The sequence below is a fragment of the Yersinia sp. FDAARGOS_228 genome (assembly GCF_002073315.2).
GTDB classification, from domain to species: Bacteria; Pseudomonadota; Gammaproteobacteria; order Enterobacterales; family Enterobacteriaceae; genus Yersinia; species Yersinia intermedia.
The window spans coordinates 1,499,461-1,557,131 of record NZ_CP020409.2 but is presented as its reverse complement, the minus strand read 5'-3'; the positions used below and the strand labels follow the sequence as shown (position 1 = coordinate 1,557,131).

The window sequence follows — 57,671 nt, the reverse complement described above, 5'->3', positions numbered from 1 at the left end:
AGTCACTGGAAAGCATCGCAGTTGAACAACGCCAGTTAGCCGCACAACTGGGGATGAATGGCTGGCAGCACTTGCGCTGGGTTGAATGGCCCTATCTGCGCCGCCAAATCCTGCCAACCGCAGCACTGATTTTTATGCTCTGTTTTGCCAGTTTTGCCACCGTGCTGTCACTGGGCGGCGGGCCGCAAGCCACTACAATCGAGCTGGCTATTTATCAGGCACTCAGTTATGACTACGATCTGGGGCGTGCGGCCTTACTGGCGCTGATCCAACTGGGGTGCTGTCTGGGTTTGGTGGTGCTAAGCCTGCGGCTGAACACGGTATTGGCGGTAGGTAATACTCACGATCAACTCTGGCGTAGTCAGCAGGATAGTTATTGGTCCCGCATCAGCGACACCCTGCTCATCGGCGCAGCTTTGCTATTGATGGTGCCACCATTACTGGCGGTAGTGATTGATGGCAGTAATCAAACTATGCTGGCGGTGCTACAACAATCTGCACTATGGCAAGCCTTCTTTACCTCATTGACGATTGCTATCGGGGCTGGGTTGCTGTGTGTGACACTCACAATGATGTTGCTATGGAGCAGCCGTGAACTGAAACTGCGCCAGCAGATGGCCTCTGGGCAGGCACTGGAAGTCAGTGGTATGGTGATTCTGGCAATGCCGGGCATTGTCCTGGCGACCGGCTTCTTTTTATTGCTCAACGATACCTTTGGCTTGCCGCAATCCCCTTACGGGCTGGTGATCCTCACCAATGCCCTGATGGCTGTACCCTACGCGTTAAAAGTGTTGGATAACCCAATGCGGGATCTGGCTGAACGCTACACGCCACTGTGTTTATCACTGGATATTCATGGCTGGCATCGTTTGCGCCTGATTGAGTTAAGGGCACTAAAACGCCCGCTGGCTCAAGCACTCGCCTTTGCCAGCGTGCTTTCCATCGGTGATTTTGGTGTAGTGGCACTGTTTGGCAATGAACATTTCCGCACTCTGCCGTTTTATCTTTACCAGCAGATAGGCTCTTATCGCAGCAACGACGGCGCAGTTACCGCCCTACTGCTGTTGTTACTCTGTTTCTTGCTGTTTACTCTTATCGAACGACTGCCGAGCCGCCATGCTAAAGCTTGAGAAAATCACCTATTTGTATGACCACTTACCGATGCGTTTTGATTTGCGTATTCAGCCCGGTGAGCGGGTGGCAATCCTGGGTCCGAGTGGCGCAGGTAAGAGCACACTGCTAAGCCTGATTGCTGGTTTTCTCGCCCCCGCCAGTGGCCGTATGCTACTGAATAATCAGGATCACACGGTAACAGCCCCCGCCGAGCGGCCAGTATCAATGCTGTTTCAGGAAAACAACCTGTTCTCACATTTGACCGTCGCACAGAATATCGGGTTGGGTTTACATCCGGGGTTGAAACTCAGCCATGAGCAAAAGTTACTGTTACGCCAGATTGCCCAGCAGGTTGGACTGGAAGATTGCCTTGCGAGACTACCCGCACAACTTTCCGGCGGCCAACGCCAGCGGGCAGCATTGGCGCGCTGTTTAGTGCGCAGTCAGCCAATCCTGCTACTGGATGAGCCATTTTCCGCGCTCGATCCGGCGTTGCGCAATGAAATGCTGCAATTGGTTGATCAGGTGTGTACCCACCGGCAACTGACATTACTGATGGTGTCACACAATTTGGATGATGCCGCCCGCATCGCCGATCGGACATTGCTCGTTGTAGATGGCCGTATTTACTACGACGGCCCAACCCAGGCGCTGGTTAACGGCACCGCCCCCGAAGCCAGTGTGCTGGGCATTACTACCCGACCATAATAACTTGTATACCCAAGGGGATTACCCAGCGAGAACCTTCCACAACAAATGACGATAAATCGGCATGATGGGCTGCATATGCAACCAGGCAAAGCTGGTAATCGCCGCCACCATAGCCAGCACGGTCACCCAGCGCAGACGAGCCAGTGGCAACCATTGGCTCAGGCGGTCAGGGCTACGCTTGCCAAACCGCCACCAGCGCCATGATAGCCACAGTGCCAGCCAAATCAGCATCACCACCACAAATAGCAACCACTTAAACATATAGCTATTGGCGCTCGGTGGGATATCAATAGCAACACCTGCCAGTATGCCTGGGAAGAAGTAGAGCGGTGGCCAGGTCAGGCAACCAATCACGTTGGGCAAGGCAAATTTTGCCGGTGGCAGGTTTAGCATACCCGCCACCATCGGGACAATCGGCCGTGCCGGGCCGATAAAGCGCCCCAGTAGGACGGTTGCCATACTGTGGTTATGCAATGCGTGTTCGGTTTTATCCAGCATCGACTTATGCTTTTTCAGGAAGGACCAACGGTGCAGTGGTTCTTTGAAGCGCCGACCGATAAAATACGAGATCCAATCCCCCAATAGACAGCCGACAGTTGCAGCGGCCCAGGCCGAGTAAAAACCGACTTCGCCACTGCCAATCAACGCCCCCACACTGGTCATCATCACCGTGCCGGGAAGTAACATCCCCACCAGCGCTAATGATTCGAGAAAAGTGACAAACATGACGATAAATAGCGTGAAAGCCAGAGATTGCGTCAATAAATGTAATAAATAGGCTTCCATAAAGTTGTCCGTTGGTAACACCCAAGGTTCAGGGCGGAGGATTGTCCGGTGTGTCGTGAAATGAGTCAATCAACAAATTTCCCCTTCGTCCTTGAAGCCGCAGGGTTGTTAGCTGTGCTCACTCACCCAAATCACTTACTGGCCGTTGACCTTAAAATGAATAGACTCATCGGGATTAGACCACTTGCTGCCTACCTGCAACTCCAATGACTTTGGGTATACATGGAGCGAATGGAAATCATCATTAAAATAGACAAACACTGTATAAATAACCATACTAGGATAGCATAAACTCTCAGCCGTTATTGTTGCAGTCAGTTTGGATGCGGACAGCGCGGAGAAACCGGAGCGTACACGTAGTACGTGAGGATATCGAGCACTGCCCAAGTTCAAAATGACAAATAAAATAGCCTGTACATTACCTATAAAGGTTAGCATTGTGGCGCAACACCGTCAGGGCTTCCTGCTTACTCGCCACTGGCGCGACACGCAGGCAGGCACCGAAGTTGAATTCTGGTTAGCCACCGATGAAGGGCCACAGCAGGTCAGGCTGCCCCCTCAACCCTCAGTGGCATTTATCCCGGCCGAACAACGGCAACGGGCTGAAACCGTGCTGCGTGATGAACGCCGCTGGCAGTTGCGCCCACTTGAACTGACTGACTTCCACCAACGCCCGGTGCTGGGCCTGTATTGCAGTCAACATCGTCAATTAATTCGTTTGGAAAAACTGCTGCGAGAAAGTGGTGTGAATGTCTATGAAGGCGATATTCGCCCACCAGAGCGGTTTCTGATGGAACGATTTATTACCGCGCCGGTGTGGTTCAGCGGTGATGACAATAACCATGGCCTGCTGCTTAACACCCAAATGAAACCGGCCGAGGATTATCGTCCGACACTAAAACTGCTGTCGCTGGATATCGAAACCAGCGAACATGGCGAGCTGTACTGTATTGGGCTGGAGGGTTGCGGCCAGCGCCAGGTTTACATGTTGGGGCCACCTAACGGTGATACGGCTGAAAGTGCAGCGCTGGATTTCAATCTGGAATACGTCGCCAGCCGCCCGCAGTTGTTGGAAAAACTAAACCAGTGGCTGGCAGTGCATGATCCCGATGCCATTATCGGCTGGAATCTGGTGCAGTTCGACTTACGTGTTCTGCAAAAACACGCGGACCGTTATCAGATCCCACTGCGCTTTGGCCGTGGTGGTAACCTGCTGGAATGGCGTGAACACGGCTTTAAACAAGGGCATTTTTTTGCCTCGGCAGCCGGTCGGCTGATTATCGACGGCATCGAGGCGCTAAAATCCGCCACCTGGAATTTCCCGTCATTTAGTCTGGAATCTGTTTCACAAACCCTGCTGGGCGAAGGAAAAGCCAGTGACAGCCCTTATCAGCGAATGGATGAAATCAATCAACGTTTCGCCCATGACAAACCGGCGCTGGCGCGCTATAACCTGAAAGATTGTGAGCTGGTGACGCGGATTTTTGCCAAAACCGAGCTGCTCAGCTTCCTGCTGGAACGCGCCACAGTGACGGGGTTAGCCGCGGATCGTAGCGGTGGCTCCGTGGCCGCGTTTACCCATCTTTACCTGCCGCGTATGCACCGCATCGGTTACGTCGCCCCCAATTTAGGTGAATTGCCAGAAGAGCACAGCCCTGGCGGCTTTGTGATGGACTCCCAACCCGGCTTATATGACTCGGTATTGGTGCTTGACTATAAAAGCCTGTATCCGTCGATTATTCGCACCTTTTTAATCGATCCGGTCGGTTTAGTGGCTGGTATGGCTCAGCCTGATGAACAGCACTCGGTACCGGGGTTTCGCGGTGCCTGGTTCTCGCGCGAGAAACACTGTTTGCCGGCGATCGTTAACCAAATCTGGCAAGGTCGGGAAGCCGCTAAACGCCACCAAAACAAACCGTTATCACAAGCACTGAAGATTATTATGAACGCCTTTTATGGCGTATTGGGTTCCAGCGGCTGCCGTTTTTTCGATCCCAGACTGGCATCGTCTATCACCTTGCGCGGCCATGACATCATGCGCCAGACCCGCGAACTCATTGAAGCTCAGGGCTATCAGGTGATTTATGGCGATACCGATTCAACCTTCGTCTGGCTGAAAAATGCTCACAGTGAAGAGCAGGCATCACAGATAGGTAAAGAGTTGGTACGCCAGGTCAATCTATGGTGGAAAGAGCATATACAACAAACCTTTAATCTACCCTGCGCCCTGGAACTGGAATTTGAAACTCACTATCGGCGTTTTCTGATGCCAACCATCCGGGGTGCAGAGCAAGGCAGTAAAAAACGCTATGCCGGGTTGATTTCTACCCCTGAGGGTGATCAGATGGTGTACAAAGGGCTGGAAACCGTGCGCACTGACTGGACACCACTGGCCCAGCAATTTCAGCGAGAATTGTACCTGCGCATTTTTCAGCGGCAACCCTATCAGGATTATCTGCGGGACTACGTAGCACGAACCCTTAGCGGCGAATTAGACGAGCAGCTTGTTTACCGCAAACGCCTGCGCCGACGGCTAGATGACTATCAGCGCAATGTGCCACCACACGCCAGAGCGGCACGGTTGGCGGATGAGTTTAACCGCAAGTTCGGCCGCCCGCTGCAATATCAAAATGGGGGCTGGATAAGCTATGTCATGACCACCGCTGGCCCCGAACCCCTTGAGATTCGGCAATCCCCTATCGACTACGATCACTACCTGACACGACAGTTGCAACCGGTAGCAGACGCTATACTTCCCTTCATGCATGATGACTTCACAACACTGATAACTGGTCAGATGGGGCTATTCTGATACCCTAGATAATTCGAGTTGCAGGAAGGCGGCAAGTGAGCGAGTCCCCAAGAGCTTATTAATTTTAAGATCAAGAGCAGTGAGTGACTGGGGTAAACTGCGGCCGCCAACGCACATGCAGCTTGAAGCATGACGGGTATTTTACAGGTGACGAAACGCTCGCCTTCCATTACCATAGCGCCCTTGCCAAAATTCGCATTAATCACATTTACATAACCGCTAGCCGTAATACTCCTTCTTATTGGGTGCTGCCTGTAGATGCTACATTTTCAGACAGACTCTCAGGCCGTATCGCCTGCGCGGAGGGTAGACTATTGCCAGTGGTTTTATGATATTTGGCTGTCACTAATTATTTATAACCAGATAATTTAAAAGCATTTTCTTAACTGTCCAACAAAAAAATCGAGCCGATAATTTATGCCTTTTACACTTGGTCAACGCTGGATCAGCGACACAGAAAGCGAACTTGGATTGGGTACTGTCGTTGCCATCGACGTGCGCATGATTACCTTACTGTTTCCCGCAACCGGTGAAAACCGCCTTTACGCTAGAAATGATTCGCCAATCACCCGCGTCATGTTCAATCCGGGCGATACCATCACCAACCACGAAGGCTGGCAGCTAAAAGTGGAAGAAGTGACTCATGAAAATGGGCTGATTACATATATCGGCACCCGTTTGGATACTGAGGAAACCGGCGTTTCGATGCGTGAAGTGTTGCTCGATAGCAAACTGACGTTTAGCAAACCGCAGGATCGGCTATTTGCCGGTCAGATCGATCGTATGGATCGCTTTGCCCTGCGTTTTCGCGCTCGTAAATATCAAAGTGAGCAGTTCCGTCTGCCATGGAGTGGGTTACGCGGTATCCGTGCTAGCCTGATCCCACACCAATTACATATCGCCTATGAAGTGGGTCAGCGCCATGCACCAAGGGTATTACTGGCCGATGAAGTCGGTTTAGGTAAAACCATCGAAGCCGGGATGATCATTCACCAACAACTGTTGTCAGGCCGTGCTGAACGTATCCTGATTGTGGTGCCGGAAAGCCTGCAACATCAGTGGTTGGTGGAAATGTTGCGCCGCTTCAATCTGCGCTTCTCACTGTTTGATGACAGCCGCTATTCCGAAGCCCTGCTCGACAGTTCTAACCCGTTTGAAACCGAGCAGATGGTTATCTGTTCACTGGATTTTGTGCGCCGCAATAAGCAACGCCTGGAACAACTGGCAGATGCATCTTGGGATCTGTTGGTGGTGGATGAGGCGCACCATCTGGCCTGGAGCGAAGAAGCCCCAAGTCGTGAATATCAAGTCATTGAACAATTGGCTGAGAATATCCCAGGGGTGCTGCTGTTGACCGCAACACCTGAGCAATTGGGCCAGCAGAGCCACTTTGCCCGTCTGCGTTTGCTGGATCCCGATCGCTTCCACGATTACGAAGAGTTCGTCAATGAACAGCAGAAGTATCGCCCAATTGCAGATGCAGTAACACTGCTGCTGGGTGGTGAGCGTTTAACTGACGATAAACTGAATCTGTTGGGCGAACTCATTGATGAGCAGGATATTGAGCCCTTGCTGAAAGCGGCCAACAGCCAAAGTGAAGACAGCGAAGCTGCTCGCCAAGAGTTGGTGACAATGCTGATGGACAGACATGGTACCAGCCGTATCTTGTTCCGTAATACCCGTAATGGGGTGAAAGGCTTCCCGCACCGCGTCCTGCATCAAATCAAACTGCCATTGCCAACCCAATATCAGACGGCGATTAAAGTATCAGGCATCATGAGTGCCAAAAAAACGCTGGAAGCGCGCGCCAAAGATATGCTGTATCCCGAGCAAATCTATCAGGAGTTTGAAGGTGAGAACGCAACCTGGTGGAACTTTGACCCACGGGTAGAGTGGTTACTTAACTATCTGATTGCTAACCGTAATGAGAAAGTGTTGGTTATCTGTGCCCAGGCAGCCACTGCCTTACAACTTGAACAAGTGCTACGTGAACGTGAAGCTATTCGCGCCGCCGTGTTCCATGAAGGTTTATCACTGATAGAGCGTGACCGCGCTGCGGCCTATTTTGCCTCTGAAGAAGATGGCGCTCAGGTATTACTGTGTTCTGAGATAGGTTCAGAAGGCCGTAACTTCCAGTTTGCCTGCCAGTTGGTGATGTTCGACCTGCCGTTTAACCCGGACTTGCTGGAACAACGTATTGGTCGTCTGGACCGTATCGGTCAAAACCGCGAAATCCAGATCATGGTGCCTTATCTGGAACATACCGCGCAGGCGATATTGGTGCGTTGGTATCATGAAGGTTTGGATGCTTTCGAGCACACCTGCCCGACCGGACGCACCATTTATGACAGCGGCTATCAAGAACTGATTGGCTATCTGGCAACGCCAAGTGAACAAGAAGGGTTGGATGAATTTATCCACGCCTGCCGTCTACAGCACGAAGAGTTGAAACTGCAACTGGAACAAGGTCGTGATCGGCTACTGGAGATGCATTCCAACGGCGGCGAGCATGGTCAACAACTGGCGCAGATCATTGCAGATCAAGATAATGACGTTAATTTGGTCAGTTTTGCGCTTAACCTGTTCGATATTGTCGGGATTAACCAAGAAGATCGCAGTGACAACCTGATCGTACTGACCCCCTCTGATCACATGCTAGTACCGGACTTCCCTGGGCTGCCGCAAGACGGCTGTACCGTGACATTCGATCGTGAACAGGCGTTATCGCGGGAAGATGCCCAGTTTGTGAGTTGGGAGCACCCGATCATCCGTAATGGTTTGGATTTGATCTTGTCCGGCGATACCGGAAGCTGTGCAGTTTCTTTATTGAAAAACAAAGCATTACCAGTAGGAACACTGTTAGCTGAATTGGTTTATGTGGTAGAAGCTCAAGCGCCGAAACACCTGCAATTAACCCGCTTCTTGCCACCCACCCCAGTGCGGATGCTGATGGACAGAAATGGCACCAATCTGGCGGCACAGGTTGAATTTGAAACCTTTAACCGTCAGTTGAATGCGGTAAACCGTCATACCTCCAGCAAGCTGGTCAACGCAGTGCAACAAGAAGTCCACGCCATGTTGCAACAAGCAGAGGCACTGGTTGAAGAGCAGGCAAAACTGTTGATTGAATCTGCCAAGCACGAAGCTGATGATAAGCTGAGTACCGAACTGGCACGTTTGGAAGCCCTGAAAGCGGTTAACCCAAATATTCGTGATGACGAAATAGAAGCACTGGAGCATAACCGTAAAATGGTGCTGGAAAACCTCAATCAAGCGGGCTGGCGTTTAGATGCTATCCGCCTGGTGGTGGTCACACATCAGTAATCCTGAGTAATAATCAGTTTCTGCAATATACCCAATAGATTTCAAGATGCAGGCAGGCGGCAAAGGAGAGACAAATCGGTTGGGAACCGATTTGAATAGCATTTATGCTAGCCTCAAGGATGAGGCTCATTAACCCCGATGAGCTTATTCAGTCAAATGATTCGGGTTAACGAGAGCAGCCAACACACCTGCGACTTGAACAATGCAGGGTATAAATGGAGCACTAATGGAACCCTATAATCCCCCACGCGACCCTTGGCTGCACATCCTGTTTCAAGATGAGCACATCATGGTGGTCAATAAACCAAGCGGGCTACTTTCTGTACCCGGTCGCGCGCCGGAGAATAAAGACAGTATCATGACTCGCATTCAGGCTGATTTTCCGACGGCAGAGTCCGTTCATCGGCTGGATATGGCCACCAGTGGCGTAATTATCGTGGCACTGACCAAAGCGGCTGAGCGCGAGCTTAAGCGCCAATTTCGTGAACGTGAACCGAAAAAGTCTTATATTGCCCGCGTCTGGGGGCATCTGGCCGAAGATGAAGGGTTGATAGACCTGCCGTTAATCTGTGACTGGCCGAACCGGCCAAAGCAGAAAGTCTGTTATGAAACCGGTAAATCGGCACAAACTGAGTATCGGGTGCTTTCACGCGATACTGATGGCAGCACACGAGTGAAGTTATCGCCCATCACCGGGCGCTCACACCAATTACGGGTCCATATGCTGGCGATGGGTCACCCGATCCTTGGTGATGGCTTCTACGCCCATCCAGAGGCCAAAGCGATGGCATCCCGCTTGCAGTTACATGCTCAGGAGCTGTGTATTACTCACCCTGAGTTTGGAACGGCGATGCATTTTACATGTGAGGCAGAGTTTTAATTTTTGTCGTAAGAATATTGGCTCGAAATCCCCCCAGAACGGCGCATTAACGCCGATCTGAGGTGGGCACTCTTGAAACAAAACCTACTTGAATCCCTTCTCGCGCTTAATCAAATCATACGCAGCTTGAATCTCTTGGGCTTTTTGCTTCGCCATCTCCATCATTTCAGGTGGCAGACCTTTTGCCACCAACTTATCTGGATGATGCTCACCCATTAACTTGCGATAAGCACGCTTGATGGTCACGCTGTCGTCGGTACTATTAACGCCGAGCACTTTGCAGGCATCCTCCAATGTCGGGCCATTCGACGCTTGCTGATAGCCCCCGTGAGAGTATCCGCCCTGTTGACCTTGCCAACCGCCATGACCACCAAATTGACGGCCGCCTTCAATCATGCTCAGGAACTGATCGAACTGACCGCGCGAAATTCCTAACTCTTCAGCAATGACATATAACACTTGCCGCTCGTTGGGATGCAAAGAGCCATCGGCAAATGCGGCCTGTAACTGAATTTCCAGAAACATCCGAATTAAATCAAAACGCCCAAAACAGACACCACGTAATTCCTGCAATCTTTCACGCAATGGAAAATTGCTTTCTTTCCCTTCGCGAAACGCTTGCTGTGCGGCTGTTCGAGCGTCACCGTGCAATTGCATCCGATCCATCAACTGACTGGCAAGTTGAATATCAACTTCCGTCACCCGCCCTTTGGCCTTGGTTAAGTGCCCCATGACCTGAAAAGTGGCGCGGAAAAAAATTAATTGTCGTGTTTGTTGATCGGCAAAATAGCCGCGGCGCTTCGTGCTTCGCACCCTGTCTACCATATGGCCGACAAGCAACCCCAGTACCACACCCCAGAAACCAGCACCAGACATTAAGCCCAATACCAGACCGAGCAGTTTTCCCCAATACCGCATATACTCCTCAATTCATCATGCCGTCAGTCAAAATTTGCATTATCATACTCGGCATTCAGCTCAGCGCCTAACAACGAGAGGTGCAAACGGCCGGATTTAACACTAGCGCAACTGTGATGAGTAATATAGTCTCAGACCGTTTGCCGGCATGATGCCCCCCGATGACGGAACACCAAAACCGCGTATGAAAAAAAGATTCCCAACACTGCTGGCCACATTGATATGGACGGCACTATATAGCCAGCAATCGCTGGCCGGACTCGCTGAGCAATGTATGCTTGGTGTACCCACCTATGACCAGCCATTGGTTACCGGTGATCCCAACCAGCTACCGGTCCGTATTAATGCGGATAAAACCGAAGCCAACTATCCCGACAATGCCTTGTTCACTGGCAATGTCATTGTCCAACAAGGCAATAGCACCCTGACCGCTAATCAGGTCGAGCTGACGCAAGTACAGAAACCTGATGCAGCTATCCCGGTGCGTACTGTCACTGCCACTGGCGACGTTAATTATGACGATCCACAAATCAAGCTAAAAGGCCCGAAAGGCTGGTCAAACTTGAACACCAAAGACACTGATATGGATAAAGGCAAATATCAGATGGTCGGCCGTCAAGGGCGTGGTGATGCGGATTTAATGAAGTTACGTGGTCAGAACCGCTATACCATCTTAGAGAATGGGACGTTTACCTCCTGTCTGCCGGGTGATAATAGTTGGAGTGTTGTGGGCTCCGAGGTTATTCATGACCGCGAAGAACAAGTAGCAGAAATCTGGAATGCCCGCTTTAAGATTGGCAAAGTACCGGTGTTCTACAGCCCTTACATGCAGTTGCCGATTGGTGACAAACGCCGCTCAGGGTTCCTGATCCCTAATGCTAAATATACCAGTAATAACGGCATCGAATTTATGCTGCCATACTACTGGAATATTGCCCCCAACTTCGATGCTACGATTACCCCTCACTACATGGAGCGGCGTGGGTTACAGTGGCAGAACGAGTTCCGCTACTTGCTGGCACCGGGCAACGGCACCATGGCATTAGATTGGCTACCGAGTGATCGGTTGTACCATGGCACCGATGGCAACGACAAAGATACTACCCGCTGGTTGTACTACTGGGGCCATTCCGGGGTGATGGATAAAGTCTGGCGTTTCAACATCAACTATACCCGTGTTAGTGACCCAAATTACTTTACTGATTTAACGTCGCAATACGGTTCGACCACCGACGGCTATGCGACCCAAATATTCAGCGTTGGCTATGCTGATCAAAATTGGAATGCCACTTTGGCCTCCAAACAGTTCCAGGTCTTTACTGACGCCGGTAATAGTAATGCTTACCGTGCCCAACCTCAGTTGGACATGAACTATTATAAAAATGATATTGGCCCGTTTGATCTGCATGTTTACGGTCAAGCCGCCAAATTCACCAGCGTCAATCCAGAAAACCCAGAGGCCAGCCGCTTCCATATTGAACCGGCGATTAACCTACCACTGGCCAACGGTTGGGGTAGCCTGAATACCGAAGCCAAATTACTGGCAACCCATTATCAGCAGGATATCCCAAATGGTTTTGCCAGTAATTATGCAAACCAAAATAATGGTGCGACAGCTCCAGATTTAAAAGACTCGATTAACCGGGTTATGCCACAATTTAAAGTTGATGGCAAAGTGGTATTTGATCGGCCAATGGATTGGAGTAAAGGCTTCACCCAAACACTCGAACCACGAATGCAGTATCTCTATGTTCCATACCGGGATCAGGATGATATCTATATTTACGATACCACGCTGATGCAGTCAGACTACTCTGGCCTGTTTCGTGACCGTACCTATAGTGGCCTCGACCGCATAGCGTCTGCGAATCAGGTATCTACCGGTTTAACTTCACGCATATATGATGATGCGCTGGTTGAACGTTTTAATGCTTCTGTGGGTCAAATCTATTACTTCAGCCGCTCGCGTACCGGTAATAGCGAAACAATTGATAACAGTAATGATACTGGTAGCCTTGTTTGGGCTGGTGATACATTCTGGCGTATCAGTGATCAAGTGGGTCTAAAAGGTGGCGCGCAGTATGATACCCGTCTGGGGAGTTTGACCCTGGGTAATGCGGTACTGGAGTATAGGAAAGATTCTGAGCGTATGATTCAATTGAATTACCGCTATGCCAGCCCGGAATATATTCAGGCAGCAGTACCGAATGTAAAAAGTCCTGGTTATCAGCAAGGTATTTCTCAGATTGGCACTACTGCCAGTTGGCCGATTGCCGATCGTTGGGCACTGGTCGGCGCTTATTACTACGATACCAAAGCTAACCAGCCTGCGAGCCAGTTAGTTGGTTTACAATACAACACCTGCTGTTGGGCGATAAACGTGGGCTATGAACGTAAAATTACCGGCTGGAATTCACAAACTGAAGCCAGTAAGTATGACAACAAGATTGGCTTTAACATTGAATTACGTGGTCTGAGTAGCGACCACAACCTGGGTACTGCACAAATGCTGCGCTCAGGTATTCTGCCTTATCAAAGTGCATTCTGATACTGTGTAACACACTGAATACAGTGAATTTTAACCCGCTAAAGCGGATTACATAAATGGAAAAGGTATGAAGAACTGGAGAACGCTTATTCTCGGATTGGTTGTCTGTGCCAATACCGCGTTCGCAGCACCACAAGAAGTTGATAAAGTTGCCGCAGTGGTTGATAACGGCGTCGTGCTGCAAAGTGACGTTGACGGTCTGTTACAATCAGTAAAACTGAATGCACAGCAGTCTGGGCAACAAGTTCCTGATGATGCGACATTGCGTCATCAGATTCTTGAGCGTCTGATCATGGATAATATCCAGTTACAGATGGCGAAGAAGATGGGCATTACTATCAATGACGAAGCATTAGATAAAGCCATTGCTGATATTGCCGCGCAAAACCGTATGACGACCGCTCAGATGCGCAGCCGTCTGGCCGCTGATGGCTTGAATTACGACACTTACCGCGAGCAGATTCGTAAAGAGATGCTGACTTCTGAAGTGCGTAACAACGAAGTGCGCCGTCGAATCACCATCCTGCCACAGGAAGTTGAATCGCTGGCTAAACAAATTGGTAACCAGACCAGCGGTGATGCTGAACTGAACCTCAGCCATATTCTTATCCCATTGCCAGAAAATCCTTCTCAGCAACAAGTTGATCAGGCTGAAGAGCTGGCGACAAAATTAGTATCCGACATTAAAAGCGGCGCTGATTTTGGTAAGCTGGCTATCGCCAACTCGGCGGACTCTCAGGCGTTGAAAGGCGGCCAGATGGGTTGGGGCAAATTACAAGAGCTGCCTTCTTTGTTTGCTGAAAGATTACAATCTGCCAACAAAGGTGATGTTGTCGGTCCAATCCGCTCTGGTGTTGGCTTCCACATCCTGAAAGTCAATGATATCCGTGGTGCGGATAAGACCATTTCCGTGACTGAAGTTCATGCCCGCCACATTTTATTGAAACCTTCACCGGTAATGACCGACGATCAGGCTCGCACCAAGTTAGCGGCAGCAGCGGCGGAGATCAAAAGTGGTAAATCCAGCTTCGCCACTATTGCCAAAGAGATCTCTCAGGATCCCGGTTCTGCCGTGCAAGGGGGTGACCTGGGTTGGGCATCACCTGATATTTATGATCCCGCGTTCCGTGATGCGTTGATGAAACTGCAAAAAGGTGAGATCAGTGCACCGGTTCATTCTTCTTTCGGCTGGCACTTAATTCAGGTTGTCGATACACGTCAGGTAGACAAAACTGATGCAGCACAGAAAGACCGGGCATACCGTATGCTCTTTAGCCGTAAGTTCGCTGAAGAAGCTCAAACCTGGATGCAAGAGCAGCGTGCTGCTGCTTATGTAAAAATTCTTGATGGTAGTAATGCACAACCACAATAATCGTATCGTTATTACCCCCGGTGAGCCAGCCGGGGTCGGGCCGGATTTAGTCGTCGCCCTGGCTCAACAGGATTGGCCTGTTGAGTTAGTGGTGTGCGCTGATCCGGCCCTGCTACTTGCTCGGGCCAGTCAGCTTAACCTGCCATTGCAGTTGCGTGAATATCAGCCGGGTAAACCCGCGTTGGCGCAGCTTGCAGGTACCCTCACAATATTACCGGTGAAAACGGCCACGGCAGTGATTCCTGGTAAGCTTGACGTCCAAAACAGCCACTATGTTGTGGAAACATTGGCCAAGGCTTGTGATGGTGCGATAAGCGGGGAATTCTCCGCATTGGTCACAGGCCCGGTACAAAAAAGTATTATCAATGATGCTGGCATCCCGTTTATCGGGCACACCGAATTTTTCGCGGATCGCAGCCTCTGCCCACGGGTAGTGATGATGCTGGCAACAGAAGAGTTACGTGTAGCATTGGCGACAACTCACTTGCCTTTGCTGGCTGTGCCTGGCGCGATCACTCAGGCTAGCCTGCATGAAGTTATCACGATCCTTGATAATGACCTGAAAACCAAATTTGGTATTAGCCAACCACAGATTTACGTGTGCGGGCTGAATCCCCATGCGGGTGAAGGTGGTCATATGGGCCATGAAGAGATCGATACCATCATTCCTGCGCTGGATGCACTGCGTCAGAAAGGCATAAATCTTATTGGCCCTCTACCGGCAGACACCCTATTTCAGCCTAAATATCTGCAACATGCAGATGCAGTTCTTGCGATGTATCATGATCAAGGATTGCCAGTGCTGAAGTATCAAGGGTTTGGCCGGGCAGTAAATATCACTCTCGGTTTGCCTTTTATCCGCACTTCTGTGGATCACGGTACCGCTTTAGAACTCGCCGCAACCGGTTCTGCCGATGTTGGCAGTTTCATTACGGCATTAAACTTAGCCATTAAAATGATAAATAACAGCAATGAATAATAGAGTCCACCAAGGGCATTTTGCCCGCAAACGCTTTGGACAAAACTTTTTAAACGATCAGTTTGTCATCGACAGTATTGTCTCTGCGATCCACCCAGTTCCTGGTGAAGCCGTGGTTGAAATAGGTCCCGGTTTAGGGGCATTGACTGAACCTGTTGCTGCACGTATGGATCATATGACAGTGATCGAGCTCGATCGCGATTTGGCGGCTCGTTTAGCCAGCCATCCACAACTGAAAGACAAGCTGACCATCCATCAGCAAGATGCGATGAAAGTTAATTTTTCTGAGTTAGCGGAGCTTGCAGGGCAACCATTACGCGTGTTTGGTAACTTGCCATACAACATTTCCACCCCGTTAATGTTCCATCTTTTCAGCTATACTGATGCTATTCGTGACATGCATTTCATGCTGCAAAAAGAAGTAGTCAATCGTCTGGTCGCAGGGCCTAACAGTAAAGCGTATGGTCGGCTGACGGTGATGGCGCAATACTATTGCAATGTTATCCCGGTGCTAGAAGTACCGCCAACGGCGTTTACCCCTGCTCCAAAAGTTGACTCGGCAGTTGTGCGCTTGATTCCACATGTCAACATGCCAAATCCGGTGGGTGACGTGCGTATGCTTAGCCGCGTTACCACGCAAGCATTTAATCAACGCAGAAAAACCGTGCGTAACAGCTTAGGAGACCTATTCACTCCAGAGCAGTTAATCGAATTAGGTATTGACCCAATACTGCGGGCAGAGAATATTTCGGTAGCGCAATACTGTAAGCTGGCTAACTGGCTTTCAGCTCAATCGACACCGCAAGAATAAGCAGGAGCACATTATGATTGAACAGCCCCGCGTTTGTGTACAAGTGCAAAGTATCTATGTGGAAACCCAGTCGATACCCGACGAAGAACGTTTCGTCTTCGCTTATACCGTGACGATACGCAATTTGGGTCGTTCAAATGTGCAACTCATTGGCCGTTATTGGTTAATCACTAATAGTAATGGCCGGCAGACTGAAGTTCAGGGTGAAGGGGTCATCGGTGAGCAACCGTTGATCCTGCCAGGTAACGAGTTTCAATACACCAGCGGTGCCGTTCTGGAAACCCCGCTGGGTACCATGGAAGGGCATTATGAGATGGTCGATCACCTTGGTCAGGCTTTCCGTACTGCGATTCCGGTGTTCCGCTTAGCGATCCCAGCACTGATCCATTAACTCTGACCTTTCAACTATGTCTACTTATCTTATTGGCGATGTTCATGGCTGCCTCGATGAGCTGCTTGCGTTATTAGCGCAGGTGAGCTTTGATCCGCAGCAGGATACATTGTGGTTAACCGGTGACTTAGTTGCCCGTGGCCCAGCTTCACTGGATGTTTTACGCTATGTCCGTTCATTAGGGCCTGCTGTTCGTATGGTTCTGGGCAACCATGACCTACATTTACTGGCCGTTTATGCAGGCATCAGCCGTAATAAACCCAAAGATCGTATTACTCCACTGCTCGAGGCACCTGATGCTGATGAGTTGATTAATTGGCTGCGTCGCCAACCCGTCTTACAGGTTGATGATGAATTAAAATTGATCATGGCTCATGCGGGGATAACACCTCAGTGGGATATTGAAACCGCCCAAATGTGTGCTCGTGAAGTGGAAGCGGTATTGAGCAGTGATAGCTATCCACTCTTCCTCGATGCCATGTACGGTGATATGCCTAACAACTGGTCACCAGAGCTATCCGGGCTAGCACGTTTGCGTTTTAGTACTAATGCCCTGACCCGCATGCGTTTTTGTTTCCCGAACGGCCAGTTGGATATGATCTGTAAAGATACGCCAGAAAATGCCCCTGCTCCGCTCAAGCCTTGGTTCGAGTTGCCAAGGTCGGTGTCCCCTGACTATTCAATTATTTTTGGTCACTGGGCATCGCTGGAAGGAAAAGGTGTTCCTGAAGGTATCTATGGCTTGGATACCGGCTGTTGCTGGGGGGGCGATTTAACGCTGCTCCGCTGGGAAGATAAACGTTATTTCACCCAACATGCATTCAAAGTGGAAGCAGAAATAAGTAACACGGATGAAATAGCCGCGGCAAAAGATCCCTTTAGTTATCTATAACTTACTGATAACTAACGATTGAAAAAACAAAGGCGCATAATATGCGCCTTTGTTTTTAGTGAAGATCTTATAATCAGCGGCGCTCAAGGATCTCAAAGCAATAGCTGTGCGAGTTCGCTTCATCTGCGTCATGAAACTCACTGAATGTGCTTTCCCACTCATCCGGTTCATAGTCAGGGAAATGAGTGTCCCCTCCAACTTCCGCATCGATATGGGTAAGATACATACGATTCGCGCGAGCCAAGAATTGCTTATAAACACGCCCGCCCCCCATGACCATAACTTCTTCCACGTCGCCTGCGAAAGAAAGAGCTTCCTCAATTGACGTAGCCCAGGTCACGCGCTCATCAGCACTTGGTTGGCTGCTAATAACGATATTTAGCCGCCCCGGTAAAGGACGACCGATAGATTCGAAGGTCTTACGACCCATAATAACCGGTTTATTTAGCGTGTTACGTTTGAACCACGCTAAATCAGCCGGTAAGTTCCATGGCATGGCGTTTTCCATACCAATAACGCGATCCGCTGCCAACGCAGCGATCAGGCTGATAATCATGTTTAAACCCTGTAGGCTACAAGAGCCAATACCGAAAAATTGCTCACACTATACGTAAAGCCTAATCAAGCGTCGATAGCGATAAGCAGGCTAATCACACATATAAGATTGCTCTTAGCCCGATATATAAACAGAGAAGAAAAAAAACCTTATACACCAGGACGTTTGCGATATAACCACAATCCAGGCAAGGATAAACCAATCGACAACGCGCCAACAATAAATGAGGCTTTCAAGAAATTGGTCATCATCGTGGACATTAACGCCTCGCTATAACCCAAGTGAGAAATCTCAACGACCGATATCATCGCGGTATAAGCGGAAATACCTGGGAACATAGGAATAACGGCCGCGACAGTGAAAACTTTTGGATGTGCCAGCAACCAGCGTGACCAGTTAATCCCGATGACGCCAATCATAATTGAAGCCAATAATGAAGCCAGCTCGATATTCATTCCAAAATGGATCATTAACATACGCGAACCGTGCCCGACAGCGCCCAGCAATGCACAGTAACGCAATGCCCGCACCGGCACATTAAATACCATAGCAAAACCCAATGCCGGGATAGCCGCCAACACCATGTCTTGTAATAATGCCCAGAGTAAATTCATCACCACCCCCGCAATCCCCATAACGCCATCGCAAATATCACCCCAATACAGGTTGATAACGTTAATAAACTTGCCATTGCCCAACGGGCCAAACCAGTATTAACGTGGCCCTTAAACATATCGGCTACTGCATTGATCAACGGGAATCCCGGAACTAACAGCAATACGCTGGCGGCCATCGCCACACTGGACGCCTCTTGGAAAAACGGTAAACGCATTAACAAACCAGATGTTGATGTGGCAACAAAAGCAGTGATACAGAAATTAATCAGCGGATTCATATGATGTGCCGTCAGGCTCTGGCGCACAAACATCGCCAACCCACTGGCTAAAAAGGTGATAGAAAACGCATCCCAACCACCACCGTTTAATTTACTGAAACAACCACAAGAGAGCGCCACCATCACGACGACCAGCCAGCGCGGATAGCGAAGAGGTTTAATATGCTCGAAGCGTTTTTCTACATCTTTTGCATCCAGTATGTGGTGCTCCGCCATAATCACAATATGCTGTACTTCCGTTACCACCTGCATATTGATCCCACGATCGGTATTTTTACGGGTGGATGTCAGGCAATTACCCTGGTTTATTGTGGTCAGCACAATTGCGTTAGCCGAGATAGAACTCTCGACACTGTCCATCCCCAGAGCCATGCCAAGCCGTGCAGATAGCTGCTCAACCAACATACTTTCGGCCCCATGCTGCAACAACAATAGGGCACATTTGATGCACAACCGCGTAATTTCTCGCTGCTGTTGATGCGAAACATCACTGCTTATTACATTATCCAGGCTCATATTCGTGCATCACTATCCGTCAAAAGAGTAAAAGACATCTGCGGCAATCCCATTACTACTGATAAGCAAACCACCACAGATAACAAATAAGAATAATGCAGAGGAAGCCAAGTGGCGTTATTATCGCCAGATAGTACCACTCTCATTCGGTAATCCTTATGCTTGAAACCTCTTTATTCGTTGCCACACTTGCTACCTTGGGCATGCTCTCCCCCGGGCCAGATTTCTTTCTGGTAATCAAAAACGCTGCCCGCTATCGCCGCCCCGCAGCCATGATGACAGCCCTCGGCGTAATTTTGGGTGTTGCGACACATATGTCTTATTGCGTGGCTGGCCTGGCAGTCGTTATCACTACCACGCCATGGCTATTCAATCTGCTGAAATATGCCGGAGCCTGTTATTTGATCTGGATTGGTATCCAGGCCCTGCTGTCACGAGGAAATAGTAAGCTGAGTATCGATAACACTGCACAATATCCCGTCACACTGAAAGCCGCGTTCTTGCAGGGATATCTTTGCAATTTATTAAATCCCAAAGCGACTCTTTTCTTTCTCGCCGTTTTCACACAAATATTACAGATAAACTCCGGCGTGGGTGAGAAACTGTGGTACGCCTCAATCATCTGGCTACTGGCTGTTATCTGGTGGCCCCTACTGGTGATTCTGATTCAAAGTGCACCGGTACGCCGAGGTTTGGCGAAAGTGCAAAAAGTTGTCGATAAATTACTGGGCGGTCTGTTGATCGGCCTGGGTATCAAAGTTGCATTAAGCTAACTGCGCCGATTCTTAACGCCTGGCTATAAGCTACTATTCACAACCCGCACGAACATTGATCTTCACCAATGTTGTTTATGAACAATACTATCGTTTATGAATAATACTTCTGTGCATAAAAAACACTGTTTATGCGGGTAAAAAGCGCGATTTTATATCCAAAGTCATTGGAGTTGCAGGTAGGCCCCCCTGTGGCTTCAAGAACGAAGGATATATGAGCATAAAAAAGGGGGGCGATGTCTCCATCGCCCCCCTTTCTTAGCGCCCAAATTAAGCTTTCATATTCTTAATCTTGGCATGCATTTCTTGTACTGAAATCACTTGCTCGGTAGGGTCCGCATTCAAAGCCATTGCTGTTGCGAAGCCACCATTCAAGGTGGTGTCGTAATGCACTTTATATTGCAAAGCACTACGGCGAATCAGTTTAGAATCTTCAATCGCCTGACGCCCTGCCGTTGTATTCACAATATAAGTATATTCACCATTCTTGATACGGTCCTGAATGTGTGGGCGACCTTCATGTACCTTGTTGACTAAACGTGGGTTTATCCCTGCCTCGCCCAGAACCACCGCAGTACCGTGGGTTGCATCCAATTCAAAGCCCTGTTTAAGCAACTTGGCGGCCAAATCAACCACCCGGTGTTTATCTCCCTCACGGACAGATAACAGTGCGCGGCCACTCTTTTTCATACCAGACTGACTGCCCAGCATCGCTTTAGAGAAAGCTTCAGCGAAGGTCCGACCGACCCCCATCACTTCACCGGTAGAGCGCATTTCTGGCCCTAAAATCGGATCCACACCTGGGAACTTGTTAAACGGCAATACCACTTCTTTTACCGAGTAATAAGGGGGAATAATCTCTTCCAGAATACCCTGCTCTGCCAATGACTGCCCCACCATCACGCGTGCGGCGATTTTTGCCAGTGGCATACCGGTGGCTTTAGACACAAATGGTACGGTACGGGCTGCACGAGGGTTAACTTCAATCAGATAAACTTCGTTATTCTTCACGGCAAACTGCACATTCATTAAACCGCGCACGCAAAGCTCAAACGCCAGTTTTTCAACTTGTTGGCGCATTACATCCTGAATTTCTTTACTCAGGGTGTAAGCGGGCAATGAACAGGCTGAGTCACCGGAGTGCACCCCTGCTTGCTCAATGTGCTCCATGATGCCACCGATCAACACGCGCTCACCGTCACAAATGGCATCAACATCCACTTCAACGGCATCATCAAGGAAACGATCCAGCAGCACTGGTGCATCGTTCGAGACACTCACTGCATTTTGGAAGTAGCGGCGCAGGTCAACTTCGTCATAAACGATTTCCATCGCGCGACCACCCAAGACATACGATGGGCGGACCACTAACGGATAACCCAGACCCGTGGCTTTCTCTACGGCTTGTTCGATAGTAGCAACCGTCGCGTTCGCTGGTTGTTTCAAGCCCAGACGATTTACCGCCTGTTGGAAACGCTCACGGTCTTCTGCACGGTCGATTGCATCCGGGCTAGTCCCGATAACAGGGACACCGGCGGCTTCCAGTTCACGCGCTAATTTTAATGGAGTCTGACCACCGTACTGCACGATAACGCCTTGCGGCTTCTCAATACGCACGATTTCCAGCACATCTTCCAGGGTGACAGATTCGAAATAGAGGCGATCAGAGGTATCGTAGTCGGTCGAAACCGTCTCAGGGTTACAGTTCACCATGATGGTCTCGTAACCGTCTTCACGCAGCGCCAGTGACGCATGTACACAACAGTAGTCGAATTCAATACCCTGGCCGATACGGTTCGGGCCGCCCCCCAGTACCATCACTTTCGGACGATCACTGGTTGGGTTGGATTCACACTCTTCCTCGTAGGTTGAGTACATGTAGGCAGTATCGGTAGAGAATTCAGCCGCGCAGGTATCTACACGCTTGTACACCGGATGCAGACCCTGTTTATAACGCAGCTTACGCACTTCACTTTCCGCCGCACCGACCAATTTTGCCAGACGGGCATCGGCAAAGCCTTTGCGCTTCAACTGACGCATAAAATCAGCATTCAGACCATTAATACCGCACTCTGCCACGCTCTCTTCCAGACGAACCAACTCTTCAATCTGCACCAGGAACCAGCGGTCAACGTTAGTCAGATTGAAAACACCATCAACCGACATGCCTGCACGGAAGGCATCAGCGATATACCAGATACGATCAGAACCGGCTTCTTTCAATTCACGGCGAATTTTAGTCAGTGCTTCTGGATCATCCAGACTCACTTTCGGGTCAAAGCCGGTCGCGCCAACTTCCAGACCGCGCAAGGCTTTTTGCAGCGATTCCTGCAAGGTACGGCCAATCGCCATCACTTCGCCAACCGATTTCATCTGCGTGGTCAGGCGGTCATTCGCACCGGCAAATTTTTCGAAGTTAAAACGTGGGATTTTGGTGACAACATAGTCGATAGATGGCTCAAAGGAGGCCGGCGTGCGGCCACCAGTGATATCATTCATCAACTCATCGAGCGTATAACCTACCGCCAGTTTGGCGGCAATCTTGGCAATCGGGAAGCCGGTTGCTTTAGAGGCCAGAGCGGAGGAACGGGACACTCGCGGGTTCATTTCAATAACGATTAAACGGCCATTTTTCGGGTTAACCGAGAATTGCACGTTGGAGCCACCGGTTTCTACGCCGATTTCACGCAGCACTGCCATCGAGGCATTACGCATGATTTGGTATTCTTTATCAGTCAGAGTCTGAGCTGGTGCAACAGTGATAGAGTCACCGGTGTGGATGCCCATCGCATCGAAGTTTTCGATGGAGCAGACGATGATGCAGTTGTCGTTTTTGTCGCGCACAACTTCCATCTCATACTCTTTCCAACCAATCAGCGACTCATCGATCAACAGCTCTTTGGTTGGCGATAAATCTAACCCGCGCTCACAAATCTCTTCAAACTCTTCACGGTTATACGCGATACCGCCACCGGTGCCACCCATAGTAAAAGAGGGGCGGATAATGCAAGGGAAGCCCACATCAGCCGCTACAGCCAGAGCTTCTTCCATATTGTGCGCAATACCTGAACGCGCAGTATCCAGACCAATTTTCTTCATCGCGATATCAAAGCGACGGCGGTCTTCTGCTTTATCGATAGCATCGGCAGTGGCACCTATCATGGTGACACCGAATTCAGCCAGAACGCCCTTGCGCTCCAGTTCCAGCGCACAGTTCAGTGCGGTTTGACCACCCATGGTGGGCAACACTGCATCCGGGCGCTCTTTTTCAATAATTTTGCGTACCACTTCCCAGTGGATTGGCTCGATATAAGTGGCATCGGCCATTTCCGGGTCAGTCATGATGGTTGCCGGATTGGAGTTCACCAGAATGACACGGTAGCCTTCTTCACGCAGTGCCTTACAAGCCTGAGCCCCAGAGTAGTCAAACTCACAGGCCTGGCCGATAACGATTGGGCCAGCGCCCAGAATCAGGATGCTTTTTATATCTGTACGTTTTGGCATGGTTTGAGGCTCCTGATTATTTATTGGTATGGCTACTGTTACGGCTTGCAGTTGTTGCGCGGTAAGCTTCAATCAGTTCGATAAAGTGATCAAACAATGGCGCTGCATCATGTGGGCCTGGGCTGGCCTCTGGGTGCCCCTGGAAACTAAATGCGGCTTTATCAGTGCGGTGAATCCCTTGCAGAGAACCATCGAATAAAGAAACATGTGTAGTTCGCAGGTTGGATGGCAATGTGGTTTCATCTACCGCAAAACCGTGGTTCTGTGCGGTGATCATCACGCAATCGGCATCTAAATCTTTCACCGGGTGGTTGCCACCGTGGTGACCAAACTTCATTTTCACTGTTTTTGCGCCACTGGCCAGCGCCAGCAATTGGTGCCCTAAGCAGATGCCAAACACCGGAATGTCGGTTTCCAGAAAACGCTTGATAGCCGCGATAGCATAATCACATGGCTCTGGGTCACCTGGGCCGTTGGATAAGAAAATGCCATCTGGGTTCAGTTTTAGCACTTCTTCTGCCGGTGTCTGTGCAGGAACGACCGTCAGGCGACAGCCTCGGTCCACCAGCATGCGCAGGATATTGCGCTTCACGCCGTAGTCGTATGCCACTACATGGAAGGGCAAATCTTCTGGTTGCATTGCCGCAGGTAAGTCACCTTCCAGAGTCCAGCTACCTTGTAACCAGTCATAACGCTCTTCCGTGGTCACTTCTTTTGCCAGATCCATCCCCTTCAGGCCTGGGAATGCTTTCGCCTTTTCGAGTGCTAAAGCGGCATCAGACAAGTCACCCACAATAATGCAGCCATTTTGTGCCCCTTTCTCACGCAGCAAACGTGTCAGCTTACGCGTATCGATATCAGCAATCGCAACAATGTTGTGGCGCTTGAGATATTCAGCTAAGCCTTCTTCATTACGGTAGTTGCTGGCAATCAAAGGCAGGTCGCGAATAACAAGACCTTGGGCGTGTACTGCGGAGGATTCTTCATCGGAGGCATTAGTGCCGACATTGCCGATATGAGGATAAGTAAGAGTAACGATCTGGCGGGAGTAGGAAGGATCAGTGAGGATTTCTTGATAACCGGTCATTGACGTATTGAAGACCACTTCCCCCACTGCCGTACCCTCTGCCCCGATGGCCCGACCGTGAAATTGGGTTCCGTCTTCGAGAACCAATAGCGCTGACTTAATCAAAACATCCTCCAAGGAATAAACAGTCACATTATTTGCATATTAATTCATATCTAGCGATCTAAATCAATGCAAAAACCGCCCTCAAAGCTAATTTTTGGCAAATTGGGCGCATTTTAATGATGAGTGACGCTCTTGTCTAGCCAAAGTGCCATTTTTTCTCTGTTTTTTACCGTTCTCATTAAAATGAGGGGATTATAGCGGTAAAAACACATGCTAACTTAACATAGTAAACGGTTGCGAGGTGTAGTGACTGAGAAATATCGTTCCAGAGCAGTAAAAATCAGGGCCAATGACCAAGGAAGGGATTAAAAGACAAAAAAACAGACAAAAACACAGATAAATAAAGGTTATACAAAAAATTAATAATGAAACAATTATTTATTAAAACAAATAAAAAAGGACAATAAAATATTGCCCTGTTATCAAACGATTATGATAAAAACAACCACATCACTGGCTGTGCTTTACACCTTTAAAGTTCATTCAAATTCAGTACATCACGCATATCAAATAAGCCATTACTGCGCGTTGACACCCAAACAGCCGATTTAACCGCGCCATTGGCAAAAGTCATACGACTGGTCGCTTTGTGTGTGATCTCAACACGCTCACCAATATCAGCAAACATAGCCGTATGCTCTCCAACGATATCGCCAGCACGCACAGTTGCGAAACCGATGGTGCCAGGTTTGCGTTCACCGGTATGACCTTCACGGCTATAAACTGCACAATCTTTCAGTGAACGCCCTAGTGAGTCAGCAATTGCTTCCCCCATCGCCAGCGCGGTACCTGAAGGCGCATCAACTTTATGCCGATGATGTGCTTCGATTATTTCGATATCGGTATAGTCGCCCATCACTTTCGCTGCCTTCTCTAGCAGTTTTAGCACCACATTGACCCCAACACTGAAGTTGGCAGCGAACACAATAGCAATGTCCGTTGCCGCAACCCTGATGGCTTCTTTACCTGCATCATCAAAGCCAGTCGTGCCAATTATCATCGCCTTACGATATTGACGACAAATGGCTAAATGCGCCAGCGTGCCTTCAGGCCGGGTAAAATCGATCAACACATCAAAATGATCAACTACGTCAGATAAATCATCACTTACTGTGATGTTTAACAACCCCACTCCGGCCAGTTCGCCGGCATCGCTCCCCACTAATGTGGATCCGACACGTTCAACAGCAGCCCCCAGCACCACACCTTCAGTGTGAGTAATTGCCTGGATAAGTTGTCGGCCCATACGGCCACCCGCGCCGACAACAGCGATACGAATTGTTGAATCAGTCATACTTCCTCTCATATTGTGTCATCTACCCTGACCAAGGTTCAGATTAGCCGCCCGCTATGGACTCTGCCAGCCTATTTAATCTGTATTAGAAAAAAATGATATACGCGTGCTTTTATCAGTGAAACCACTTAATTCCTTACATACCCGTCATACTTCAAGCTGCATGTGCGTTGGCTGCGTTCAAATCGGTTCCCGACCAATTTGTATCTCTCTTGCCGCCTTCCTGCAACTCGAATTATTTAGGGTAAAATACTCGGAAACACTTCATCTGGCATAGTGCGGTTATTTCGCATATTCATGCAGTTATGGTGAAATATACCCATAAAAAAGCAGCCACTGAGGGCTGCTTTTTAACGCTGAAGCACGATATCAATCAGTCGATCTGTTTTACATCGACACGTAACTCTTTAGGTACTTCGAAAACGATACTCTCTTCACGGCCACTGAGTTCGATAGATCCACCAGCACCAAGAGCTTGCAAGCGTGCGATGACTTGTTGAACCAGAATATCAGGAGCAGATGCGCCAGCAGTAACACCAATACGTGCCGCACCCTGCAACCATAACTCTTGTATATCCGCTGCTGAATCAATTAGATAAGCAGGTTTACCCATCCGCTGTGCCAACTCAGCCAACCGATTAGAGTTAGAGGAGTTTTTCGAGCCAACCACTAAGACAACATCAGCATCATTAGCCAGATTGCGCACCGCTTCCTGCCGGTTGGTCGTGGCATAGCAGATATCATCTTTGCGTGGACCGACAATCTTCGGGAAACGCTGGTGCAAGGCATCGATAATTGCAGAGGTATCATCAACCGACAAAGTCGTCTGTGTCATAAAGCACAGATTGTTCTCATCTTTAACCTGCAAAGCCCATACATCATCAGGTGATTCAACCAGATACATGCCCCCTTGCGGGTTGCTGTATTGCCCCATGGTACCCTCCACTTCCGGGTGACCAGCGTGCCCTATCAAGATGGCTTCTTTACCCTTGCGGCTAGCGCGTGCGACTTCCATATGAACTTTGGTCACCAATGGGCAGGTTGCGTCAAACAGCATCGTCAGCTTGCGCTCACGAGCTTCTGCTCGCACAGCCTGCGACACGCCATGGGCTGAGAAAATCAGAATAGAGCCATCTGGCACTTCTGCTATCTCCTCAATAAAGATAGCACCGCGCTCACGCAAGCTATCAACCACATAACGGTTGTGTACCACTTCATGGCGCACATAAATTGGCGCGCCATACATTTCGATCGCGCGTTCAACAATACTGATAGCCCGATCAACTCCGGCACAAAAACCGCGTGGATTAGCCAGCAATATCTGCATGCATTGCCTCCTGTTGGGGGTCAATCTCCAGCACTTCAATTTCAAAGCTAATGGAATGCCCTGCCAACGGGTGATTGAAATCAACAGTAATAGACTCTTCCGCCACTTCCCGCACCACGCCTGGCATTTCACTGCCATCGCGGGAGGTAAATAGCATAATAGTACCGGCATCTGGCACACCGGTTTGAGCAAAATCACGCTGGGTGAAATACTGAATCAGATCAGGGCTTTCCAAACCAAACGCATCTTCAGGCTGCAAGGTGAAAGCATGTTTATCACCCACTTTCAAACCTATCAACTGCTGCTCAAGTGCATCAGAAAGGCTGTCATCGCCTAAACGAAACAGCGCAGGTTTGCCGTGAATATGTGTTGATTCCGCCGTTGAACCATCTTCCAGTTTCAGAGTGAAGTGCACCAATACGGCGCTCTTGTCTTGTACAAAATGGTCTTGTACTTGATTACCGGGTACACGCTCAGACATCTCATTCACCTTTATTCATGGCCGTTTTTTCAGCAGGGCTTAAAAAACCCTCAAAGATAACCAACGCAGCACCGATACAGATAGCGGTATCGGCGATGTTAAAGGTTGGGAAATGCCAGTTATTGACGTGGAAATCGATAAAATCGATCACCGCACCGTGCACCATGCGATCAAATAAGTTACCTAATGCCCCACCGATAATCAGAGCATAAGCACAATTGAGCAGGCGTTGTTTGGCAGTAGAGCGATACATCAGCACCATGAGTATCACTGAAATACCAATAGCGATGCCCGCAAAGAACCAACGCTGCCAGCCACTTTTATCGGCAAGGAAGCTAAAGGCTGCGCCAAAATTCTGTGCGTAGGTCAGGTTGAAAAAAGGGATCAGCGGCACTGACTCATACAGGGCAAAGTGGGTCATGACCCACTGTTTGCTGCTGAGATCCAAAATAACCACCAATACCGCCAGCCATAACCAGCGCAATCCGGTCGAACAAATAGGTTTACTCATTAGGCGAACTTACGCTCTTCACCGTCTCCGGCAACGTTAGTGACACAGCGGCCGCACAATTCTGCATGCTCCGCCACCAAACCGACATCTTGAGTGTAATGCCAGCAACGCGGGCACTTCTCACCATCAGCCTTATTAAAGGTGATTTTCAACCCGGCAATCAATTCACTTTGCAGCGCATCATCACCCGCATCGGCATAAGGAGCGACTTTTGCGGCAGAGGTCAACAGCACAAAACGTAATTCATCTTGCAAGCTGTTCAACCGCGTAGCCAGTTCAGGCTCAGCGAACAAGGTGACTGCCGCTTCCAATGAACCACCGATATGCTTATCACTACGGGCTTGCTCTAACACCTTGTTGACTTCGCCACGGACTTTTAACAGCTCGGCCCAGAAAGTATCGTTCATACTTTCATCACCCGCCAACCCGAACAGACCGTCATACCACTCTTCAGTGAAGACATACTGTGGACGACTGCCTGGCAGTTGGTTCCAGATCTCATCTGCGGTAAAGGACATAATAGGTGCCATCCAGCGCACCAATGCTTCTGCGATATGGAACAATGCGGTCTGGCAACTGCGGCGGGCAACACTGTCGCCTTTCGCGGTGTACTGGCGGTCTTTAATGATATCCAAATAGAAGGATCCCATCTCAACCGAGCAGAACTGCATCAAGCGCTGCACCACCAAGTGGAAATCGTAATTTTCGTACGCTTCCATGATCTCGGCTTGAGCCGCTTGGGCGCGGCCGACTGCCCAGCGATCCACTACCACCATCTCTTCCGGTTTCACCTGATGCAGCGCAGGATCAAACCCATTCAGGTTTGCCAACAGGAAGCGCGCAGTGTTACGGATACGGCGATAAGAGTCAGCAGAGCGTTTGAGGATTTCGTCAGAAACCGCGATCTCACCGGTGTAATCAGTCGATGCCACCCACAGACGCAGAATGTCACCACCCAGTTTGTTCATCACATCTTGCGGGCTGATGGTGTTACCGATGGATTTGGACATTTTACGCCCCTGACCATCAACGGTAAAACCGTGGGTCAGCACTTGGCGATAAGGCGCTTTGCCTTTCATCGCGGTTGCAATCATCAGTGAAGACATAAACCAGCCACGGTGTTGGTCAGAACCTTCCAGATACATATCCGGGCTATGACCACCAAACTCAGGGCGCACGTCAACCACCGACGAGTGGGTTGAACCGGAGTCAAACCATACGTCTAAGGTGTCTGGCACTTTGGTGTAATCGGCAGCATCAGCACCCAGGATGTCCGCAGGATCCAGATCCCACCATGCCTGAATACCGTCTTGCTCAACGCGCTTAGCGACTTCTTCCATCAGCTCGGTGCTGCGTGGATGTAGTGCTTCAGTCTCTTTGTGCACAAACAGGGACATCGGCACGCCCCAGGTGCGCTGACGCGAGATACACCAGTCCGGGCGGTTTGCCACCATGGTTTCGATACGCGCCTGACCCCAATCCGGGATCCATTGCACGCCTTTAATCTCTTCCAGCGACTGCTTGCGCAGGCCTTTCTGATCCATGCTGATAAACCATTGTGGTGTAGCACGGAAGATAATAGGTGTTTTATGACGCCAGCAGCACGGGTAGCTGTGAACCAGTTTTTCAACTTTCAGCAGTGCGCCTTTTTCACGCAGCAACTCAACAATCACATCGTTGGCTTTAAAGACGAACATGCCATCCAGACCAGGATACGTCCCCGCCAAATAGCAGCCATTCGGACCAACCGGATTGGCAACTTCCAAACCGTATTTCTGCCCGATAACAAAGTCATCCGGGCCGTGACCAGGTGCAGTGTGAACCGCACCAGTACCGGCATCCAGTGTGACGTGATCGCCTAAAATTGCCGGCACATCAAAGCCCATAAACGGATGATTGAAACGCAGCAGTTCTAAATCAGAACCTTTGCAGCTCCCCAATACTGTCCATTCAGCAATACCTGCGCGCTTCATGACACTTTCAACCAGGTCTTCTGCCAGAATCAGGCATTCGCCATTGACCTGGACAAGTTGGTAAATGTATTCAGCATTCAGTGAAATCGCACGGTTAGCGGGCAAGGTCCACGGAGTTGTCGTCCAGATAACCAGTGAAATCGGGCCGTTAATCGCCGCAACATTAAATTTGGCGCTCACTGCCGCTACATCGACAGCATTAAAGCGCACATCGATAGAAGGTGAGGTTTTATCGTAATATTCAACTTCTGCTTCAGCCAGTGACGAACCGCAATCGGTACACCAATGCACTGGCTTCGCGCCTTTGTGCAGGTGGCCGTTATCAATGATTTTGCTTAATGAACGAATGATATTGGCTTCAGTTTTGAAATCCATCGTCAGATAAGGATGGTCCCAATCGCCCAATACGCCCAGGCGGATGAAGTCTTTCTTCTGGCCTTCAACCTGTTCAGCAGCATATTTACGGCAGGCAGCACGGAACTCTGCGGCACTGACTTTCTCGCCCGGTTTACCAATTAACTGTTCAACTTTTAACTCGATCGGCAAACCATGGCAGTCCCACCCTGGAATATAAGGGGAGTCGTAACCCGCCATTCCTTTCGATTTAACAATAATGTCTTTGAGAATTTTGTTAACAGAGTGACCAATGTGAATGTTGCCGTTCGCATAAGGAGGGCCGTCGTGCAAAATAAAGGTTTTTTTACCTTTCTTGGCCGTACGAATAATCCCGTACAGATCCTGCTCATACCAACGTTTCAGCATGTCAGGTTCACGCTTAGCCAGATCGCCGCGCATCGGGAACCCTGTTTCAGGCAAGTTCAGGGTATTCTTGTAGTCACTCATTAGATTCTCGGTTCCGTTTCGGCTAGAAATATTAAACCGGTGTCTTTAGCCCGAAAAATGTTCGGGCCGTCACCACATCATGGGCGATTTGCTGCTTCAGGGCATCGAGCGAAGCAAAACGCTGTTCGTTGCGCAATTTCGCGCGGAGCACCACGTCAATATGGCACCCATAAAGATCCATAGTTACATCCAGCAGATGAACCTCTAGCTGCTGGCGAACACCAGCAACGGTAGGCCGGGTGCCAATATTGGCAACACCGGGTAATGGCTCTGGACCCAAGCCATACACATCAACCGCATACACTCCTTTCACCGGAGCGACTAAACGTTTTAACGGCAAATTCGCCGTGGGGAAGCCAATCGTCCGCCCCAGCTCATCACCATGAACCACTCGGCCGGAAATGCTATAGGGGTGGCCAAGCAACGCCTCAGCCAACACCAAATCATCATCAAAAAGTGCCTGACGAATAGCGGTGCTGCTAATGCGCAACCCACCATCACAAAAGCTATCTGTGCTGATAACATCGAAACCAAATTCAGCACCGGCTTGTTGTAACAGCTGAAAATCCCCCTGACGCTCTGCGCCAAAGCGGAAATCATCACCAACAGTTAAAAACTTAACACCCAACTTATCTACCAGCAACTGGGCAACGAAAGCTTGCGCAGTATTAGCGGCAAAACGCGGATCAAATTTTACGCACAACAGATAATCAACGCCGGCCTCGGCCAGATATCTGGCTTTATCCCGCAGGCGTGTCAGCCTTGCTGGTGCTTTGTCCGCTGCAAACAATTCCAGAGGTTGCGGTTCAAATATCATAACCATTACGGGCAACCCTAAGCGCCGACCTTCACGCTTTAGCTGCTCCAATAAGGCCTGATGTCCACGATGGACACCATCAAAGTTACCGATAGTTAGCACGCAACCATGGTGGCGTGCCCGGATATTATGTATACCGCGAATTAGCTCCATAGCTGGCTCAAAACAGTGGAAATCGCCGGATTATACCTTGTACAGCCCTTAAGGTTAACCCGCGATTGGTACCTTTAACCGAAAGTCATACCATTTTGCCAATATTGTGCAGGTAAAATCCCTTTTACTCACTTTATCCTGTAGAATGCGCACGGAGTTTGAATACAGAAGCAGGCTGAGATTTTTACAAGAACCACCGTCGAATCCCTTCAAGGCAGTGAACTGTGGATTTTTCTTTCGAAAGACTGTATTCCGCAGTGTGAAGCTGGTAAAATCCCGCTCCATCACAACGTAGCAAGTGCCGCCCGTACAAACGGCGCTTATTTGCACAAATCCATTGACAAACGAAGGCTAAAAGGGCATATTCCTCGGCCTTTGAATTGTCCTCAATAGAATATATTTGGGAGTTGGACCTTGGCTAATATCAAATCAGCTAAGAAACGCGCCGTACAGTCTGAGAAACGCCGCAAGCATAACGCTAGCCGTCGCTCAATGGTGCGTACCTTCATTAAGAAGGTGTATGCGGCAATTGCAGCTGGCGATAAAGACGCAGCGCAAAAAGCATTTAATGAAATGCAACCAATCGTGGATCGTCAGTCCTGTAAAGGTCTGATCCACAAAAACAAAGCAGCGCGCCATAAGTCAAACTTAGTCGCGCAAATCAACGCAATGCAGTAATTGCATTACGTCGATTGCTTAGTAAAAAGACCGGCCTAGGCCGGTTTTTTTATATCCAATGATTGATATTGCTTACAATTTAACCTCTTTACTGTCAGTCCGATCTATACCCTATAGATTTCGAGTTGCAGGTAGGCGGCAACGAAATGAATCCAAGGAGTTGAGATAACTCAATGGATTGGGGGAGTGATGGCAGCCAACACTCCTGCGTATTGAAAGATGACGGGGATAGTTAGCCGCTGAAAAGCGCGGAAAAATCTTTGTTACATACTCGTTGTACTGCCGGATGTTGGATCATCCGCTCGGCAAAAATCACGTAATACTCTTCCTGCACACTGTCTAAGCGGCCAATTTCAACAATCTGGTCATCTTTAGCATAGGTATCAGCAGCGTACATTGTCGGTGCGACAAAAATAGCATTGTTATAAATAGCGAAAGCATTCATCAGTGCCGCGTCATCAAACTCCCCCAGAATCTCTACCTGTAGCCCTTTGCTGTTAATCCAATTCAACAATTTGCGCCCAAGCATGGAACGACGGCCCGGTATCAGCAAACGTTTTTGCTGCAAACAAGCAGGGAAAGGTAAATCCGGGATAGGCTGACGACAATAAAAACTCACGCTGCATTCGCCCAACTTAACAGAGAACAACCCTTCTTGTTGGCTGGAATCAACCGGACAATCGGACAGAATCATATCCAGCTTGTGCTGACTTAACTGCTCCAGCAGCATTTCGTGGGTCGATTCAAAACAGCGCAGATGAATTTTTTCATTCTCAACGACGGCCGTTTCCAGTACCTGGCTCACTAAACGCTTGGATAATGCATCGGCCACACCCACATCGAACAGCAGATTAGCTTCTTTACGGTAGTTAACGATATCCAGCATTTCATGGCTGAGCATGAACATTTTATCCGCATAACGAAAGACCAACTGCCCCAGTTCTGATGGCACCAAGCCTCGCCCCTGGCGCTTAAATAATTTACCGCCCAGGCGCTCTTCCAACGCTTTAATTTGCCCGGTAATTGTTTGTGGCGTTAGGAATAACGCCTCGGCTGCACCGACAACAGAGCCTTCTCTACAGACCTGCCAAAAGTAATAAAGATGATTGAAATTGATATGTGACATTCGCATGTTGTTATCCCCTTAACATATCGCGGGCAGATACATGGCTCCATCCACGACAAACGGTCCTTGTTCTGAGACCACACTAACTGTGAGTCAGGAATTGCCAAACAAAACCGCCGGTGTCATTATCCTCACACCGGCGGTGATAAAACGCCATCAGTGTAAAAGCCGATTAATTCACCGCTTTTCTTTTCGCCGGCAAGGCCATACGCAACAAGCTGTAACCGACAATAGCGGCGATGGTCGAACCTAACAATATTCCGAGTTTAGAATACGTTGTCAGGGCCTGCTCCGCGCCTTCAAATGCCAATGAAGCAATAAATATCGACATTGTGAAACCAATACCACAGAGCACTGATACAGCAAAAATCTGCTTAAAGTTTATTGCGTCAGGTAGTTTAGCCACCCCAAACTTAACCGCTAGCCAACTAAAGAGGAAAATCCCCAGTGGCTTACCGATAAATAGGCCGCTTGCTATCCCTAACGGCAGCAATGATGTCAGCCCAGAGAGAGAAACCCCTTGCAACGAAACCCCCGCGTTGGCAAATGCAAACAATGGCAGAATTAAGTAGGCAACCCATGGGTGCAAACCATGTTCGAGCGATTCTGACGGCGAACGATTATTTTTCGTATGCAGCGGTATCATAAAGCCGACAATGACACCGGCTAAGGTCGCATGCACACCTGATTTGAGGATGCAGACCCACAATACTAATCCCACCAGTAGGTAGGCTGATGTCTTCCCTACTCCACGCCAGTTCATGTATGCCAGTAGCGCAATAGCCGCGGCAGCAATGGTCAGGGCTTGTAGCGAAACCGCATGGGTATAGAACAACGCAATAATGATGATGACACCCAAGTCATCAATAATGGCCAGTGCCAGTAAAAAGACTTTAAGGCTGGTTGGAACTCGGTTTCCTAACAGGGCCATCACACCTAGCGCAAAGGCGATATCAGTAGCCGCCGGAATTGCCCAACCCTGGCGGGTAACCTCATCAGCACCGTTAAATAATAGATAAATCAAAGCCGGTGCCAGCATACCACCTAATGCTGCAATCGCTGGGAATACCGCCTTATCGCGGCCAGCCAACGAGCCTTCGATCAGCTCGCGTTTAACTTCCAGCCCGACAACCAGGAAGAATATCGCCATTAAACCGTCATTAATCCACAGTAATAGTGGCTTACTGATATCCAGCGAGGCTATCTTTACCGATACAGGTACATCAAGAAATGATTGGTAAATGCTAAATAAGGGGCTGTTAGCCATAAATAAGGCGACGGTGGCAGCAAAAATTAGAATCAGCCCACCAGCAGCCTCTTGGCGTAAAAATTGACGGATCATGTTTGTCACAATGAATAACTCCTTACATCGGACAGTGAGCCTGTGCTCGGCGAATCAATGCATCAATTTTAGAATAGTCTTCAACTCGAAAAAAGTCGTTTTTATTGCATTAAATGATCGGAAAAACCGATCTATTAATGATCTGGTTCACACATAATAGTCAGTCGGAGATGAAAAAAATCCCCGAGGTTAATCGAGGATTTTTAGTTTTCTTGCGCTTTACTCGCCGGTTAACAACTCATTGATCAGCGAGTCAGGTCGTCAAAGAATTTCTTAACGCCATCTAAGAAGCTTTTGGAGCGGGGACTATTTTTTTCGCCCGCAGCTCCGACGAAACTCTCTTCCAGTTCGCGCAGTAGCTGTTTCTGTTTTTCGCTCAGATGGACTGGTGTCTCAACCACAACACGGCATAACAGGTCACCCTGGCTTCCGCCACGCACAGATTTAACACCCTTGCCACGCATGCGGAACAGCTTGCCGGTTTGGGTCTCCGCAGGAACTTTCAGCTTAACCCGCCCATCCAGCGTTGGGACTTCAATCTCGCCGCCCAAGGCTGCCATCGCAAAGTTAATTGGCACTTCACAATACAGGTTATTGCCTTCACGTTCGAAGATTGGGTGCGCTTTAACTTGCACCTGAACATATAAATCACCTGCTGGCGCGCCATGTTCGCCTGCTTCACCTTCGCCACTTAAGCGAATGCGGTCACCGGTATCAACACCTGCGGGGATCTTAACCGACAGTGTTTTTGATTTTTCAACACGGCCATGCCCATGACACTTGTTGCAAGGATCTTTAATGATCTGACCATTGCCGTGACAAGTAGGACACGCCTGCTGGACGGTGAAGAACCCTTGACGCATATGTACCTGACCTGCACCACGGCAAGTCGAACAAGTGACAGGTGAACTCCCCGGCTTAGCGCCACTACCATGGCAAACATCACATTCATTCAGCGTTGGGATGCGGATTTCTTTAGTCACACCGCGCACGGCTTCTTCCAGGGTCAGATCCATGTTGTAGCGTAGATCGGAACCACGGGAAGCACGTTGACGGCGACCACCACCAAAGATATCACCGAAAACATCACCAAAAATGTCGCTAAAATCAGCACCACCGCCACCACCAAAACCGCCGCCGCCCATACCACCTTGTTCAAAGGCTGCATGACCATACTGATCGTATGCTGCACGTTTTTGTGGGTCAGTCAGAATTTCGTAAGCTTCTTTAACTTCTTTGAAATTTTCACCGGTATCGTTCTCGTCCTGATTACGGTCCGGGTGATACTTTACTGCCAGGCGTTTATAGGCCTTTTTGATTTCACGTTCATCAGCGTCTTTTTTAACGCCTAAAACCTCGTAATAATCTCTCTTCGCCATTCTCTTTTTTTCCTACCCTTAACATGCGTGCACGGGCGTAGAGTTTCCTCGACGCCCGTGCTGGTTTCCAGCAACAGTAAGGCCTACCACTGCTGTGCCCGCTTAAGGGCGATTATTTTTTGTCTTTTACTTCTTCGAATTCGGCGTCTACAACGTCGTCTTCTTTCTTAGCACTGGTGTCACCAGCATCACCGCCTGCGGCCGCTTGCTGCTGCTGAGCCATTTCCAGCAATTTGCCAGAAACTTGCACCAGAGCCTGAGTTTTCGCTTCAATTTCAGCTTTGTCTTCGCCTTTCAGAGCAGCTTCCAGCGCTTTCAAAGCATCTTCGATCGCAGTTTTGTCTTCTGCTGGCAGTTTGTCGCCGGCTTCTTCCAACTGTTTACGGGTGCCGTGAATCAGATGGTCAGCCTGGTTGCGGGTCTGAACCAGCTCTTCAAACTTACGGTCTGCTTCTGCGTTAGCTTCAGCATCACGTACCATTTTCTGGATCTCTTCCTCATTCAAACCAGAAGATGCCTTGATGGTGATCTTCTGCTCACGACCGGTATTCTTGTCTTTAGCAGACACATGCAGAATACCATCGGCGTCGATATCGAAGGTCACTTCGATTTGCGCCATACCGCGAGGAGCAGCCTGGATACCGTCCAAATTGAACTGACCCAGAGACTTGTTATCCTGAGCACGTTTACGCTCACCCTGCAGCACATGGATGGTTACCGCAGACTGGTTGTCTTCTGCAGTAGAGAACACCTGGCTGTGCTTAGTTGGGATAGTGGTGTTTTTAGTGATAAGCGGGGTCATCACACCACCCATGGTTTCAATACCCAGTGACAGTGGGGTAACGTCCAATAACAGAACGTCTTTCACTTCACCAGACAGAACACCACCCTGCACTGCTGCACCAATTGCTACAGCTTCATCTGGGTTAACGTCTTTACGTGGTTCTTTACCGAAGAAATCAGCAACTTTCTTCTGAACCATTGGCATACGAGTCTGACCACCTACCAGGATAACGTCCTGGATATCGGAAACAGACAGGCCAGCATCTTGTAAAGCCACTTTCAGTGGTTCAATAGAACGATTAACCAAATCTTCTACCAGTGACTCCAATTTAGCGCGGGTCACTTTGATATTCATGTGTTTTGGACCGCTACCATCAGCCGTGATGTACGGCAGGTTGACATCGGTCTGTTGAGCTGAAGACAGCTCGATTTTTGCTTTTTCAGCGGCTTCTTTCAGGCGCTGCATTGCCAGTGGATCGGTACGCAGATCCATACCCTGGTCTTTCTTGAATTCATCAACCAGGTAGTTGATCAGACGGCTATCAAAGTCTTCACCACCGAGGTGAGTATCACCATTGGTTGCCAGAACTTCGAAGGTTTTTTCACCGTCAACTTCGTCGATTTCGATAATAGAGATATCGAAAGTACCACCACCGAGGTCATAAACCGCGATAGTACGGTTACCAACTTCTTTGTCCAGACCGTAGGCCAGTGCCGCTGCGGTTGGTTCGTTGATAATACGTTTTACTTCCAGCCCTGCGATACGACCAGCATCTTTAGTTGCCTGACGCTGAGCATCGTTGAAGTAAGCCGGTACGGTGATAACAGCTTCAGTTACTGGTTCACCCAGAAAATCTTCCGCCGTTTTCTTCATTTTCTTCAGAACTTCAGCAGAAATTTGTGGTGGTGCAACTTTCTGGCCTTTTACTTCAACCCAAGCATCACCATTGTCGGCTGCCACGATTTTGTACGGCATGATATCTTTATCACGCTGTGCTTCTTCATCCTGGAAACGACGGCCAATCAAACGTTTGATGGCAAACAGTGTGTTTTGTGGGTTAGTAATAGCCTGACGTTTAGCCGGTTGACCAACCAGAATCTCACCATCTTGGGTATAAGCGATGATAGAAGGCGTAGTGCGGTCGCCTTCGCTGTTTTCCAGCACACGAGCTTTAGTGCCATCCATAACTGCTACACAAGAGTTGGTAGTACCCAAGTCGATACCAATAATTTTACCCATCTAAAACGCCTCCACTAAAAAGTCATATTCGGTCAAGTTACTAATCTATATGTGGGCGGATTGTTTTTTTTCAACTGCCCGTATTTTGTTAATCAATGTTTTCATGCCCAATATTTTACTGATGCATGTGTCCGCTGATCCACGATTAGTCCCTGCGGTTGGGAATAAGATGGGGCCACGAAACGTAGCATCAAGGGGGCAGATGAAAAAAAATTACTTTTTATCACCCTTGAGATCATTGTTTCCAACCGCCTGGATCATTATGATGCGGCGCGCACTGAAGGAATCGACGACTTTTTGGTCATTCAGGCGCTTGATACTTATTCGGATAATTATCCATTTTTTAGCATTCTGTTAATTGCAGAGGACTTATGAACACCACCAAGTTGGCAAATCCTGGCCCGTTAGGCCTGATGGGTTTTGGGATGACAACCGTCTTGCTCAACCTACACAATGCAGGTTTCTTCCCCCTGACCTCTGTTATTTTGAGTATGGGGATTTTTTACGGCGGTCTGGCACAAATTCTGGCAGGTATGCTGGAGTATAAAAAAGGCAATACCTTCGCCGCAACCGCATTTACCTCCTACGGCGCATTCTGGCTAAGTTTGGTTGGCCTGCTGATGTTGCCTAAAATGGGTCTGGCAGAAGCAACTGATGCACAATTCCTCGGCGTTTATTTAGGTCTTTGGGGCATCTTCACCCTGTTTATGTTCTTCGGCACCTTGCCTGCTAACCGCGCCTTACAATTTGTTTTTGGTAGCTTAACAGTACTGTTTGCTCTACTGGCAGTGGGTAACTTTACTGGTAACCATTCGCTGCTGGTCTTTGCGGGCTTCGAAGGCATTATCTGTGGTGCCAGTGCAATTTATTTGGCAATGGCTGAAGTGTTGAACGAACAATATGGCCGCACCGTGCTGCCAATTGGCGAACCGACTCAAACTTTGACAGCACGACATGTAGTTTAATTACAGTTCACGTAGGAAGTTTAAATTTAACTCCCCCTGACTATTCATGTTCAGGGGTTTTTTATGTTTATTTATCACGTCTAAAAAAATAGATTATTTGATTAAAATTAATATTACAAAATAATTAAATAGAAGAATAAAAATTGATAAAGTAAATAAAAAACAAATCATATAACATCAAGTCGAGGTAAGTAATATGAAATATTCTAATTAATAGACTTAAGGTCTAGCCCATGAAAATAGTCACAAAACTATTGATAAGCGCTATATTAATGATATCAGAATCCGTCTATTCAAGTGAGGCGAAAGTCTGTTTTTATGAACTGGCAGATTTTAGTGGGGAATCATTTTGCGCAGCAGAGAATGAATCAATGTCTGCTTATAATGATGAATTCAATAATAAAATAGAATCAATTTCGGTTCCGCTGGGCATGATTGTAACCCTTTATGATGATATTGATCTTTCTGGTAGAAAAATAACATTAAAGAATGATATTAATCTACAGCAACTAAAATCATCAGGGTTTTATAAAAAGATAAACTCATATCAAATAGCACCGGCAATCTGTTTTTATACAGAAGATGAGTTTCAAGGAGACAGTACTTGTTTAGCATCTAATCAACAAATAGATTTTTATCACGATATAGAAGCCATCATTGAGTCTAACAGAGAAGTACTACCTATTCATAATAGGTAGTATTCAATCCATCACAATACCCAAAGGAATGATAGCAACAATCTACAGGAATGATAATTTCAATGCCCCTTTTTTTAAGTTAACCGAAAGCATTACTGATAATAGCCTAAAAGTACTGGAAATGAGTGATGCAATCACTAGCATCAAGGTAGCAGAAATAAAAGGCCTTAATTGTGATCAGCAATGTGTCATTATAAATAGCTACACCATAAAACTTGCTGATGTATTTAAAGAATACTGGAGTGATGAACGCCTGAAGAATAAGCAAGTTTTATTGGTTTTTAATACTATGAATTTAGGCGAAGATGATAATTATGTTCTCTCGCTATTTAACGGTGCTAACATTAACATTAATAATAGTAGAGTTGAATTCTACAACGAAAGAATGAACACTAAGTTTTATTTTGAACATTATGAACGCAGCGACAACCTATCTTTCATTATACAAATGAAAAAAGATATTGTACAAGTACAATACATTCAAACATTGAGAAATAACTTAGTAAATATATCCCCAATAATTTTCTTTGATTGGGATAATGGCATTAGTACAACCCCAGAGATAGCAATAACTAACTACAATAAAGATAAACCTTTAGTTATCACAAAAACCATACTTACCGCTGACACCGGAGATAAAGATTGGGAAAAAAGAGATTTAGGACAAACAAGTAAAATACTCTGTGCGTTTACTCCTTTTTTAAATATTTATAATTATATTATTCGAGGTAAATGCCAACAATTGAATAGCATTGTATTCAGTGCAAATGATTTTTTCAACCATAATACAAAAGGAAAAACATTACATATTGCCGGAAACAGTTCCCCACTAAAACCAAAGTCCGCCAAAGAAGAAGAGTTACAGATGCCTGATAGTGTCGATAGCTACATGACATTAACTTATATAGATAGTAGTCAACGGAAGCAATCTCTCAGTCTCCCGGCGGTAGCTAAAACCTGCATGGTTTCGCTCCACTCTTTACTTAACTCTCGTCCAATACGTCAAATAAGGCCCCATTGTATTGATTGGACATTAGAGATTATGACTGACTTTACCATGCTGTTTGGCAATAGCTTAGAAACCTGGAATACTGTATTTTTTAGTCAAATAGTCGATTCAATAATAAGAACTGGAAGTACTGGTATTGCCGTCAAAAATCAAGCAGTAGAAAATAGGTTAATCCAAGCTATAAAAGAAAAAGTAACCGATAGAACCACTAATAATGCCTTTGCCGATATTAAAACCACTTTTGATTATGCTCAACTTAGTTATATATCTTACAGTTCTGTTTCTTCATCTAATGAATCACCATCACAGGTGGAGCTATTACCATTAGGCATTTATGAGTTGTTATTAGAGACTTTCGTCTTTAGACCGACGACTCCAATAATCATTTCACAAGGTGAACTCGTCGAGCAACCTGAATTGGAATTCGAAATAGAAGTGCTGCCAACACCGACACCCGAGGAAGAAGAAAAACTTTCAGGTGTAGTAGTGAGTAATGCCCAAGCGATGCGGAAAAAGCTGAAAGAAACCATTACTCACTGGGAACAGCAGTATGACCGAAGTTACCCCGATCTCGCTGCCAGTGCAGATGAAGCTACAGATGAAATGAATGATGCCCGCATAAAACTGCTGCGCGCTGGAAATATTGTGACGGGTATTATCAATCGAAGACTCTCTCTTCATCGCCCCGGTGAAATATATGTAATTGTTAAACTGCGAGGAAGAGTTATCGCGATAGTACTTGCTGACCGTTTTAATAACCTAGATGAAGTTGAACTGGTCGCATCTGCAACCCTGCCAGACTATGTCTTATTTCCTGACCGAGAAGGAACCGTAAGAGGCGCGGGCACGGCGGCAGTCAGAGAACTGGGCCGATATTTACAACAACAGGGTGCTCGCACATTGTACTCTGAAGTCATTTCTCAACCTTCGGCCCGCGTCAAACAGAAGGTCGGTTTTAATTTTAAGAATGAATTTTAAATTATGCCGAGCAAATAATAGCCCATAAAGTTATGGGCTATTTCCTGGCAGGGAGATTTATTTAATCCCCCACGGACTCAGCCAGAGCTTTCTTTGGCAGATGCACTTTAACATCGCTATTAATATCATTACGCAGATAAATCCCCAACAGCACCCCTACCAGCGATAACAACAGCATGTAATAGGCCGGGGCCATTGGTGTCATCTTCATTAATAGGGTCACCACAATCGGTGTCAGACCACCAAAAATGGCATAGGCCACATTGTAAGAGAAGGATATACCGGTAAAACGAACCTCTGCCGGGAATGCCCGTACCATCACATAAGGTACCGCACCGACGATGCCGACACAGAATCCAGCCATCATATAATGCGTAAAGAGCTGGGTTGGATCAGTCAAATTAGTGTGGTAGAACGACCATGTGGATGCCGCCAACATCAGGCTGCCAACGATAAAGGTTTTACTGGCACCAAAGCGGTCAATGACCAGCCCGGCAATCACGCAGCCACACACCAGCGCGACAATCGCCAAACTATTGGCCTGCAATGCCAGCGCGGGCAGTACACCGAACTGCTTTTGTAAATACGTCGGGGTCATCAGGATAACTACTACGATCCCGGCAGAGAGCAACCAGGTCAGCAACATGCAAACAAACACTTCTTTCTTATGGTTAACCACGACAGATTTCAGTGGCAACTCATCGGCTAAAGTTTTACGTGCCTGCATCTCTTTAAAGATAGGTGTTTCTTGCAACCAACGGCGCAGATACATCGCGAACAGACCAAAAATTCCCCCCAGGAAGAATGGCACCCGCCAACCACCGGCTAAGATGGCTTGAGGACTTAAGACAGTATTCATAGCGGTAGCCACCAGCGACCCCAGCAAGATCCCCGCAGTCAAACCGGCCGTTAACGTACCACAGGCAATCCCGATGCGCCGACGCGGTACATGTTCAGCCACGAAAACCCATGCTCCGGGGACTTCACCGCCAATTGCCGCACCTTGTAACACACGCATCAAGAGCAGCAGTAATGGGGCCGCGATACCAATCGAAGCATAAGTCGGCAACATACCGATCGCCAACGTAGGTAAGGCCATTAACAGAATACTGAGAGTAAACATTTTCTTACGGCCAACCAGGTCGCCAAAATGCGCCATGATGATACCGCCCAATGGGCGAGCCAGATAACCGGCCGCAAAAATACCGAATGTCTGCACCTGGCGCAGCCACTCAGGCATATCTACCGGGAAGAAAAGATCGCCGATAACCGCAGCAAAGAAGACGAAAATAATGAAATCATAAAATTCCAAAGCGCCCCCTAATGCAGCCAGAGTGAGCGTTTTATAATCTTGCTTATTCAATCGACGGTTAGAATTATGCTCTTGAGCAACATGAGGTTGAGATAAGTCGACTTGAGATGAATTGTGTTCTTGAGACATATGACACCGTAATAAACCAGAGTTGGGGAAGAAAAATATTTTCAGCTTTTTGTAAAGTTAATAGGACTATACCGTACAAAATTCCCCACACGGTTAGAATGGTGCCTTATGTTGTAAAAAATTTTAATTTAGTTTTTTATATCGATAATGGCATTCTTCGGGCGAAAAGCCGCTACCACTTCAGCATTGGTCTCTATATAAGGCCCATCCAGTAGTTGAATGCAATAAGGCACACTGGCAAAGATACCGGCGACGACCACTTTTGATTCAGCATCTTTAACCCCTTCAAGGGTTTCTTTGATAGATTTAGGTTGCCCCGGTAAGTTGATAATCAATGCTTGCTTACGGATAACCCCTACCTGACGGGATAAAATAGCAGTGGGAACGAAATGTAAGCTAATTTGGCGCATTTGTTCGCCAAAACCAGGCATCTGCCGATCCGCGATTGCCAGCGTGGCATCAGGGGTAACATCACGTCTTGCCGGGCCGGTACCGCCAGTGGTCAGCACCAAGTGGCAGCCCATTTCATCGACTAACTCACACAATGTCTGCTCAATCAGAGTTTGCTCATCGGGGATAAGGCGAGTTTCTATTTCAAAAGGGGTGGTTAACGCACTTGCCAGCCACTCTTCCAGTGCCGGAATGCCTTTGTCTTGATATACCCCACTCGACGCCCGATCAGAGACGGAGACTAAACCTATACGTAATGTATTCATACGACTACCTCGACGAAATGCCTGTTATCCAGGGCGAATAATAGCATATCCAACGTAATTAGCGTGGGGCAGGCGCGCAAACCTGTCTGGTTAACGGGCAATAAAAAAGGCGGCTTACGCCACCTTTTATCTGACACACAACTCGAATTACAGCAGGTCAGAGATCATTTTCTCAAGTTTGCCTTGGTCGATAGCAAACTTACGGATACCGTCGGCCAGTTTATCGATAGCCATAGGATCCTGATTGTGCTGCCAGTAGAACTCAGCTTCGGTCAGTGGCGCAGGCTTCGCCTGAACTTCACCGGTATAAGCGAGTTTACGCTCGATTGGGCCTTCGCTTTCTGCCAGTTCTTTCAGCAGAGAAGGTGCGATAGTCAGGCGATCACAACCGGCCAGCTCAATGATTTCGCCCAGATTACGGAAACTTGCGCCCATCACTACGGTGCTATAACCGTGTTTTTTGTAATACTGGTAAATCTCGGTAACTGAAACAACACCTGGGTCTTCGTGTGGCGCGAACTCTTTTTTATCGCCATTGGCTTTGTACCAGTCAAGAATACGGCCAACAAACGGTGAAATCAGGAACACACCCGCTTCAGCACAAGCACGCGCCTGAGCGAAGGAGAACAACAGAGTCAGGTTACAGTTAATGCCTTCTTTTTCCAGTTGTTCCGCAGCGCGGATACCCTGCCAGGTCGAGGCCAATTTGATCAGAATACGATCATTGCTGATGCCTGCTTCGTTATACAGTTTAATCAGGCGCTTGGCTTTTGCCACGCTGGCAACGGTGTCATAGGAAAGACGGGCATCAACTTCGGTAGAAATGCGCCCTGGGATCAGTTTCAGAATTTCCAAACCGATATTTACAGCCAATTTGTCAGTGGCATCAACAATCTGCTGAGCATGGTCACTGCTTTGTTCGCGCGCCCAGGCAATGGCTTCATCGATCAGTTTGCGATATTCAGGAATTTGAGCCGCATTCAGAATAAGTGATGGGTTAGTGGTTGCATCTTGCGGCTGGTACAGCTTCATTGCCGCGATATCCCCGGTATCTGCTACTACAGTGGTAATTTGACGTAGGGAAGTAAGTTTATCGGTCATGTTGTCGTTTCTCGTCGTTTGTGCATGAACTTTTGGCATGTCAAAACTGTTCATTTCCTAAAGAACGCATTTTCTCAAGAATCTGTTTTCTTAAGCTGCTTTCTGCTCTTTCGAAATGTTAGCCATTTCGCAATAGTGGCTATCTGGACGCACTGCCTTGTCTTGATAATAACATGCGTAAGCCTTGGTGCAAGGCAGTTAAACTGATTAAAAAAAGCGCAAACCCACGCTTTTCGCTTAGCAACCGTTTTCGCCGTTCAAAACAGCCAGAAACCGGTTGGTTAATAGCAATTTCGTCCATTCTTATCGTGCTGAGACGATTTAGCTTAGCGCTATCATCTCTGACAACCCTACAACTTTGGGTATGATGGGGATACCTATCTTAGCAATTGCCCAATCTTCTTTTTGCTGACCTCTGCTTTTTGCTACAGTGTCTTATTTAAATATACCCTAAATAATTCGCGTGGCAGCCAACGCACATGCCGCTTGAAGTATGATGGGTATTAACAGGATGTCGTTATGCTTATTATTATCTCTCCGGCTAAAACCCTTGATTATCAAAGTCCATTAGCGACCAAGAAGTTTACTCAGCCTGAAATGTTGGACAAGTCACAAGCACTTATTGAGATTTGTCGTGAGCTGACGCCAGCCCAAATCAGCAGTCTGATGGGGATTAGCGACAAGTTGGCCGGTTTAAATGCCGCCCGCTTTAGCGACTGGCAGCCTGATTTTACCCCAGACAATGCACGTCAGGCGATTTTGGCTTTTAAAGGTGATGTCTATACCGGTATGCAAGCACAGGATTTCAGCGCCGCCGATTTTGATTTTGCGCAAAAGCATTTGCGCATGCTTTCTGGCTTGTACGGCCTGTTACGCCCGCTGGATTTAATGCAACCTTACCGTCTGGAAATGGGGATTAAGCTGGCTAATCCGCGCGGCAAAGATCTCTATTCGTTTTGGGGTGACCAGATAACTGAAAAACTGAATCAGGCATTGGAGCAACAAGGTGATAATGTGCTGATTAATCTGGCCTCTGATGAATATTTTAAAGCGGTTAAACCGGCCAAGCTGGCAGGCTCACTGATTAAACCGGTCTTTTTGGATGAGAAGAACGGCAAATACAAAATCATCAGTTTCTATGCCAAGAAAGCCCGTGGCCTGATGAGCCGCTTTATCATCCAGAATAAGTTAACCAAACCAGAACAACTGGTTGATTTCAATCTGGAAGGTTATGAGTTTGATGCCGGGCTGTCGGCGAAAAATGAACTGGTATTTAAGCGCGCTGAACAGTTTTAACAACGTCAAGTAGAAAAAGCATTACCCTAAGTAATTGGTGTTGCAGCTAGGCAGCAAACGAGCACATCCCGATGAGCTTACTCAAGTAAGTGATTCGGGTGAGTGAGAGCGGCTAACAACGCTGCAACACCAAGTAAGACGGGTAATTATTTTGGCAAAGCCATCAAGAAAGTCCGCAATTGCGCAAAATCGGCTGGTAAATCATGGGATAGCAATGGCAGTTGCGCCCGAACAGCCAGTGGTTTTGGCAACGGGAGTTCCTGGCCGAGGATCTCTTCTACGCTCTCTTTGAATTTCGCCGGATGAGCGGTACCGATGAACAACCCAAACTCGCCGTCCTGCAACTGATCACGCAAGACACGATACGCAATCGCCGCATGAGGTTCAGAAATATAACCCAGCTCCGCCAGCTCACGCATGGTCTCTTTGGTCACCTCATCACTCACCGCACCGTGGCCTAAATCCTTCAACTGCCAGATTTTACGGCGATATAACTCTTCAACGCGTGGCCAGTTGTTCGGCTGGCTGACATCCATTGCATTCGAGAGTGTCGCAACAGTAGGTTTTGGCTGCCACTGGCCGTTAACCAAGAAGCGCGGCACAGTGTCGTTGGCGTTGGTGGCGGCAATAAAGCGCTTAACCGGCAAACCTAATGACTTCGCTAACAGCCCGGCGGTCAAATCACCAAAGTTACCACTGGGTACCGAGATAACCAGTTGATTACGTGCTTCTTGTGGCAACTGGGCTACCGCTTCAAAGTAATAGCAGATTTGTGCCAATAAACGGCTAATGTTGATCGAGTTGGCGGAGTTAAGGCTCAGTTCCTGCTTCAGCTCTTCATCATCAAAGGCCTGTTTCACCAAGGCCTGGCAGGCATCAAAATCGCCCTCAATTGCCACGGTGTGGATATTACCCCCTAACGTGCAGAACAGTTTTTCCTGCAATGGACTGATTTTGCCTCGTGGGTAGAGGATAACCACACGCACGTTTTTCAGACCATAGAATGCATGAGCCACCGCCGCCCCTGTGTCACCGGAAGTCGCCGTTAAGATTGTCACCGGCTGATCACCCGCCACTTCAGCTAACATTTGCGCCATAAAACGCGCGCCGAAATCTTTAAACGCGAGTGTCGGGCCGTGGAACAGCTCCAGTGCCGCGATATCATTCTCAACCTGAGCCACGGGTGCCGGGAACTCAAATGCCGCCTGAACGCGTTTGGTTAAAGTTTCAGGGGCAATTTCACTGCCAATAAAAGCAGACAGGATACGGCTACTGCGCGTCACAAAATCCAGATCCAGCAGTCTATCAATCTCTGTCAGTTCAAATTCTGGTAATTCCAGTGGGAAGAACAACCCCTGATGCTTACCCAGGCCTTGTTTGATCGCTTGCGCGAAGCTGACCTGCTCGTTGTGATCTTTAAGGTTATACAGTTTCATGTGTTATCCCAGTAGTCGTGCGCCTGCGGTATCCAGACGGCAAATATGAACAAAACCTTCGTCGTTTTGCAGGTAATTCTTTTGTAGCCAGCCTGCCATGCGCTGCGCGGTTTCATGGTCATTGCAGACGGCAAACAGCGTCGGGCCAGAACCGGAAATACCACAAGCCAATGCACCAATATCATGTGCGGCTTGGCGGGCGGCGGCAAAGCCTGGCAACAGTTGGGTGCGGTAAGGCTCGGCGATGACATCTTTCATCATCTGAGCGGCCAGACTAGGTTGTTGAGTGTGGCAAGCGTGGATGAATCCAGCCAAATTACGCCCATGAGCGATACAATCCTGACGGCGATATTGCGCCGGTAAAATGGCGCGCGCTTCGGCGGTTGAGACCTTAATGCCCGGATATGCCATCACCCACAGCCAGTCATCAAAGCCGGGGACGTTCTGACTAACATAGCCTTCCTGTTCGAGGATCAACTGCATCCCACCCAGGTAACAAGGTGCAACATTATCATAATGCACACTGCCAGAAACACGCCCTTCCAGCTCACCCATCATGCCCAACAGCCTGACTTTATCCAGTGGGTTGCCGCAGAACGCGTTCATCGCCATCAGACCAGCAACCACCGAACAAGCGCTGGAACCCAGCCCTGAACCAATCGGCATGTTCTTTTCCAACACCATTGCCACCGGGATCTGTTTGCCCATTTCCTGACAAAAACGCTCCCAGCATTGGTAAACAATATTCTCTTTCGGGTCATCAGGCAGTTTGCTGACAAAGCGGCCTTCATTGCGCAGACTGAAACTGTCAGCCGCCGTCACACTGACACAATCGCCCAGCAAGGTGCCATCTACCGGCGAAACCGCTGCGCCCAAGACATCAAACCCAACGCTGACATTGCCAATCGATGCCGGAGCATAGATCTTAACCATATTTAAACTCCCAACTTCCATGATAATGTGCGTAAAAGATCGGCGAATACCCCGGCAGCAGTCACGTCATTACCCGCACCGTATCCGCGCAGCACCAACGGAATAGGTTGATAATAATGGGTATAGAAGGCCAAGGCATTCTCACCATTTTTAACTTTATACAGCGGGTCGTTACCGTCAACAGCATCCATTCTGACGATACAACGCCCTTCTTCGATAACCCCAACATAACGCAGCACTTTGCCCTGCTCCGCCGCATCTGCCACCAAACGGGTAAACTCGGCATCCAGTGACGGCAAACGCGCCAGGAAGGTATCTACATCACCAGAAGCATCAAAACTGGCTGGCAGAACGGATTCAACTTCAATATCCGTCAACTCAAGTTTGTAACCTGCTTCACGGGCCAAGATCAACAATTTACGCGCAACATCCATGCCAGAGAGGTCATCGCGTGGGTCAGGTTCGGTGTATCCCATCTCCCTGGCTTGCAAGGTTGCCTGTGACAATGTCATGCCTTCATCCAGCTTGCCGAAGATAAAGGATAGCGACCCCGAAAGGATGCCAGAGAAACGCATCAATTCGTCACCGGCATTGAGCAAATTCTGTAAGTTTTCGATTACCGGTAAACCCGCCCCCACGTTGGTGTCATACAGGAATTTGCGACAAGATTTCGCCGCTGCTGTACGCATCTGACGATAGTAATTCATCGATGAGGTGTTGGCTTTCTTGTTTGGTGTCACAACATGGAAACCATCAGCCAGGAAATCAGCATATTGATCGGCAACAGCCTGACTGGAAGTACAATCGACAATCACCGGATTAAGTAAGTGATACTCTTTTACCAAACGAATCAGGCGGCTTAAGTTAAATGGCTCTTTCACTTCCGCCAGTTCATGACGCCAGTTATCCAACGCAATGCCATGGACATTGGTCAGCATGGCTTTGGAATTAGCGATACCGCACACACGCAGATCGATATGGCGCTGTTTCAACCACGGTTGCTGGCGGTAGATTTGTTCGATTAGTGCCCCGCCGACACCGCCGACGCCTATCACAAACACTTCAATCACTTGGTCAGTGTTAAACAGCATCTGATGGCAGACACGCACACCGGTGGTAACCGCATCATTACTCACCACCACCGAAATAGAGCGCTCAGATGAGCCTTGCGCAATCGCAATGATATTAATATTGGCACGCGCCAACGCCGAGAAGAAGCGAGCGGAGATGCCACGCAATGTGCGCATACCATCACCCACCACGGAGATAATCGCCAGATGCTCCATCACATCGAGTGGTTCCAGAAGGCCATCTTTCAATTCCAGATAGAACTCATCTTCCAATGCTCTACGAGCGCGGTCTAGCTCCCCTTGCGGCACACAGAAGCTAATGCTGTATTCAGAAGAAGACTGGGTGATAAGTACCACTGAAATGCCGCTGCGTGACATCACAGCAAAAACACGGGCAGCCATACCGACCATGCCTTTCATCCCCGGCCCTGAGACGTTAATCATCGCCATGTTATTCAGGTTGGTGATACCTTTGACCGGGAAGCCATCATCACTGCTTTCCCCGCCAATCAGGGTGCCCGGTGCCTGTGGATTAGAGGTATTTTTAATCAGGCAAGGGATCTGGAACTGGGCAATGGGGGCGATAGTGCGGGGGTGAAGGACGGAAGCGCCAAAATAGGAAAGCTCCATCGCCTCCTGATATGACATCGATTTCAGTAAACGGGCATCAGGTACAGTACGCGGGTCACAAGTATAAACCCCATCAACATCCGTCCAGATCTCACAACAATCCGCGCGTAAACAAGCAGCCAGCACTGCGGCTGAATAGTCGGAGCCATTACGCCCCAGTACCACTAACTCACCTTTATCGTTACCGGCAGTGAAACCGGCCATCAGGATGATGTGGTTGGCCGGAATGCTGCTCGATCCGATACGGCGAGTAGATTCCGTGATATCTACAGTGGATTCGAGGTAATGGCCTTGAGCCAGCAACTTCTCGACCGGATTAATCACAGTAACCTGATAACCTTTCGCCTGGAATAGCGCTTCCATGATGGCGATGGAGAGTTTTTCGCCACGGCAAATGATTGACGCGTTGATGCTATCCGGGCACTGGCCGAGCAATGAGATGCCATGCAGGACATGTTTGAGTTGCGCAAACTCATGTGCCACCAGTGCTTTCAAGCGCTCATAGTCAAACCCCGGCTGAGTATCAGCCAAACCGCGCAACAGGTCGGAAAAAATCCGCTCCGCATCGCTGATATTTGGCGAGATGTCTTGCCCGGCGACCATTTTGTCGATCATCGCAACCAGATGATTGGTAATTTTAGCGGGAGCGGATAACACTGTAGCCACTTGTCCCTGACGTGCATTACTTTCGATGATATCGGCAACACGCATAAAGCGTTCTGCATTCGCTACTGATGTCCCGCCAAATTTCAGCACTCGCATTTCTGGTTCTCTCCCGCTTTCGCGCTTTTTTATCGCAAACTTTTTTGCAAAGATTTGATTGAAAAAAAAAGCCCGCACTGTCTAGGTGCGGGCTTTTTTCTGTTGTTTCCTGTACGCGTCAGCCCGCCCCGTAACCTGTGGTTTCGGTGGTGGTAATAATTGTTGTATTCAGGCTGATGTATCGCATGTTGTCTGTCTGTCTCATAAATAATGAAGCTGTCCCTCTATTGGTTAAAGCAATCGCCTCCTCAAGTCAAATTTTTTCATCCAACGGCCTAAAAAAACACGCCTACCGACAATGGGTAATCTACTCATTCAATGGGGGTTATCAGCAGATACCAATAAAAATTCACGCAAGAAACCAGATAATAAATCTGGGATATTCGCTTTAATCAATACTATCTACTTTAAGGTTTTTTTTAGCTAAATGACTGAAAAGCCACCAGCAGGTAATTGTTTGGATCTCGATAATGAAATCCGCTTGAAGACACTAAATCGCAAATGAAGGGTCATTGATTCGCCCAAATGAGGTAAAAAACAACAAATATGAAAAGTTTCCCCCATTTCTTTACATTTGACTAACATTGACGATAATTCCTCTTATGCTTTTAGCCAAAATACGCCGCTGACAAGAAAAACCATCCACTGACTGTAATGGCGGAAGAATATTGATTTTAAACAATAAAAATCAATAGATTAGAAAAATCTTTTTTTTGTTACGTTTGACATTCAATTTTTAATATTAATAACACTGAATCGATCACATAATTTAACCAACTTTCGCTTAAGCTGGTATTCTTGTAAGTCTTTTTCACAAAAGTGTTAACGTGCTACAATTGAATTTGATATATGTCAACAAAGCGTAGTTTTGTTGGGTGGTAGATTCGGCTCACACTGTTATATTGCTGTTAATAGGGTTAGGATATGCGCCGCTTTTGTCACCTTTGGGGCTGTAGGGAGTACCACCCCGACCAAGCTAATGATGTTGTTGACGTTGATGGAAAGTGCATCAAGAACGCGTTTACGTACTTTAGTCATGTGATGAACGGGATGACGAGTAATAAGTCAATAAAAATCCTAGTATAACAAAGACTTCTGTACTTCCTATTTCTATTTTGTTGGCAATTTTAGGTAGCAAACATGCAGACCCCGCACATTCTGATCGTAGAAGACGAGATAGTTACTCGTAACACCCTGAAGAGCATTTTCGAGGCGGAAGGCTATGTAGTTCATGAGGCCAATGATGGCGCAGAAATGCACCACATTCTGTCTGAGAATGATATCAACTTAGTTATCATGGACATCAATCTGCCGGGCAAGAATGGCCTGCTGCTAGCACGAGAACTTCGTGAACAAGCAAGTGTTGCCCTAATGTTCCTGACAGGTCGTGATAACGAAGTAGATAAGATCCTTGGCTTGGAAATTGGCGCAGATGATTACATCACCAAACCTTTCAACCCGCGTGAATTAACCATTCGGGCACGTAACTTACTGTCACGCACCATGAATTTGGGTAGCGTGGGTGAAGAGCGCCGCTTGGTTGAGAGCTATAAATTTAATGGCTGGGAGCTGGATATCAATAGCCGCTCACTGATAAGCCCTGCTGGCGAGCATTATAAGCTGCCACGTAGTGAATTCCGCGCCATGCTGCACTTCTGTGAAAACCCAGGCAAGATTCAATCCCGTGGCGAATTGTTGAAGAAAATGACAGGCCGTGAGCTGAAGCCTCATGACCGTACCGTTGATGTGACTATCCGCCGCATTCGTAAACATTTTGAATCCACGCCGGACACACCAGAAATCATCGCCACAATCCATGGTGAAGGTTACCGTTTCTGTGGTGACTTGGAAGAGTAAACCTCTGCCTGCTCTCTACAGTAAAAAGCCAGCATTTCTATGCTGGCTTTTTTATATCTATCAAATAGTTACCACGGCATAATCGGAACGGCGCTGATCGCATTTTTCGGCGAACCATCGACGACTCTATCGGAATAGGTCAGATAGATTAAGGCATTACGCTTTTGATCGTAGAAACGCACCACCTGTAGCTTTTTAAACACCAATGAAGTCCGCTTCTGAAAAACCACTGAACCTTCAGATTTTTTATTCTTAATTTTATCGCTTAGCTCAATCGGCCCCACTTGTTGGCAGGAAATCGCGGCATCAGAAGTATCTTCCGCCAACCCCAATCCACCTTTGATACCCCCGGTTTTAGCACGGCTGATATAACAAGTTACATTTTTAACATCAGGGTCATCGAAGGCTTCAACCACGATTTTATGATCTGGCCCCAGTAGTTTAAAGACCGTATCGACTGAGCCAATTTCCTCTGCATGAGCAGTTATTGCCCCAAACGAAAGTAGACAACCAATAAATATCCACTTCTTTTTCATACACTTACTCCATTCCGTTGAATAACGTTATTCAACGTTAACTATTTGTACTAAAAATAAAATACCCGATAAAAAGCTATTTTATAAATCTTAGGCTCTTTTTTAACACACTATGCCATGAAATTCTTAAGCAGTCGGGAACATAAAAAGTTGCTACTATTCGCCAGAGCTATTCTTTTCATATGACTAATACCCTAAATTTAAGCCGCTTTACGAGGAAGATCTATGGATCAAGCCAGTATCATTCGTGATTTGCTTAGCTGGCTAGAAAGTCATTTAGACCAGCCTTTAGCACTGGACAATGTTGCTGCCAAAGCTGGCTATTCTAAATGGCATTTGCAGCGAATGTTCAAGGATGTCACCGGAAATGCTATCGGTGCTTATATCCGTGCCAGAAGGTTATCTAAAGCCGCTGTAGCGTTACGATTAACCAGTCGCCCCATTCTGGACATCGCCCTGCAATATCGCTTTGATTCGCAGCAAACCTTTACCCGGGCGTTTAAAAAACAATTTGCGCAAACGCCGGCGCTGTACCGTCGGGCAGAAGATTGGCACTCGGCAGGGATTTGTCCACCGATTCGGCTGGGGACATATACGTTACCTCAACCTGAATTCATCACCTTGCCTGAACAGCACCTGATTGGCGTGACACAAAGCTACTCTTGTACGCTTGAGCAGATAACAACTCACCGTACTGAATTGCGTTTGCATTTTTGGCAACAATATCTCGGTGATGCCGATCACCTGCCGCCGGTACTCTATGGCTTACATCACTCTCGCCCTAATCAGGAGAAGGATGACGAGCAAGAGATTTTCTATACCACGGCCATTGAGCCGCAGCATGTTCCGGGTAATGTGCCAGAAGGGCAACCGGTTATCTTGCAGGGTGGTGAGTACGTGCAGTTCAACTATGAGGGGCCGCTGGAGGGATTGCAAAACTTCATCCTGACACTCTATGGCACCTGTCTGCCGCAATTAGAGCTAACTCGCCGCCAAGGATACGATATAGAGCGCTTCTTCCCGCAGGGGAGGCCGAAAGACGGGCCTCCAACCTCGCTGAAATGTGAATATCTCATTCCTATCCGTTGTTAACGCTGTAGCTCATCAAGTGCTGGCATATCCAAGTGAGCGGTATCGCCAGCACTTTCAATAACCCACCCAGAGGCCAGCCAAGGGCTTTCTTGATAATCAACTCGTGATAGCGAACAGTTGCGCAAACGCAAACGCCGTTCAGCATGCGCAGGCAAACCCAGTAATGTACTCAACAAACATCCCAGCGCCATACCATGGCTAACTAACAGCGGCTTGCTGCCGGCTGGCAACTTCAGACAGCTATTCAGCGCCGCATGCATACGGCTACCCAGTTCAGTCATCGACTCACCTTCAGGAATACGCCCGCCCTCGGTACCATTAACCATCTGCTTACGCCATTGTTCTTCTTCCACCGATAAGCTCTCAATGGGGCGCGCTTCCAACACGCCCATATTCAGCTCACGCAGGCGTGCGTCTGTCACCATGGTTAGCCCACAAGCATCAGCAATAATTTTAGCTGTCTGCTGAGTGCGACCAAGGTCGCTGGTAATAATATGGGTGATGCCCTGATTGCTAACCCGTTGCGCGACCAAATTGGCCTGACGGATACCGATGTCGGTCAGAGGACTGTCTGATTGGCCCTGAATGCGGCGTGAGGCGTTCCAGAGGGTTTCACCGTGACGCACGAGATATACCTGTAACATGTCGTTTTTCCGTTATACTGCGTAAAATAGGCACAAAAACTATTACTTTAGATAACCCCAAAGACGTTGGAGCAGCCGGTAGACAGCGACTTCAAGTACCAAGGGAATAGGATACCAGACTCATTATGTACCATGTTGTTGCCGCAACTACCAACCCTGCAAAGATTAAGGCTATCACGCTCGCGTTCGATGATGTTTATGGCCCCGGTCACTATCGTATTGAAGGCGTTAATGTCGATAGCGGTGTTCCCCTGCAACCCATCGGCAGTATTGAGACACGCACAGGTGCCAGGCAGCGGGTAAGCAACGCACGTAAGATTCGCCCTGAGGCTGATTTTTGGGTTGGGGTTGAAGCCGGTATTGAAGATAATATGACCTTTGCCTGGATGGTAATTGAACACTTACAGTTACGGGGAGAATCCCGTTCTGCCAGCTTAATGCTGCCCGATATTATATTGCATGGGATTCGCCAAGGCCGTGAGCTAGGCGACGAAATGGCAGTTTTAACTGGCATTGCGAATGTTAAGCATCAGGGTGGTGCCATCGGCATTTTTACCGACGGTAAATTGACTCGTAGCAGTGTTTATCACCAGGCACTGCTGTTAGCGCTAGTACCATTTCACAACGAAATATATCAGCGCCCAGCAAGCAATACCCTATAGATTTCAACGTGCAGGAAGGCGGCCAACACACCTGCAATTTGAAAGATGACGGGTTATTTTTTGTTTGTCAGCAATTGGGCCTCAAGCCAGCTTTTGAGCTGTGGTGGGGCCATTTTCAAACTATTAGAACCACGAGTGATGGTCGCGATACCGGCACCTAACTGATTTCTCAGTTCACGCTGACTTAATTCCCCACGCATTAACTCCTCGATAATACGTACCCGAGTCCCCAGAGCCGTGCGTTCGTCCGGTGTTAGCAGCAATTGCAGCAAGGGCAAATGCAGGTCTTGCGCAATAGCGTTTTCCAACAGCCCAACAAAGCTCAGCCAGTGCTGATTATCTTCAGGGGATAACGCCGGATCTGGCGCGGAAGATGTATTTACCGAGTTGTGGATATTAGGCATGTTTTTTTCGTCAGCCGACAGGTCATCGGTCAATCGTAATTTTGTCATGATAGATACCCAAGGTACTATTTAACTAGTACGAGAGCATACCATAACGTCAGATATAGCCAAAGGACTTGGCGTTGCGTTGCTGCCAGTAAACAGCCTGCAACGCCAAGGTAGTAAGCGCCGCTAACACCGCCCAGAACGGGAGTATCCTCAAAGTCATTGGTGTTGCGGCAAGGCAGCAAGCGAGCAAACCCCGATGAGCTTACTCCAGTAAGTGATTCGGGTGCGCGAGCGCCGCCCAGAACGGGAATATCCTCAAAGTCATTGGCGTTGTGGCAAGGCAGCAAGCGAGCAAACCCCGATGAGCTTACACAAGTAAGTGATTCGGGTGCGCGAGCGCCGCTAACACAGCCACAGCGTCAAGGACGAAGAGGATCAGTAACGCCGCTGCCACTCGGCATCACTCAACACCTTCGCTGGGCGATTCATAAAGTGCCGATAAAAGGCATCGTATGCCAACACATTCTTCACGT

The 57,671-nt window shown here is 48.2% G+C and carries 47 protein-coding genes, 1 pseudogene and 1 other annotated feature (2 of these 49 only partly in view); of the genes and pseudogenes, 19 read left to right on the top strand and 29 right to left on the bottom strand.

What is annotated here, in order from left to right; all coding sequences use genetic code 11:
• Positions 1-1,130, top strand: partial view of a thiamine/thiamine pyrophosphate ABC transporter permease ThiP gene (thiP, locus tag A6J67_RS07120; RefSeq protein ID WP_050072515.1) — the 3' portion only. The gene continues 478 nt to the left of window position 1, outside the view; 1,130 of the gene's 1,608 nt are visible here — the last part of the coding sequence; its start codon lies beyond the left edge, outside the window; its stop codon occupies positions 1,128-1,130.
• On the top strand, positions 1,117-1,821 hold the full coding sequence (gene thiQ, locus A6J67_RS07115) for a thiamine ABC transporter ATP-binding protein ThiQ (RefSeq protein ID WP_032905448.1): 705 nt from the start codon (positions 1,117-1,119) through the stop codon (positions 1,819-1,821). The genes thiP and thiQ overlap by 14 nt, the downstream gene beginning before the upstream one ends.
• A gap of 21 nt (positions 1,822-1,842) precedes the next feature.
• Here thiQ and A6J67_RS07110 read toward each other — a convergent pair whose 3' ends face one another.
• Complete coding sequence (locus A6J67_RS07110; RefSeq protein WP_042568574.1) at positions 1,843-2,610, bottom strand: DedA family protein; 768 nt, start codon at positions 2,608-2,610, stop codon at positions 1,843-1,845.
• Between the two features lie 439 nt (positions 2,611-3,049).
• Between A6J67_RS07110 and A6J67_RS07100 the strand changes: the two genes are divergently transcribed.
• From A6J67_RS07100 to rluA, 3 genes are all read left to right on the top strand, one after another.
• Positions 3,050-5,422, top strand: a complete 2,373-nt coding sequence (locus A6J67_RS07100; RefSeq protein ID WP_080608108.1) for a DNA polymerase II — start codon at positions 3,050-3,052, stop codon at positions 5,420-5,422.
• A 417-nt stretch (positions 5,423-5,839) separates the two neighbouring features.
• Entirely contained in the window at positions 5,840-8,746 is a 2,907-nt protein-coding gene (gene rapA, locus A6J67_RS07095; protein WP_005193309.1) for an RNA polymerase-associated protein RapA, read from the top strand.
• Positions 8,747-9,005: 259 nt separating this feature from the next.
• Positions 9,006-9,626 (top strand): bifunctional tRNA pseudouridine(32) synthase/23S rRNA pseudouridine(746) synthase RluA, encoded by a 621-nt coding sequence (rluA, locus tag A6J67_RS07090; protein ID WP_253271801.1) that lies wholly within the window; start codon positions 9,006-9,008, stop codon positions 9,624-9,626.
• Positions 9,627-9,710: 84 nt separating this feature from the next.
• Here the strand turns inward: rluA and djlA are convergent, their stop codons facing one another.
• On the bottom strand, positions 9,711-10,544 hold the full coding sequence (djlA, locus tag A6J67_RS07085) for a co-chaperone DjlA (RefSeq protein WP_005193023.1): 834 nt from the start codon (positions 10,542-10,544) through the stop codon (positions 9,711-9,713).
• Between the two features lie 184 nt (positions 10,545-10,728).
• Here djlA and lptD point away from each other — a divergent pair, with 184 nt between their 5' ends.
• From lptD to apaH, 6 genes are all read left to right on the top strand, one after another.
• Positions 10,729-13,092, top strand: a complete 2,364-nt coding sequence (lptD, locus tag A6J67_RS07080) for an LPS assembly protein LptD (RefSeq protein WP_050296829.1) — start codon at positions 10,729-10,731, stop codon at positions 13,090-13,092.
• A gap of 67 nt (positions 13,093-13,159) precedes the next feature.
• Positions 13,160-14,464, top strand: coding sequence for a peptidylprolyl isomerase SurA (gene surA / locus A6J67_RS07075; RefSeq protein ID WP_042568578.1), 1,305 nt, complete (start codon positions 13,160-13,162; stop codon positions 14,462-14,464).
• Positions 14,448-15,443: a 4-hydroxythreonine-4-phosphate dehydrogenase PdxA gene (pdxA, locus tag A6J67_RS07070; RefSeq protein WP_032907992.1), complete on the top strand. Its 996-nt coding sequence runs from the start codon at positions 14,448-14,450 to the stop codon at positions 15,441-15,443. The genes surA and pdxA overlap by 17 nt, the downstream gene beginning before the upstream one ends.
• Positions 15,436-16,254 carry a 16S rRNA (adenine(1518)-N(6)/adenine(1519)-N(6))-dimethyltransferase RsmA gene (gene rsmA, locus A6J67_RS07065; RefSeq protein WP_032907990.1) on the top strand — a complete coding sequence of 273 codons (819 nt, stop codon included), beginning with the start codon at positions 15,436-15,438 and terminating at the stop codon, positions 16,252-16,254. The genes pdxA and rsmA overlap by 8 nt, the downstream gene beginning before the upstream one ends.
• 13 nt (positions 16,255-16,267) lie before the next feature.
• Positions 16,268-16,645 (top strand): Co2+/Mg2+ efflux protein ApaG, encoded by a 378-nt coding sequence (gene apaG / locus A6J67_RS07060; protein WP_005193008.1) that lies wholly within the window; start codon positions 16,268-16,270, stop codon positions 16,643-16,645.
• A gap of 16 nt (positions 16,646-16,661) precedes the next feature.
• On the top strand, positions 16,662-17,537 hold the full coding sequence (apaH, locus tag A6J67_RS07055; RefSeq protein WP_042568579.1) for a bis(5'-nucleosyl)-tetraphosphatase (symmetrical) ApaH: 876 nt from the start codon (positions 16,662-16,664) through the stop codon (positions 17,535-17,537).
• Between the two features lie 73 nt (positions 17,538-17,610).
• On the opposite strand, the gene folA is transcribed toward apaH, so the two are convergent.
• From folA to A6J67_RS07040, 3 genes are all read right to left on the bottom strand, one after another.
• On the bottom strand, positions 17,611-18,093 hold the full coding sequence (gene folA / locus A6J67_RS07050) for a type 3 dihydrofolate reductase (RefSeq protein ID WP_005192989.1): 483 nt from the start codon (positions 18,091-18,093) through the stop codon (positions 17,611-17,613).
• 149 nt (positions 18,094-18,242) lie between these two features.
• Complete coding sequence (locus A6J67_RS07045; protein ID WP_032907989.1) at positions 18,243-18,707, bottom strand: threonine/serine exporter; 465 nt, start codon at positions 18,705-18,707, stop codon at positions 18,243-18,245.
• Positions 18,707-19,504, bottom strand: a complete 798-nt coding sequence (locus A6J67_RS07040; protein WP_050296828.1) for a threonine/serine ThrE exporter family protein — start codon at positions 19,502-19,504, stop codon at positions 18,707-18,709. The genes A6J67_RS07045 and A6J67_RS07040 overlap by 1 nt, the downstream gene beginning before the upstream one ends.
• 158 nt (positions 19,505-19,662) lie before the next feature.
• Between A6J67_RS07040 and A6J67_RS07035 the strand changes: the two genes are divergently transcribed.
• Positions 19,663-20,277 carry a LysE family transporter gene (locus tag A6J67_RS07035; protein WP_042568580.1) on the top strand — a complete coding sequence of 205 codons (615 nt, stop codon included), beginning with the start codon at positions 19,663-19,665 and terminating at the stop codon, positions 20,275-20,277.
• A gap of 270 nt (positions 20,278-20,547) precedes the next feature.
• Here the strand turns inward: A6J67_RS07035 and carB are convergent, their stop codons facing one another.
• From carB to ribF, 8 genes are all read right to left on the bottom strand, one after another.
• A complete protein-coding gene (gene carB, locus A6J67_RS07030; protein WP_005192981.1) occupies positions 20,548-23,781 on the bottom strand; it encodes a carbamoyl-phosphate synthase large subunit in 3,234 nt (1,077 codons plus the stop codon).
• 16 nt (positions 23,782-23,797) lie between these two features.
• Positions 23,798-24,973 carry a glutamine-hydrolyzing carbamoyl-phosphate synthase small subunit gene (gene carA, locus A6J67_RS07025; protein WP_050296827.1) on the bottom strand — a complete coding sequence of 392 codons (1,176 nt, stop codon included), beginning with the start codon at positions 24,971-24,973 and terminating at the stop codon, positions 23,798-23,800.
• Positions 24,974-25,445: 472 nt separating this feature from the next.
• A complete protein-coding gene (dapB, locus tag A6J67_RS07020; RefSeq protein WP_005192961.1) occupies positions 25,446-26,267 on the bottom strand; it encodes a 4-hydroxy-tetrahydrodipicolinate reductase in 822 nt (273 codons plus the stop codon).
• 373 nt (positions 26,268-26,640) lie between these two features.
• On the bottom strand, positions 26,641-27,594 hold the full coding sequence (gene ispH / locus A6J67_RS07015) for a 4-hydroxy-3-methylbut-2-enyl diphosphate reductase (protein WP_032907919.1): 954 nt from the start codon (positions 27,592-27,594) through the stop codon (positions 26,641-26,643).
• Entirely contained in the window at positions 27,575-28,075 is a 501-nt protein-coding gene (fkpB, locus tag A6J67_RS07010) for an FKBP-type peptidyl-prolyl cis-trans isomerase (RefSeq protein WP_005192464.1), read from the bottom strand. Before fkpB ends, ispH begins: the two co-directional genes overlap by 20 nt.
• A 1-nt stretch (position 28,076) precedes the next feature.
• Positions 28,077-28,586: a signal peptidase II gene (lspA, locus tag A6J67_RS07005; protein ID WP_032907917.1), complete on the bottom strand. Its 510-nt coding sequence runs from the start codon at positions 28,584-28,586 to the stop codon at positions 28,077-28,079.
• Positions 28,586-31,402, bottom strand: coding sequence for an isoleucine--tRNA ligase (ileS, locus tag A6J67_RS07000; protein ID WP_005192462.1), 2,817 nt, complete (start codon positions 31,400-31,402; stop codon positions 28,586-28,588). The genes lspA and ileS overlap by 1 nt, the downstream gene beginning before the upstream one ends.
• A gap of 31 nt (positions 31,403-31,433) precedes the next feature.
• Entirely contained in the window at positions 31,434-32,372 is a 939-nt protein-coding gene (gene ribF / locus A6J67_RS06995) for a bifunctional riboflavin kinase/FAD synthetase (protein WP_032907916.1), read from the bottom strand.
• Positions 32,373-32,786: 414 nt separating this feature from the next.
• Between ribF and rpsT the strand changes: the two genes are divergently transcribed.
• On the top strand, positions 32,787-33,050 hold the full coding sequence (gene rpsT / locus A6J67_RS06985; protein WP_002220715.1) for a 30S ribosomal protein S20: 264 nt from the start codon (positions 32,787-32,789) through the stop codon (positions 33,048-33,050).
• Between the two features lie 232 nt (positions 33,051-33,282).
• On the opposite strand, the gene nhaR is transcribed toward rpsT, so the two are convergent.
• The 4 genes from nhaR to dnaK form a co-directional block, all read right to left on the bottom strand.
• Positions 33,283-34,182 carry a transcriptional activator NhaR gene (gene nhaR, locus A6J67_RS06980; protein ID WP_032907914.1) on the bottom strand — a complete coding sequence of 300 codons (900 nt, stop codon included), beginning with the start codon at positions 34,180-34,182 and terminating at the stop codon, positions 33,283-33,285.
• Between the two features lie 166 nt (positions 34,183-34,348).
• Positions 34,349-35,527, bottom strand: a complete 1,179-nt coding sequence (nhaA, locus tag A6J67_RS06975) for a Na+/H+ antiporter NhaA (RefSeq protein ID WP_032907913.1) — start codon at positions 35,525-35,527, stop codon at positions 34,349-34,351.
• A gap of 236 nt (positions 35,528-35,763) precedes the next feature.
• Positions 35,764-36,897 carry a molecular chaperone DnaJ gene (gene dnaJ, locus A6J67_RS06970; protein ID WP_005192454.1) on the bottom strand — a complete coding sequence of 378 codons (1,134 nt, stop codon included), beginning with the start codon at positions 36,895-36,897 and terminating at the stop codon, positions 35,764-35,766.
• Between the two features lie 112 nt (positions 36,898-37,009).
• Positions 37,010-38,920, bottom strand: coding sequence for a molecular chaperone DnaK (gene dnaK, locus A6J67_RS06965; RefSeq protein WP_005192452.1), 1,911 nt, complete (start codon positions 38,918-38,920; stop codon positions 37,010-37,012).
• 371 nt (positions 38,921-39,291) lie between these two features.
• Between dnaK and satP the strand changes: the two genes are divergently transcribed.
• Together satP and A6J67_RS06955 are read left to right on the top strand one after the other, a co-directional pair.
• Positions 39,292-39,885, top strand: coding sequence for an acetate uptake transporter (gene satP, locus A6J67_RS06960; RefSeq protein WP_005192450.1), 594 nt, complete (start codon positions 39,292-39,294; stop codon positions 39,883-39,885).
• A 233-nt stretch (positions 39,886-40,118) separates the two neighbouring features.
• Positions 40,119-42,570: pseudogene (locus tag A6J67_RS06955) on the top strand (peptidase inhibitor family I36 protein).
• 61 nt (positions 42,571-42,631) lie between these two features.
• Here A6J67_RS06955 and A6J67_RS06950 read toward each other — a convergent pair.
• The 3 genes from A6J67_RS06950 to tal form a co-directional block, all read right to left on the bottom strand.
• Positions 42,632-44,011 (bottom strand): MFS transporter, encoded by a 1,380-nt coding sequence (locus A6J67_RS06950; protein ID WP_050296825.1) that lies wholly within the window; start codon positions 44,009-44,011, stop codon positions 42,632-42,634.
• Between the two features lie 128 nt (positions 44,012-44,139).
• Positions 44,140-44,727: a molybdopterin adenylyltransferase gene (mog, locus tag A6J67_RS06945; protein ID WP_005192441.1), complete on the bottom strand. Its 588-nt coding sequence runs from the start codon at positions 44,725-44,727 to the stop codon at positions 44,140-44,142.
• Positions 44,728-44,874: 147 nt separating this feature from the next.
• The gene (gene tal, locus A6J67_RS06940) at positions 44,875-45,828 is read right to left on the bottom strand and encodes a transaldolase (protein ID WP_005192439.1); all 954 of its coding nucleotides are present in this window, start codon (positions 45,826-45,828) and stop codon (positions 44,875-44,877) included.
• A 519-nt stretch (positions 45,829-46,347) separates the two neighbouring features.
• Here tal and yaaA point away from each other — a divergent pair.
• Positions 46,348-47,124, top strand: coding sequence for a peroxide stress protein YaaA (gene yaaA / locus A6J67_RS06935; protein WP_050296824.1), 777 nt, complete (start codon positions 46,348-46,350; stop codon positions 47,122-47,124).
• Positions 47,125-47,270: 146 nt separating this feature from the next.
• Here yaaA and thrC read toward each other — a convergent pair whose 3' ends face one another.
• The 5 genes from thrC to A6J67_RS23645 all read right to left on the bottom strand — a co-directional run bounded on the left by thrC (position 47,271) and on the right by A6J67_RS23645 (position 52,993).
• Positions 47,271-48,560, bottom strand: a complete 1,290-nt coding sequence (gene thrC / locus A6J67_RS06930) for a threonine synthase (protein WP_050089107.1) — start codon at positions 48,558-48,560, stop codon at positions 47,271-47,273.
• 3 nt (positions 48,561-48,563) lie between these two features.
• A complete protein-coding gene (gene thrB / locus A6J67_RS06925) occupies positions 48,564-49,493 on the bottom strand; it encodes a homoserine kinase (RefSeq protein ID WP_005192434.1) in 930 nt (309 codons plus the stop codon).
• A gap of 2 nt (positions 49,494-49,495) precedes the next feature.
• Positions 49,496-51,955, bottom strand: a complete 2,460-nt coding sequence (gene thrA / locus A6J67_RS06920; RefSeq protein ID WP_005192432.1) for a bifunctional aspartate kinase/homoserine dehydrogenase I — start codon at positions 51,953-51,955, stop codon at positions 49,496-49,498.
• Between the two features lie 61 nt (positions 51,956-52,016).
• Positions 52,017-52,135, bottom strand: a sequence feature (Thr leader region).
• Positions 52,074-52,142, bottom strand: a complete 69-nt coding sequence (thrL, locus tag A6J67_RS06915) for a thr operon leader peptide (protein ID WP_002231504.1) — start codon at positions 52,140-52,142, stop codon at positions 52,074-52,076. Its footprint overlaps the feature before it by 62 nt.
• A 710-nt stretch (positions 52,143-52,852) precedes the next feature.
• Entirely contained in the window at positions 52,853-52,993 is a 141-nt protein-coding gene (locus tag A6J67_RS23645; protein ID WP_032907909.1) for a hypothetical protein, read from the bottom strand.
• A 102-nt stretch (positions 52,994-53,095) separates the two neighbouring features.
• Here A6J67_RS23645 and arcA point away from each other — a divergent pair, with 102 nt between their 5' ends.
• Positions 53,096-53,812 (top strand): two-component system response regulator ArcA, encoded by a 717-nt coding sequence (arcA, locus tag A6J67_RS06910; protein ID WP_004706052.1) that lies wholly within the window; start codon positions 53,096-53,098, stop codon positions 53,810-53,812.
• 68 nt (positions 53,813-53,880) lie between these two features.
• On the opposite strand, the gene creA is transcribed toward arcA, so the two are convergent.
• Complete coding sequence (gene creA / locus A6J67_RS06905) at positions 53,881-54,348, bottom strand: protein CreA (protein ID WP_042568588.1); 468 nt, start codon at positions 54,346-54,348, stop codon at positions 53,881-53,883.
• Between the two features lie 225 nt (positions 54,349-54,573).
• On the opposite strand from creA, the gene robA reads away from it, so the two are divergent.
• The gene (gene robA, locus A6J67_RS06900; protein ID WP_032907907.1) at positions 54,574-55,440 is read left to right on the top strand and encodes an MDR efflux pump AcrAB transcriptional activator RobA; all 867 of its coding nucleotides are present in this window, start codon (positions 54,574-54,576) and stop codon (positions 55,438-55,440) included.
• On the opposite strand, the gene gpmB is transcribed toward robA, so the two are convergent.
• Positions 55,437-56,084, bottom strand: coding sequence for a 2,3-diphosphoglycerate-dependent phosphoglycerate mutase GpmB (gene gpmB, locus A6J67_RS06895; RefSeq protein ID WP_032907906.1), 648 nt, complete (start codon positions 56,082-56,084; stop codon positions 55,437-55,439). The genes robA and gpmB overlap by 4 nt on opposite strands.
• A gap of 125 nt (positions 56,085-56,209) precedes the next feature.
• Here gpmB and yjjX point away from each other — a divergent pair, with 125 nt between their 5' ends.
• A complete protein-coding gene (yjjX, locus tag A6J67_RS06890; protein WP_005192421.1) occupies positions 56,210-56,746 on the top strand; it encodes an inosine/xanthosine triphosphatase in 537 nt (178 codons plus the stop codon).
• Positions 56,747-56,799: 53 nt separating this feature from the next.
• On the opposite strand, the gene trpR is transcribed toward yjjX, so the two are convergent.
• Both trpR and sltY read right to left on the bottom strand, forming a co-directional pair.
• A complete protein-coding gene (trpR, locus tag A6J67_RS06885) occupies positions 56,800-57,198 on the bottom strand; it encodes a trp operon repressor (protein ID WP_005192419.1) in 399 nt (132 codons plus the stop codon).
• Positions 57,199-57,573: 375 nt separating this feature from the next.
• A protein-coding gene (gene sltY, locus A6J67_RS06880; protein ID WP_042568589.1) for a murein transglycosylase crosses the window boundary here: on the bottom strand, positions 57,574-57,671 show its end. Its footprint extends 1,822 nt past the window's final position; the window shows 98 of its 1,920 coding nt (coding positions 1,823-1,920); its start codon lies off the right edge, out of view; it ends in the stop codon at positions 57,574-57,576.

Bases quoted from the DNA above. Each gene is read 5' to 3' on its own strand.
- thiQ (WP_032905448.1), top strand. From the start codon at position 1,117: ATGCTAAAGCTTGAGAAAATCACCTATTTGTATGACCACTTACCGATG.
- A6J67_RS07110 (WP_042568574.1), bottom strand. From the start codon at position 2,610: ATGGAAGCCTATTTATTACATTTATTGACGCAATCTCTGGCTTTCACG.
- rapA (WP_005193309.1), top strand. From the start codon at position 5,840: ATGCCTTTTACACTTGGTCAACGCTGGATCAGCGACACAGAAAGCGAA.
- djlA (WP_005193023.1), bottom strand. From the start codon at position 10,544: ATGCGGTATTGGGGAAAACTGCTCGGTCTGGTATTGGGCTTAATGTCT.
- lptD (WP_050296829.1), top strand. From the start codon at position 10,729: ATGAAAAAAAGATTCCCAACACTGCTGGCCACATTGATATGGACGGCA.
- surA (WP_042568578.1), top strand. From the start codon at position 13,160: ATGAAGAACTGGAGAACGCTTATTCTCGGATTGGTTGTCTGTGCCAAT.
- pdxA (WP_032907992.1), top strand. From the start codon at position 14,448: ATGCACAACCACAATAATCGTATCGTTATTACCCCCGGTGAGCCAGCC.
- rsmA (WP_032907990.1), top strand. From the start codon at position 15,436: ATGAATAATAGAGTCCACCAAGGGCATTTTGCCCGCAAACGCTTTGGA.
- apaG (WP_005193008.1), top strand. From the start codon at position 16,268: ATGATTGAACAGCCCCGCGTTTGTGTACAAGTGCAAAGTATCTATGTG.
- apaH (WP_042568579.1), top strand. From the start codon at position 16,662: ATGTCTACTTATCTTATTGGCGATGTTCATGGCTGCCTCGATGAGCTG.
- folA (WP_005192989.1), bottom strand. From the start codon at position 18,093: ATGATTATCAGCCTGATCGCTGCGTTGGCAGCGGATCGCGTTATTGGT.
- A6J67_RS07045 (WP_032907989.1), bottom strand. From the start codon at position 18,707: ATGAATTTACTCTGGGCATTATTACAAGACATGGTGTTGGCGGCTATC.
- A6J67_RS07040 (WP_050296828.1), bottom strand. From the start codon at position 19,504: ATGAGCCTGGATAATGTAATAAGCAGTGATGTTTCGCATCAACAGCAG.
- A6J67_RS07035 (WP_042568580.1), top strand. From the start codon at position 19,663: ATGCTTGAAACCTCTTTATTCGTTGCCACACTTGCTACCTTGGGCATG.
- carB (WP_005192981.1), bottom strand. From the start codon at position 23,781: ATGCCAAAACGTACAGATATAAAAAGCATCCTGATTCTGGGCGCTGGC.
- dapB (WP_005192961.1), bottom strand. From the start codon at position 26,267: ATGACTGATTCAACAATTCGTATCGCTGTTGTCGGCGCGGGTGGCCGT.
- ispH (WP_032907919.1), bottom strand. From the start codon at position 27,594: ATGCAGATATTGCTGGCTAATCCACGCGGTTTTTGTGCCGGAGTTGAT.
- fkpB (WP_005192464.1), bottom strand. From the start codon at position 28,075: ATGTCTGAGCGTGTACCCGGTAATCAAGTACAAGACCATTTTGTACAA.
- lspA (WP_032907917.1), bottom strand. From the start codon at position 28,586: ATGAGTAAACCTATTTGTTCGACCGGATTGCGCTGGTTATGGCTGGCG.
- ileS (WP_005192462.1), bottom strand. From the start codon at position 31,402: ATGAGTGACTACAAGAATACCCTGAACTTGCCTGAAACAGGGTTCCCG.
- ribF (WP_032907916.1), bottom strand. From the start codon at position 32,372: ATGGAGCTAATTCGCGGTATACATAATATCCGGGCACGCCACCATGGT.
- nhaR (WP_032907914.1), bottom strand. From the start codon at position 34,182: ATGCGAATGTCACATATCAATTTCAATCATCTTTATTACTTTTGGCAG.
- dnaJ (WP_005192454.1), bottom strand. From the start codon at position 36,897: ATGGCGAAGAGAGATTATTACGAGGTTTTAGGCGTTAAAAAAGACGCT.
- dnaK (WP_005192452.1), bottom strand. From the start codon at position 38,920: ATGGGTAAAATTATTGGTATCGACTTGGGTACTACCAACTCTTGTGTA.
- satP (WP_005192450.1), top strand. From the start codon at position 39,292: ATGAACACCACCAAGTTGGCAAATCCTGGCCCGTTAGGCCTGATGGGT.
- A6J67_RS06950 (WP_050296825.1), bottom strand. From the start codon at position 44,011: ATGTCTCAAGAACACAATTCATCTCAAGTCGACTTATCTCAACCTCAT.
- mog (WP_005192441.1), bottom strand. From the start codon at position 44,727: ATGAATACATTACGTATAGGTTTAGTCTCCGTCTCTGATCGGGCGTCG.
- tal (WP_005192439.1), bottom strand. From the start codon at position 45,828: ATGACCGATAAACTTACTTCCCTACGTCAAATTACCACTGTAGTAGCA.
- yaaA (WP_050296824.1), top strand. From the start codon at position 46,348: ATGCTTATTATTATCTCTCCGGCTAAAACCCTTGATTATCAAAGTCCA.
- thrC (WP_050089107.1), bottom strand. From the start codon at position 48,560: ATGAAACTGTATAACCTTAAAGATCACAACGAGCAGGTCAGCTTCGCG.
- thrB (WP_005192434.1), bottom strand. From the start codon at position 49,493: ATGGTTAAGATCTATGCTCCGGCATCGATTGGCAATGTCAGCGTTGGG.
- thrA (WP_005192432.1), bottom strand. From the start codon at position 51,955: ATGCGAGTGCTGAAATTTGGCGGGACATCAGTAGCGAATGCAGAACGC.
- A6J67_RS23645 (WP_032907909.1), bottom strand. From the start codon at position 52,993: ATGACTAAAGTACGTAAACGCGTTCTTGATGCACTTTCCATCAACGTC.
- arcA (WP_004706052.1), top strand. From the start codon at position 53,096: ATGCAGACCCCGCACATTCTGATCGTAGAAGACGAGATAGTTACTCGT.
- creA (WP_042568588.1), bottom strand. From the start codon at position 54,348: ATGAAAAAGAAGTGGATATTTATTGGTTGTCTACTTTCGTTTGGGGCA.
- robA (WP_032907907.1), top strand. From the start codon at position 54,574: ATGGATCAAGCCAGTATCATTCGTGATTTGCTTAGCTGGCTAGAAAGT.
- gpmB (WP_032907906.1), bottom strand. From the start codon at position 56,084: ATGTTACAGGTATATCTCGTGCGTCACGGTGAAACCCTCTGGAACGCC.
- yjjX (WP_005192421.1), top strand. From the start codon at position 56,210: ATGTACCATGTTGTTGCCGCAACTACCAACCCTGCAAAGATTAAGGCT.
- trpR (WP_005192419.1), bottom strand. From the start codon at position 57,198: ATGACAAAATTACGATTGACCGATGACCTGTCGGCTGACGAAAAAAAC.